The 57,671-nt window shown below is 71.9% G+C and carries 42 protein-coding genes and 29 pseudogenes; 34 read left to right on the top strand and 37 right to left on the bottom strand.

Annotated features, from left to right (window positions below; all coding sequences use genetic code 11):
- The 6 genes and pseudogenes from FF86_RS12180 to FF86_RS12200 form a co-directional block, all read left to right on the top strand.
- On the top strand, positions 1 to 207 hold a 207-nt coding region (locus FF86_RS12180; protein ID WP_157866945.1), incomplete at its 5' end, for an IS3 family transposase.
- 297 nt (positions 208 to 504) lie between these two features.
- Positions 505 to 829 (top strand): annotated as a pseudogene (locus tag FF86_RS65900) (hypothetical protein); the annotation flags it as partial.
- Positions 830 to 918: 89 nt separating this feature from the next.
- On the top strand, positions 919 to 1,229 hold a 311-nt coding region (locus FF86_RS46835), incomplete at its 3' end, for a DUF305 domain-containing protein (protein WP_242418631.1).
- 1 nt (position 1,230) lies between these two features.
- Positions 1,231 to 1,554, top strand: a pseudogene (locus FF86_RS46840) (DUF305 domain-containing protein); the annotation flags it as partial.
- A gap of 216 nt (positions 1,555 to 1,770) precedes the next feature.
- A pseudogene (locus FF86_RS65905) lies at positions 1,771 to 1,923 on the top strand (cation transporter); the annotation flags it as partial.
- A 206-nt stretch (positions 1,924 to 2,129) separates the two neighbouring features.
- Positions 2,130 to 2,435: PadR family transcriptional regulator (locus FF86_RS12200; protein WP_044884879.1), on the top strand; the 306-nt coding region annotated here is incomplete at its 3' end.
- 148 nt (positions 2,436 to 2,583) lie between these two features.
- Here FF86_RS12200 and FF86_RS46845 read toward each other — a convergent pair.
- The 3 genes and pseudogenes from FF86_RS46845 to FF86_RS46855 form a co-directional block, all read right to left on the bottom strand.
- Positions 2,584 to 3,317: APC family permease (locus tag FF86_RS46845; RefSeq protein ID WP_242418632.1), on the bottom strand; the 734-nt coding region annotated here is incomplete at its 5' end.
- Position 3,318: 1 nt separating this feature from the next.
- Positions 3,319 to 3,640, bottom strand: a pseudogene (locus tag FF86_RS46850) (amino acid permease); the annotation flags it as partial.
- 1 nt (position 3,641) lies between these two features.
- Positions 3,642 to 3,855 (bottom strand): annotated as a pseudogene (locus FF86_RS46855) (amino acid permease); the annotation flags it as partial.
- Positions 3,856 to 4,582: 727 nt separating this feature from the next.
- On the opposite strand from FF86_RS46855, the pseudogene FF86_RS35680 reads away from it, so the two are divergent.
- Both FF86_RS35680 and FF86_RS46860 read left to right on the top strand, forming a co-directional pair.
- Positions 4,583 to 4,777: pseudogene (locus FF86_RS35680) on the top strand (YdeI/OmpD-associated family protein); the annotation flags it as partial.
- Positions 4,778 to 5,397: 620 nt separating this feature from the next.
- Positions 5,398 to 5,724: pseudogene (locus FF86_RS46860) on the top strand (hypothetical protein); the annotation flags it as partial.
- A gap of 1,011 nt (positions 5,725 to 6,735) precedes the next feature.
- Here the strand turns inward: FF86_RS46860 and FF86_RS46865 are convergent.
- Complete coding sequence (locus tag FF86_RS46865; RefSeq protein WP_242418669.1) at positions 6,736 to 6,969, bottom strand: hypothetical protein; 234 nt, start codon at positions 6,967 to 6,969, stop codon at positions 6,736 to 6,738.
- On the opposite strand from FF86_RS46865, the gene FF86_RS46870 reads away from it, so the two are divergent.
- From FF86_RS46870 to FF86_RS46880, 3 genes and pseudogenes are all read left to right on the top strand, one after another.
- The coding region (locus tag FF86_RS46870) for an N-6 DNA methylase (protein ID WP_242418658.1) at positions 6,868 to 7,701 on the top strand (834 nt) is incomplete at its 3' end. The two genes, FF86_RS46865 and FF86_RS46870, sit on opposite strands and share 102 nt — an antisense overlap.
- 111 nt (positions 7,702 to 7,812) lie before the next feature.
- Positions 7,813 to 8,075: pseudogene (locus tag FF86_RS46875) on the top strand (restriction endonuclease subunit M/S); the annotation flags it as partial.
- A 42-nt stretch (positions 8,076 to 8,117) separates the two neighbouring features.
- Positions 8,118 to 8,442, top strand: a pseudogene (locus tag FF86_RS46880) (restriction endonuclease subunit S); the annotation flags it as partial.
- Between the two features lie 724 nt (positions 8,443 to 9,166).
- On the opposite strand, the pseudogene FF86_RS12225 reads toward FF86_RS46880, so the two are convergent.
- Both FF86_RS12225 and FF86_RS12230 read right to left on the bottom strand, forming a co-directional pair.
- Positions 9,167 to 10,149, bottom strand: a pseudogene (locus tag FF86_RS12225) (oxidoreductase); the annotation flags it as partial.
- A 58-nt stretch (positions 10,150 to 10,207) separates the two neighbouring features.
- Positions 10,208 to 10,636, bottom strand: a complete 429-nt coding sequence (locus FF86_RS12230; protein ID WP_044884874.1) for a nitroreductase/quinone reductase family protein — start codon at positions 10,634 to 10,636, stop codon at positions 10,208 to 10,210.
- 477 nt (positions 10,637 to 11,113) lie between these two features.
- Between FF86_RS12230 and FF86_RS46885 the strand changes: the two genes are divergently transcribed.
- A partial coding sequence (locus FF86_RS46885) for an acyl-CoA thioesterase domain-containing protein (protein WP_242418633.1) occupies positions 11,114 to 11,546 on the top strand: 433 nt, incomplete at its 3' end.
- Between the two features lie 319 nt (positions 11,547 to 11,865).
- On the opposite strand, the gene FF86_RS12240 is transcribed toward FF86_RS46885, so the two are convergent.
- Positions 11,866 to 12,726: a mycofactocin-coupled SDR family oxidoreductase gene (locus tag FF86_RS12240; protein WP_044884872.1), complete on the bottom strand. Its 861-nt coding sequence runs from the start codon at positions 12,724 to 12,726 to the stop codon at positions 11,866 to 11,868.
- A 148-nt stretch (positions 12,727 to 12,874) separates the two neighbouring features.
- On the opposite strand from FF86_RS12240, the gene FF86_RS12245 reads away from it, so the two are divergent.
- Positions 12,875 to 13,678: an enoyl-CoA hydratase-related protein gene (locus FF86_RS12245; RefSeq protein ID WP_044884871.1), complete on the top strand. Its 804-nt coding sequence runs from the start codon at positions 12,875 to 12,877 to the stop codon at positions 13,676 to 13,678.
- Positions 13,679 to 13,732: 54 nt separating this feature from the next.
- Here the strand turns inward: FF86_RS12245 and FF86_RS12250 are convergent.
- The 3 genes and pseudogenes from FF86_RS12250 to FF86_RS12255 all read right to left on the bottom strand — a co-directional run.
- Positions 13,733 to 14,264 (bottom strand): SDR family NAD(P)-dependent oxidoreductase (locus FF86_RS12250; protein WP_242418634.1); only part of this gene is annotated, 532 nt, incomplete at its 5' end.
- 1 nt (position 14,265) lies between these two features.
- Positions 14,266 to 14,509 (bottom strand): annotated as a pseudogene (locus tag FF86_RS46895) (SDR family NAD(P)-dependent oxidoreductase); the annotation flags it as partial.
- Positions 14,510 to 14,528: 19 nt separating this feature from the next.
- Positions 14,529 to 15,518 carry an enoyl-CoA hydratase-related protein gene (locus FF86_RS12255; protein ID WP_063870379.1) on the bottom strand — a complete coding sequence of 330 codons (990 nt, stop codon included), beginning with the start codon at positions 15,516 to 15,518 and terminating at the stop codon, positions 14,529 to 14,531.
- Between the two features lie 218 nt (positions 15,519 to 15,736).
- Between FF86_RS12255 and FF86_RS12260 the strand changes: the two genes are divergently transcribed.
- Positions 15,737 to 16,294 carry a DinB family protein gene (locus FF86_RS12260; RefSeq protein WP_044884916.1) on the top strand — a complete coding sequence of 186 codons (558 nt, stop codon included), beginning with the start codon at positions 15,737 to 15,739 and terminating at the stop codon, positions 16,292 to 16,294.
- On the opposite strand, the gene FF86_RS12265 is transcribed toward FF86_RS12260, so the two are convergent.
- Complete coding sequence (locus FF86_RS12265; RefSeq protein ID WP_044884869.1) at positions 16,280 to 16,873, bottom strand: TetR/AcrR family transcriptional regulator; 594 nt, start codon at positions 16,871 to 16,873, stop codon at positions 16,280 to 16,282. The genes FF86_RS12260 and FF86_RS12265 overlap by 15 nt on opposite strands.
- Before the next feature lie 127 nt (positions 16,874 to 17,000).
- Between FF86_RS12265 and FF86_RS12270 the strand changes: the two genes are divergently transcribed.
- Positions 17,001 to 17,759, top strand: a complete 759-nt coding sequence (locus tag FF86_RS12270; protein ID WP_044884868.1) for an SDR family NAD(P)-dependent oxidoreductase — start codon at positions 17,001 to 17,003, stop codon at positions 17,757 to 17,759.
- A gap of 1,275 nt (positions 17,760 to 19,034) precedes the next feature.
- Here FF86_RS12270 and FF86_RS34740 read toward each other — a convergent pair.
- Positions 19,035 to 19,268, bottom strand: a complete 234-nt coding sequence (locus FF86_RS34740; protein ID WP_044884867.1) for a nucleotidyltransferase domain-containing protein — start codon at positions 19,266 to 19,268, stop codon at positions 19,035 to 19,037.
- A 364-nt stretch (positions 19,269 to 19,632) separates the two neighbouring features.
- On the opposite strand from FF86_RS34740, the gene FF86_RS12280 reads away from it, so the two are divergent.
- Both FF86_RS12280 and FF86_RS12285 read left to right on the top strand, forming a co-directional pair.
- Positions 19,633 to 20,214: an ABATE domain-containing protein gene (locus FF86_RS12280; RefSeq protein ID WP_044884866.1), complete on the top strand. Its 582-nt coding sequence runs from the start codon at positions 19,633 to 19,635 to the stop codon at positions 20,212 to 20,214.
- A 37-nt stretch (positions 20,215 to 20,251) separates the two neighbouring features.
- Entirely contained in the window at positions 20,252 to 20,731 is a 480-nt protein-coding gene (locus FF86_RS12285; RefSeq protein ID WP_044884865.1) for a cupin domain-containing protein, read from the top strand.
- A 7-nt stretch (positions 20,732 to 20,738) separates the two neighbouring features.
- Here FF86_RS12285 and FF86_RS12290 read toward each other — a convergent pair.
- A partial coding sequence (locus tag FF86_RS12290; protein WP_242418635.1) for a toll/interleukin-1 receptor domain-containing protein occupies positions 20,739 to 21,203 on the bottom strand: 465 nt, incomplete at its 5' end.
- A 318-nt stretch (positions 21,204 to 21,521) separates the two neighbouring features.
- On the opposite strand from FF86_RS12290, the gene FF86_RS12295 reads away from it, so the two are divergent.
- Entirely contained in the window at positions 21,522 to 22,472 is a 951-nt protein-coding gene (locus tag FF86_RS12295) for a hypothetical protein (RefSeq protein ID WP_044884863.1), read from the top strand.
- A gap of 82 nt (positions 22,473 to 22,554) precedes the next feature.
- Here the strand turns inward: FF86_RS12295 and FF86_RS64075 are convergent.
- Positions 22,555 to 23,771: pseudogene (locus FF86_RS64075) on the bottom strand (cytochrome P450); the annotation flags it as partial.
- Positions 23,772 to 24,154: 383 nt separating this feature from the next.
- Here FF86_RS64075 and FF86_RS46905 point away from each other — a divergent pair.
- The 5 genes and pseudogenes from FF86_RS46905 to FF86_RS12315 all read left to right on the top strand — a co-directional run.
- Positions 24,155 to 24,346: pseudogene (locus tag FF86_RS46905) on the top strand (ATP-binding protein); the annotation flags it as partial.
- A 12-nt stretch (positions 24,347 to 24,358) separates the two neighbouring features.
- Entirely contained in the window at positions 24,359 to 25,429 is a 1,071-nt protein-coding gene (locus FF86_RS65910) for an ATP/GTP-binding protein (protein ID WP_396229850.1), read from the top strand.
- The coding region (locus FF86_RS65915; RefSeq protein ID WP_396229851.1) for a hypothetical protein at positions 25,426 to 25,689 on the top strand (264 nt) is incomplete at its 3' end. The genes FF86_RS65910 and FF86_RS65915, both read left to right, overlap by 4 nt.
- A 1-nt stretch (position 25,690) precedes the next feature.
- Positions 25,691 to 26,084, top strand: a pseudogene (locus FF86_RS65920) (RloB family protein); the annotation flags it as partial.
- 280 nt (positions 26,085 to 26,364) lie between these two features.
- The gene (locus FF86_RS12315) at positions 26,365 to 26,730 is read left to right on the top strand and encodes a type I restriction-modification system subunit M N-terminal domain-containing protein (protein WP_055866318.1); all 366 of its coding nucleotides are present in this window, start codon (positions 26,365 to 26,367) and stop codon (positions 26,728 to 26,730) included.
- Here the strand turns inward: FF86_RS12315 and FF86_RS46915 are convergent.
- Positions 26,664 to 27,578: ABC transporter ATP-binding protein (locus FF86_RS46915; RefSeq protein WP_242418637.1), on the bottom strand; the 915-nt coding region annotated here is incomplete at its 5' end. The two genes, FF86_RS12315 and FF86_RS46915, sit on opposite strands and share 67 nt — an antisense overlap.
- Before the next feature lies 1 nt (position 27,579).
- Positions 27,580 to 28,640, bottom strand: a pseudogene (locus FF86_RS65925) (ABC transporter ATP-binding protein); the annotation flags it as partial.
- A gap of 404 nt (positions 28,641 to 29,044) precedes the next feature.
- Here FF86_RS65925 and FF86_RS12325 point away from each other — a divergent pair.
- Positions 29,045 to 31,498 (top strand): PhoH family protein (locus FF86_RS12325; RefSeq protein WP_242418638.1); only part of this gene is annotated, 2,454 nt, incomplete at its 3' end.
- Between the two features lie 238 nt (positions 31,499 to 31,736).
- Here FF86_RS12325 and FF86_RS46920 read toward each other — a convergent pair.
- The 4 genes and pseudogenes from FF86_RS46920 to FF86_RS46940 form a co-directional block, all read right to left on the bottom strand.
- A partial coding sequence (locus tag FF86_RS46920) for a carbonic anhydrase (RefSeq protein ID WP_304438137.1) occupies positions 31,737 to 32,771 on the bottom strand: 1,035 nt, incomplete at its 5' end.
- Positions 32,772 to 33,221: 450 nt separating this feature from the next.
- A pseudogene (locus FF86_RS46930) lies at positions 33,222 to 33,307 on the bottom strand (hypothetical protein); the annotation flags it as partial.
- Between the two features lies 1 nt (position 33,308).
- A pseudogene (locus FF86_RS46935) lies at positions 33,309 to 34,045 on the bottom strand (SulP family inorganic anion transporter); the annotation flags it as partial.
- Between the two features lies 1 nt (position 34,046).
- Positions 34,047 to 34,415, bottom strand: a pseudogene (locus FF86_RS46940) (SulP family inorganic anion transporter); the annotation flags it as partial.
- 504 nt (positions 34,416 to 34,919) lie between these two features.
- Here FF86_RS46940 and FF86_RS12335 point away from each other — a divergent pair.
- The 3 genes and pseudogenes from FF86_RS12335 to FF86_RS12340 all read left to right on the top strand — a co-directional run.
- Complete coding sequence (locus FF86_RS12335; protein ID WP_055866325.1) at positions 34,920 to 36,824, top strand: DUF2142 domain-containing protein; 1,905 nt, start codon at positions 34,920 to 34,922, stop codon at positions 36,822 to 36,824.
- Positions 36,825 to 36,897: 73 nt separating this feature from the next.
- A partial coding sequence (locus FF86_RS46945) for an aldo/keto reductase (protein WP_242418660.1) occupies positions 36,898 to 37,097 on the top strand: 200 nt, incomplete at its 3' end.
- A 1-nt stretch (position 37,098) separates the two neighbouring features.
- Positions 37,099 to 37,848: pseudogene (locus FF86_RS12340) on the top strand (aldo/keto reductase); the annotation flags it as partial.
- Positions 37,849 to 37,941: 93 nt separating this feature from the next.
- On the opposite strand, the gene FF86_RS12345 reads toward FF86_RS12340, so the two are convergent.
- The gene (locus FF86_RS12345) at positions 37,942 to 38,622 is read right to left on the bottom strand and encodes a DUF1003 domain-containing protein (RefSeq protein ID WP_242418639.1); all 681 of its coding nucleotides are present in this window, start codon (positions 38,620 to 38,622) and stop codon (positions 37,942 to 37,944) included.
- A gap of 146 nt (positions 38,623 to 38,768) precedes the next feature.
- Here FF86_RS12345 and FF86_RS12350 point away from each other — a divergent pair, with 146 nt between their 5' ends.
- Together FF86_RS12350 and FF86_RS12355 are read left to right on the top strand one after the other, a co-directional pair.
- The gene (locus FF86_RS12350; protein WP_044884912.1) at positions 38,769 to 39,017 is read left to right on the top strand and encodes a hypothetical protein; all 249 of its coding nucleotides are present in this window, start codon (positions 38,769 to 38,771) and stop codon (positions 39,015 to 39,017) included.
- Positions 39,018 to 39,174: 157 nt separating this feature from the next.
- Positions 39,175 to 39,444: a hypothetical protein gene (locus FF86_RS12355; RefSeq protein ID WP_044884855.1), complete on the top strand. Its 270-nt coding sequence runs from the start codon at positions 39,175 to 39,177 to the stop codon at positions 39,442 to 39,444.
- A gap of 1,586 nt (positions 39,445 to 41,030) precedes the next feature.
- Here FF86_RS12355 and FF86_RS65930 read toward each other — a convergent pair.
- From FF86_RS65930 to FF86_RS12385, 10 genes and pseudogenes are all read right to left on the bottom strand, one after another.
- Positions 41,031 to 41,147: pseudogene (locus tag FF86_RS65930) on the bottom strand (hypothetical protein); the annotation flags it as partial.
- Position 41,148: 1 nt separating this feature from the next.
- Positions 41,149 to 41,327: pseudogene (locus tag FF86_RS65935) on the bottom strand (hypothetical protein); the annotation flags it as partial.
- A gap of 1 nt (position 41,328) precedes the next feature.
- Positions 41,329 to 41,482 (bottom strand): annotated as a pseudogene (locus FF86_RS65940) (hypothetical protein); the annotation flags it as partial.
- Positions 41,483 to 41,691: 209 nt separating this feature from the next.
- Positions 41,692 to 42,666, bottom strand: coding sequence for an ABC transporter ATP-binding protein (locus FF86_RS12365; protein WP_044884910.1), 975 nt, complete (start codon positions 42,664 to 42,666; stop codon positions 41,692 to 41,694).
- Complete coding sequence (locus tag FF86_RS12370; RefSeq protein ID WP_128423528.1) at positions 42,663 to 43,073, bottom strand: hypothetical protein; 411 nt, start codon at positions 43,071 to 43,073, stop codon at positions 42,663 to 42,665. Before FF86_RS12370 ends, FF86_RS12365 begins: the two co-directional genes overlap by 4 nt.
- Positions 43,074 to 43,439: 366 nt before the next feature.
- Positions 43,440 to 44,237 (bottom strand): response regulator transcription factor, encoded by a 798-nt coding sequence (locus tag FF86_RS12375; protein ID WP_044884852.1) that lies wholly within the window; start codon positions 44,235 to 44,237, stop codon positions 43,440 to 43,442.
- A pseudogene (locus FF86_RS46950) lies at positions 44,234 to 44,566 on the bottom strand (hypothetical protein); the annotation flags it as partial. The pseudogene FF86_RS46950 and the gene FF86_RS12375, both read right to left, overlap by 4 nt.
- A gap of 1 nt (position 44,567) precedes the next feature.
- Positions 44,568 to 44,740: pseudogene (locus FF86_RS65945) on the bottom strand (ATP-binding protein); the annotation flags it as partial.
- A 24-nt stretch (positions 44,741 to 44,764) separates the two neighbouring features.
- Positions 44,765 to 45,562 (bottom strand): annotated as a pseudogene (locus FF86_RS64080) (sensor histidine kinase); the annotation flags it as partial.
- Positions 45,563 to 45,662: 100 nt separating this feature from the next.
- Positions 45,663 to 46,073 (bottom strand): hypothetical protein, encoded by a 411-nt coding sequence (locus tag FF86_RS12385; protein ID WP_044884850.1) that lies wholly within the window; start codon positions 46,071 to 46,073, stop codon positions 45,663 to 45,665.
- A 253-nt stretch (positions 46,074 to 46,326) separates the two neighbouring features.
- Here FF86_RS12385 and FF86_RS35685 point away from each other — a divergent pair.
- A partial coding sequence (locus FF86_RS35685) for an AAA family ATPase (RefSeq protein ID WP_206778930.1) occupies positions 46,327 to 48,657 on the top strand: 2,331 nt, incomplete at its 3' end.
- A gap of 2,405 nt (positions 48,658 to 51,062) precedes the next feature.
- On the opposite strand, the pseudogene FF86_RS65950 reads toward FF86_RS35685, so the two are convergent.
- The 5 genes and pseudogenes from FF86_RS65950 to FF86_RS12410 form a co-directional block, all read right to left on the bottom strand.
- A pseudogene (locus tag FF86_RS65950) lies at positions 51,063 to 52,213 on the bottom strand (TerD family protein); the annotation flags it as partial.
- Positions 52,214 to 52,387: 174 nt separating this feature from the next.
- Positions 52,388 to 53,152, bottom strand: a complete 765-nt coding sequence (locus tag FF86_RS12400) for an SDR family oxidoreductase (RefSeq protein WP_044884908.1) — start codon at positions 53,150 to 53,152, stop codon at positions 52,388 to 52,390.
- A 158-nt stretch (positions 53,153 to 53,310) separates the two neighbouring features.
- Positions 53,311 to 53,865 (bottom strand): annotated as a pseudogene (locus FF86_RS12405) (class I SAM-dependent methyltransferase); the annotation flags it as partial.
- A 1-nt stretch (position 53,866) separates the two neighbouring features.
- Positions 53,867 to 54,040 (bottom strand): annotated as a pseudogene (locus FF86_RS65955) (SAM-dependent methyltransferase); the annotation flags it as partial.
- A gap of 191 nt (positions 54,041 to 54,231) precedes the next feature.
- Positions 54,232 to 55,110 carry a TIGR03621 family F420-dependent LLM class oxidoreductase gene (locus tag FF86_RS12410; RefSeq protein ID WP_082121818.1) on the bottom strand — a complete coding sequence of 293 codons (879 nt, stop codon included), beginning with the start codon at positions 55,108 to 55,110 and terminating at the stop codon, positions 54,232 to 54,234.
- A gap of 314 nt (positions 55,111 to 55,424) precedes the next feature.
- Between FF86_RS12410 and FF86_RS46965 the strand changes: the two genes are divergently transcribed.
- The 3 genes and pseudogenes from FF86_RS46965 to FF86_RS12420 form a co-directional block, all read left to right on the top strand.
- Positions 55,425 to 55,792: YdcF family protein (locus tag FF86_RS46965; protein WP_242418661.1), on the top strand; the 368-nt coding region annotated here is incomplete at its 3' end.
- A 13-nt stretch (positions 55,793 to 55,805) separates the two neighbouring features.
- Positions 55,806 to 56,000: pseudogene (locus FF86_RS62230) on the top strand (hypothetical protein); the annotation flags it as partial.
- Positions 56,001 to 56,010: 10 nt separating this feature from the next.
- Entirely contained in the window at positions 56,011 to 56,403 is a 393-nt protein-coding gene (locus FF86_RS12420; protein WP_044884846.1) for an RNA-binding S4 domain-containing protein, read from the top strand.
- 128 nt (positions 56,404 to 56,531) lie between these two features.
- Here the strand turns inward: FF86_RS12420 and FF86_RS12425 are convergent, their stop codons facing one another.
- Positions 56,532 to 56,828, bottom strand: coding sequence for a MarR family transcriptional regulator (locus FF86_RS12425; protein ID WP_082121817.1), 297 nt, complete (start codon positions 56,826 to 56,828; stop codon positions 56,532 to 56,534).
- A 217-nt stretch (positions 56,829 to 57,045) separates the two neighbouring features.
- Between FF86_RS12425 and FF86_RS65960 the strand changes: the two genes are divergently transcribed.
- The coding region (locus FF86_RS65960; protein WP_396229852.1) for a hemerythrin domain-containing protein at positions 57,046 to 57,524 on the top strand (479 nt) is incomplete at its 3' end.
- Between the last annotated feature and the right edge of the window lie 147 nt (positions 57,525 to 57,671).

Consider the following 57,671-nt stretch of genomic DNA (forward strand, 5'->3'; position numbering starts at 1 on the left):
GCCGAATCCTTCTTCGGCACACTCAAAAATGAACTCGTCTACCGAGAAATCTACCCCACCCGCCGCGCCGCCCGCAGTGCGATCGCCGAGTACATCGAAGTCTTCTACAACCGGCAGCGACTCCACTCCACCCTCGGCTACCACACTCCGGAACACGTCGAACATCTCTACCTGACGAGTCAGACATCAATACCGGAGGCGGCGTAAAGCTGATATAGTCCAACTATCGCGTGTCCGTGAAACGGGCAGCACCTCACNTCCACCTACTGGGTCGGCCGGGTCCGCTGACCCTGTCCCGGCGCAGAAGGATCGGACCCATGGCCTGCCAGCCGACCAGCTCCCCGTCAGGCAGACTGGACCCGTGAGCGCCCGGCCCCATGGAAAGACCACCGCTGCCGGGCTGCCGCTGTTCCTGCTCGCCGTACCCGTCCTGCTGGGCATTCTGNTCATGCATGGCGGCCTGTCCGCGCACCTGGCGCACNGCCTGCACGCCGACACCACCGNCCAGATCGGGTCGTCGGTGATGTACGGGGCGGACATGTACCCCCCACCGTCGGCCCTGCCGGTGAGCCACCCCGATCCACGGCACGTCATGACACCGCCCGCAACAGAGATGGATCACGACGGGCACGGTGGTGCGATGTGCCTGGCGTTTCTCCGCCTGACGCTCCTGCTGGTCATCGCGTTGCTGCTCACCCGGCTGCTCTCCTCGACGTCGGTGAGACGTGCAGTCCTACGCGCAGCGTCCCCCCACCGCGGGCGGGCGCCCCCAGATCGCTCGTTGCTCCACCGACCCTCACTCGCCTCGCTCTGCGTGCTCCGTCTGTAGACCGACACGTCCTGCCCGGGCCACCCGGGCTCCTGCGACGTGCGCCGAACTTCTTNGGACTACAGACCTCCGGCAGACGAGGAACCAGCATGAGACGACTGACACTGCTCATCGCGGCGGCCCTGGCCGCGATCGTTCTCACCGCCTGCGGCAACGACGGAAGCAACGGCAGCACGAGCACCGGTGCCGCCGATCACAACGCCGCCGACGTCACCTTCGCCCAGAACATGATCCCCCACCACCGACAGGCCATCGACATGGCCGATCTGGCCGAAACCCGCGCCAGTCACCCGGAGGTGAAAACCCTCGCCCGCCAGATCCGCGCGGCGCAGGCCCCGGAAATCGCCACCATGGTCGGGTGGCTCAACGCCTGGAAGCAGCCCACAGTGCCCCCCGGCGGNGACAGCGGTTCCGGGCACGGTATGGGTGACCACGGCTCGACCACCATGATGCCGGGCGGCACCATGACCGGGATGATGCCGGGCGGGCCCATGGCCGGCATGATGAGCGACGATGACATGGCGAGATTGAAGATGGGGACCGGACCCGCCTTCGACAAAATGTTCCTCACCATGATGATCGCGCATCATCGAGGTGCCATCACCATGGCGAAGACGGAAACCCGCGACGGACTTTACACACCGGCGAAACGACTCGCCGAGAATATCCAGAACACCCAGAACACCCAGATCACGACCATGCAGACCCTGCTCACCAAGGTCTGACGCCCACGGAGGTGGTGGCGCGCACCATGAATCCGCGCCACCACCTCATCTCCGTGGACTGCACTCGCGGGGTTACTCGGCAAGGTGCTACTGATAGCCAGGTGCGACACGGTGGCAGCCGCCGTCACACCGCATTGATCGTTTCCGGCTACCGCCGAGACATGCACACCGGTCAAGGTCATGATCTCGGCACNCATGCCCACNCCCACGGCCGCTCTGATCACACCCGGCCTGGTGGGTTTCGTCGGGAACGAGATCGTGGCCTGCAGCCGTCTCAAGGTAGGCCGCCAGATCGGTTCGGACGCACTCGTCGCCGCTGGGCTGCACGCCCGAACGGATGGATTCACCAGCCTCGCGGTCCTGCTCGGCGTGTCCCGCCCAGCACCATTCCGCCGCCCCTCGGCCCCGTAAAGCAGTGCGATCCGGTCAACGCCGCCAGCACACAGCGCAAAGATGATCGTGATCGCTTCAGTCTGCGTTTCTGATCATCACATCGCCAGCAAACCGGCCACCGTACACTCGGATTCCGATATCGGTTTCATCACTGCCGGGCCGGCGGCGTGGAGGCGGGTGGGGTGCGGGAGTTCCAGCGAGGCGCGGTGCGGCTGCACATCCTTCATCACGCGGCCGAACAGGAGATCCACGGTGCGTGGATGACCGAGGAGCTGGCCCGGCACGGCCATCACATCAGCCCCGGCACGCTGTATCCGACGCTGCACCGGCTGGAAGCCGACGGTCTGTTGGCTTCCGAGCAGCGGGTGATTGACGGACGCACCCGGCGAATGTACCGGGCGACCGAGGCCGGGAAGCGTGCTTTGGCTGAAGATCGTAGAGCGTTGGCGGAGCTGGCCCGTGAGGTCCTCGGCCGCGACACTTCTCCCNGACGGCGCCAGAGATTGGCGTCGCGCCGAGTCCACTGGACGGGGTGACGCAGCGTTCCTGTGCAAGGAGGCCCCGTCGGGTGCCCGCACGTCGGGTGCCTGCGCGTCGGGTGCCTGCGCGTCGGGTGCCTGCGCGTCGGGTGGGGCTCTATGTCCGCGTCTGGGCGATGGTGATCCGGCGAATGCCGTAGGCGGCGGCGCCGACGACGAGCACCGTGGCCCCGGAGACCACCGAGGACAGTGGCAGGGCGAAGGCCAGGGTCAGGCAGCCGGCGAGCCCGACCGCGGGCACGACGCGCGGTGGACGCCCTTCGTCCGGGGTGAGGGTCCAGGCACTCGCGTTGGCGATGGCGTAGTAGCCCAGCACGCCGAAGGAGGAGAAACCGATCGCCCCACGCACGTCCGTGGTCGCGGTGAGGACCGCCACCACAGCGCCGATCAGAAGCTCAGCACGGTGCGGCACCGCGAACCGGGGATGGACCGCAGCCAGGGCATGAGGCAGGTGCCGGTCACGGGCCATCGCCAGGGTGGTGCGCGAAACCCCGAGAATCAGCGCGAGCAGGGAACCCAGCGCGGCGACCGCCGCACCGCCCCGGACGATCGGCGCCAGCCAGCCGACGCCTGCGGCGCGCACCGTGTCCGACAGCGGCGCGGTGGCCTCCGCCAGCCGCTGGGGACCCAACACCATCAGGGCCCCGACCGCCACAGCGGCATAGACGGCCAAGGTGATGCCGAGGGCGGTCGGGATGGCGCGGGGGATGGTTCGGGCCGGGTCACGGACCTCCTCGCCGAGGGTGGCGACGCGGGCGTATCCCGCGAACGCGAAGAACAGCAGGCCAGCCGCCTGAAGCACCCCGCCGAACGTGGCGTCCGCGCCGATGTNCAACCGGGCAGCGTCCGACGTGGCCGAGGTGACGGCGGCGACCACCACCGCGGCGAGCACGGTCAGGACGACCGCGACGATCACACGGGTGAGCCAGGCGGACTTCTGTACCCCGACGTAGTTCACCGCGGTCAGCGCCACCACCGCCACCACCGCCACCGCATGGGCCTGGCCTGGCCAGACGTAGAAGCCGACGGTGAGAGCCATCGCCGCACAGGAAGCGGTCTTTCCGACGACGAAAGCCCACCCGGCCAGATAGCCCCAGAAGACACCGAGCCGTTCACGGCCGTAAACGTAAGTGCCGCCCGAGGCCGGATAGCAGNCTGCCAACCGTGCGGACGACGTCGCGTTGCAGTAGGCGACCACTGCGGCGAAGGCCAGCCCGAGCAGCAGCCCGGATCCGGCCGCCTGCGCCGCCGGTCCCACCGCGGCGAAGACCCCCGCGCCGATCATCGCCCCCAGGCCGATCATCACCGCGTCGAACATCCCCAACCGCCGCTGCAACTCCTGCGGCATCGCTGTCGACGGCACGCTCATGGCCACCCCTCCNCGGCACGCGGCAAACTTACGTCTGCCGATATCGGCAGACGATATGCCATTCGGGGGTGGGAGCCGCCATGCGACGGCCCCTCGAACTCGGCCGGGAAAGCCGTCACCGGATGGTCGAGCGGCGGCCCTCGATTCACCGACCATGCAGATGCCGATCCAGATGCTGTCCGTCGACCGGTAGCGCCCGCCGGGGCGTGCACGGCACCCGGCCCGTCCCAGCGCCCACTCGCAAGAGAGATGCTCACCCGGGCGCGCGGCACACGGGAAATCCTCCGGGCCCGACGGTAGCGGTGTACGCAGCGCTGTAGCTTCGCGAGGAAGTCGTCCGTCCAGAGCGGCCTGCTGGACGGTCATCGTCCAGCAGGCCGATTCCACAGACCGGGGGCACACCGGTCNCCGTCTCGCCTCAGCACGTCCCTTCGGTGTTCGTGGCGCACGCTCAGTCGCACACACGGCGTTGGCGGGGCTCCGGCCGCACGTCGGCGGAAGCGTCATCAAACCGACGCCTGCCGGCGTATGGCAACGGAAAGTACCACCGAGGTCCCCTTCTGATCCAGCCACGGACTGATAAACGGCGGGGTGGCCGAGTTGAGCCACGTGGCCTGGTACTGGACCTGGAAACTGCCTCCGGCGCTCGGCGACCAGACTCCCGACAGATACACCTGCCTCCACCGAGCGCGCGTAATGTCGCCTTGTGAGCCACCTCGTGCGGACAGTGGCCGGACCTCGTCGCGAGCCCGCTGTCCCGCCCCCGGAACTGCGCGATGCCCTGTCCGCGGTGGACGGCGCCTGGACGCAGTGGGAGGCGCAGTCCACCTCCTTGCGGGGGCTTTACATCGCCTGGATGGACGGCTCGCGGCTCGGCCCCGTGCGCCGCCGCCGAGCCCGGCGGACCGCCGAGTACGCCGCCNGTGGCACGCTCGAACGCTCCTTGCAACCCGCAACCGGTGGCGCCCGCGAGCACCTGATCGGCGGAGTTGTCGCCGCGCTCTTCGCTGGCGCCGCCGAGCTGACAGCCGGTGTTGTCGGCGACGAAGTCGAGGATCCCGGCCTCGCCCCCGCCGTCATTCTCGTCACCGCGGTGATCCTCTTCTGGATCCGCCGGTGCCGGCAACGAGCATGTGGCCCCAGCGCCGAGGGCACCTGACCGAGCACCGTCTGCGGACACCCCCGGTGGATCTCGCCACGTGGCCGCGTCGCTCTGCCGCGTCGCCGCAGCGGCCCTCGGTCGCCGGCGCCCAGCCTCGTAGGTGTTAACAGTCCTTCCGAGCGCAGTGCACTGCGCTTGACGAACGAGTGTGGCGTCCGTAATCTGCATACGTCGGACGGAGTGCGCAGGTTCGGCCCGAAGCGAACACCGACACCAGCCACGCGCAGCGAAGGCGCCGCAGTGGGCCGTCGAGGCTGCCCAACGCGCCCAAAAAAGCCGTGCCCCGGGCGGCATGCATAGCAGAGGCGTGCCCGGGGCCTACGAGGTCCACTCTACCAAGCACCGCCCGGCCGCGAGCCGTCGATCCGCGGGAGTGTTCCATGATCACCGAACAACCTGACTGGATCCACCGCCTGCTTTCGCCCCCACGACTGCGTTCCTACTTGCATGCGACCGACGGTTCGTCGGACGCGGCGATACGCCTCTACTGGTGGAACGCGGCGGTCTCCGCTGCTTTCTACGGGCCCTTGCACTGCCTGGAGATAGGGCTGCGGAACGCGCTGCACGGCCGGCTCTGCACGCACTATGGGCGACCCGACTGGTGGTCCGTCGCGAAACTTGCCGACGAGGACGCTCGTAAGGTCAGGCAGGCCGGTGACAAGCTCCGCCGGGCAAACACCCGACCGCCGACTTCCGACGATGTCGTCNCCGCCCTGACATTCGGCTTCTGGGTCGCGCTGCTGAGCCGCGGCAGGTCGTACGACCGGACGCTGTGGGTCCCGGCTCTCCACCAGGCGTTCCCGTACTACACGGGAAGGCGCGATNAGTTGCACCGAAATCTGGTGACGATGCTCTATCTCCGAAACCGGGTCATGCACTACGAACCGATCCATCACCGGGATCTCGGCGCCGACCGCGCGAAGATCTACCGCCTGCTGGGCTACCTGTCGCCCGAGGCAGTGCGAGAGGTCGAGCTGCTTGATCGCATACCCGAGATCCTGGCCCGCCGGGACGGAATCTGGAGTGGGGACGATCATGTACGGTTCTGACCACCGGGATGGGTCTTACGGACCGCGTAGTAGAGGCGGGCCACCTGAAGCTCCGATCAAACAGTGCACGCCCGGATGGGACTTCGGTGCGCAGTGACCGGATCCGTGCGCCTCGTCACGGCCGCCGAGATCGCCCGGCTCGCCGAGGTGAAACCGGCGGCGGTCAGCAACTGGAGACGTCGGCATCCGGATTTTCCCGCGGCCGAACGGCGTATGGGACGGGAGGTCTACCCCGCCCCAGAGGTAGCCGCCTGGCTCGATCATCGGATCGTTGCGGAAAAAGATCGACAGCCTACTGAGGATGCGGGGATCACCTATGGGATCCGGTTCCGTCGAAACCTGGGATCGCCCGAGCGGGTCGCCCNTCCCCCGGATACCGGTCGACGGCTCTGGCGGGCGTTCGCAGCCTACCGCAACTTCGGCGGGATCAATGGGACCGAGGCGTCGATGTTGGCTTTCGGGCTGCTCTACCTCCGCTTTCACGACGCGTCACGATGGTCGGAGCTCAGGGAACTCAGGTACGCCCCCGACCGTGACCTGCCCCGACGAGCGGATGATCTGGTCAACAGCGCGCTGTTGGCAGGCGGGCATGAACCGCTGCCGCGGCATGCGTGGACCACTGGCGGGCCCTCTGCCGACCACGCAGATCTGGCGACGGCCATCCAGATCCTAGATCGTCTGGATCCGTCGTCGGGGCCGGATGGCATCCGAGACGCGCCGATCGCCGGCTGGCTCGCCGATGATCTGCTGTCCCGGTTCGCGGCTGCCGACGGCCGGCGGGGGCATCTCACGCCGGACTCGGTGGTTCGGTTGGCAGTTCGCCTGACGAACCCGATCGGCGGCGAGCGAATTCATGATCCATTCTGTCATCTGGGCGAGTTCCTCGTAGGCGCCGTCGACCATGTCCGGACCCGGTGCGGAGCGCCCGCGAAGCTGAAGGTCAGCGGTGGCACGGTTGGCCACCTGGGATGGCTCGCGGGGATGAACCTGACGCTGCACGACATCGCTACCCGCGAGGTGCGGGTCGAGCCGCCCCTGTACCGCTGGGACACACAGCGGCGCTTCGATCTGGTGCTGACCAATCCACCGTTCAACATGTCGGACTGGACTGACGGTTACCACGTCGGTGACCTGCGCTGGCGATATGGCATTCCGCCGCGACACAACGCGAACTTCGCCTGGCTGCAGCACGCCTTGGCCCTGCTCACCGAGGGCGGCCGTGCCGCCGTCCTCATGCCCCACGGCGCCGGATCATCCGAGAACTCCCGGGAGCGGGCCATCCGGGCCGCCATGGTCGAGGACGGTGTGGTCGATGCCGTCATCGCGCTGCCACCTCAACTGTTCCACTCCACCGCGATCGCCGTGACGCTCTGGCTGCTGCGGGGTCGGGGGTCGGACGGTGACGACGATGTCTTCTTCGTTGACGCTCACGCGGCCGGCACCATGGACGGCCGCAACCATCGGGTCCTGCGCGAGGAGGATCTGGAGCGCATCACGGCGGCGTACCGCGATCGATCGACGTTCACCTCGGGTGACGTGCTGTCGCGGGCCGTGGCCCGAGATCGGCTACGAGACGACGGATACGTGCTGAATCCCGGCCGCTATCTGATCGCCGCCTCGGCTCCCGTCGATCTCNATCGGAACCGGGCCGACGCCGATGACCTGCGCCACAGCCTACGCAACCTGCTACAGCGGTCGATCGACTCGCACGAGCGGGCGGAACGTCAGATAGATACCGCCGCCGATCTGCTCTACGGGACTCCCGCCGGTTGGAGCCGGTGCCAGTTGGGTGAGGTGTGCGACGTGCTCGCCGGCCCTTCCGGCGCGGTGAGCTCCGGGGGAGGGAACTCCTCCGATGTTCCCGTCATCAAGCCGAGGAACATCAGCGAGAACCGGATCGTGCGGGATCACCTCGACTTCGTCGATCCGTCAGTGGCCGAGACGCTGGATCGTTACCTGCTGGCACCGGGCGACGTCGTATGTACCAGAACCGGCGAGATCGGCCGGTGNGGGCTGGTGACCGAGGAGCACGACGGCTGGTTGCTCGGCANGTCCTGCCTGCGTCTGCGACCGGACGCGTCCCTCGACCCGAGCTATCTGGTCTTTTATCTGGGACATCCCCGCGTACAGCGGTGGCTGGTCGGCAATGCCGGCGGCTCGACCGTTCGATCGCTGACCGCCGCGACCATGCGCGCCCTGCCGCTCCTCCTTCCGGACACCGACCGGCAGCGGCGCATCGGCGCGGCGATGGGCGCACTGGACGAACAGTTGGCGATCCACGATCGGATCCGGCGCACCACATCGGCGCTGCGGGAGTCGCTGGTACCGCTGTACCTCCAGGACACGCTCCTTGACGAGGCGCCCGAGGAGATCTGAGTCCGCTGCTTTCGGCCACCGGCATCGCGGCAGATCGTCCCACGGCTGCCACTGCGCGCAGAGTGGCGCACCGGCCACAGACCGGCGCGGACGCGAATACAATCACCAACCTAGGTGCATTATTTTCACCTTTGGCTGCCGGCAGCCGCGGACGAGTATCGGAGACCCATGACGCAAGGCGACGCCCACCCACATCCGTTGGCACAGGCGAGCAGCCAGCCGCCCGTCGACTGGGCCTCGGAATGAGATGAGACGATCGCGGCCACATCTGTTCATATCACTGGGCGTACCGATGGCAGTTTACGGCTGCATCGTGCTCGTGATTCGACATGAGCTCCTTCTGGGCTCCATGCACTGCGCGTTCGGACTCTCCCTCCTCTTTCAGGGAACAAGAGCGAGGAACAGTTCGCACCCACGAGGCCCGGCTTCGTAAGGATGGCCAAACGGTTGGACACCAGGAAACGCGCCAGAATCTGCGGCACACTTCTCCTGCTACTCACCGCGGTCATAGTCTCCTTCGAAATCTTTGCGTTCGACGACACGAGGTCCGCCATCACCGCCGGCAGCTCCGGGATTCTTGCGTGCACCCTGATCTTCAAAGCAGCAAAATCACCAACCAGATAGNTCGAAGCTCCAGCGGACTGTGCGGTGGTAGGACGCCTGGTCGGGCGGGGGAGGACGTCACGGTGAGACGAGCGACGGGCGTGCGGGCGAGGTGGTGGGNGGCCGGGCCGGTTCGCGCAGGTCGTAGGTGACTCCGGTGAGCCGCTCGGACTCCTCCCACAGCCGGCGCTGCCGGCGGACGTCCGCAGCGCGCGCGCTGGCCTCGGTGACGACGGGCAGACCGGTGCTGCCCAGCAGTCCGCCGGGGCCGTAGTACTCGCCGCCGCGGGCACCCGGATCGACCGCGGCCCGGACCGTCGCCAACGCGCCGACCCGCGGACCCTGGATGAGCCAGGACATCACCGGTGCCATGCGCGCGCCCAGGAACACCCGGGCCGCGGGCGTGAGACCGCGGCCCAGTTCGGTCCGGGCGATGCCCGGATGCGCGGCCACCGCGATGGTCGACCCGCCGGCCTGCGCAAGGCGGCGTTGCAGCTCGAAGGTGAACATCACGTTGGCGAGCTTCGAATCCGGGTAGGGCCGACGGGAGCGCCTGCGACCGCCCGGCCGCTCGCCCGACGGCAGCCGGCGCAGGTGATCGACGTCGATCCGCCCGTACCGGTGAACGAGGCTGCTCACGGTGACAATCCGCGATCCCGCCGTCGCCACCAGCCGGTCGAGCAGCAGGCCGGTCAGGGCGAAGTGACCGAGATGATTGATGCCGAACGTCGGCTCGAAGCCGTCCTCGGTGCGCCCCGGGGGCGGACACATGACCCCGGCGTTGTTGATGAGCAGATCCAGGCGCGGGTGTGCCGCCCGGATCCGCTCGGCCGCCGAGCGCACGGAGGCAAGGGAGGCCAGATCCAGCTGTTCCACCCGGACATCCGACGCGGGAATGCCGACCCGGATGCGCGCCGCGGCCAGTCGGGCCCGCGCCGCGTCGCGGCAGACCAGGATGACGGTGGCGCCATGCTCGGCGAGCACCCTCGCCGTCTCGAAGCCGAGGCCGGAGTTGGCGCCGGTGACGATGGCCGTGCGTCCACGCTGATCGGGCACGTCGGCCACGGTCCAGCGCGGGTTGTCGGTGTGGAGAACCTTCCTCACTCCCTCGGTCTCACGCTGTCCACCGGAACCCCGGGCAGCGTACGGTTCGGCCGGTCGATCAGCTCGGTTCCAGCAGGACCAGCGGGATCACCCGGTCCGTCCTCGACTGGTAGCCCCTGTACCAGCGGTTGTCGGCGATGACGCGCGGCCACAGTCGTTCGCGCTCCGCCGGGGTGGCCGCCCGGGCCCGCATCGGCCGCCACGGGCCGCCCCCGGCTCGCACCGTCACCTCCGGGTTCGCACAGACATTCAGGAACCAGTCCGGATGACGGTCATCGCCTGCCCGCGACGCAACCAGGACGATGGTCGATCCCTCGCGCAGCGGCGAGGTCACCAGGAGGGTGTGGGGGTGGCCGCTGCGGCGGCCCGTGGTGGTCAGTTCCAGGACGGGCATCCCGCCCGCCCGCCAGCCGAGCCGGCCACGGGTGACCTTCACGAGAGCCCGGTGCACGGTGTTCAGCGTCTTCAGCGTCCGAGTGGTCGGCATGCCTCGCCCCTCGTTCCGTCCTCGTCCTGTCCCGGCCTTCCGGACCCGGCGATCCTGCGCACGTCCGCCCGGATGTCCACCTGGCGCCCGGATGTCCGCCTAGCGCCCGGATGTCCATCTGCGCGAGAGCATGCCGTCTCCGGGGGACATCGTGCACGAACCGTCGTGAACCGGACGGCAACCGCTGATCATTTTCCGTGTGCACTCAGCCACTCGACGACTCCGCCGACGGTGTCCCCCGGTATTCATGGGAGTAAGGCGCCGGGTCGGGCGGCAGAGGGCGAGGACATCGACGTGGCAGAGCTCACGAACGAGATCATCGTCGCTGCGCAGGCCGGCGGCGGGCACGATCTCGCCGCCGCTGACGTGGCCGCTGCGCGCTACGAGCCGGACTGGGTGCAGACGTTGTTCACCCTCCCGGAGCTGCTGCGGGTGCTCGACCTGACGCCGGCGCTGCCCACGANGGCGGCGCGGTGCGTGCCGAGCGGGCACGGGGGTGTCCTCGGCGCGCAGCAGCTCGGCCAGCAGGTCGTCCTCGCCGAGCGGCTGGCGTCCGGCAAGCGGCTGCACACCCTGCAGACGGTCTTCATCCATGGCGGCCGCGCCGACCTGCCGCTGGAGATCGACGTGGAGCGGCTCGCCGGAGGCCGGTCGGTGGAGTCGTTCGCCCTGTCCCTGCGCCAGGGCGGCGACCAGCTCAGCCGGGCGCAGGTGATGCTCACCGGGGACGCCCCCGACTTGCACCGGTTCGACTCCCCCGCCGCGGACCTCGGACGCCCGGCCGACGCCGAACCCGTCCGCCGCGCGCTGCTGCCCTGGGAGGCGGCGATCATGCCGCGCCGGGCGCCACGCCAGCTCGACCTGTGGACCCGCATCGCCGACGCCCCGGAGGACCCGACCTTCTGGCGGGNCCTGATCGCGCACACCGTGGAAACGCTCGCCATCGCCGACGGGATGCTCCACGGCGGGATACCGCTGCCACCCCGCGCCGAGCTGCAGGCGGTGGTCCTCACGCAGACCGTCACCTACCTCGACGACCTCGACGTCCGCGACTGGCACCTCTACCGGGTCCACACTCCGCAGGCGGCCCGGGGACGGATCCTCGGCCGCGGCGAGCTCTACGGCGCCGACGGCGGGCTGCGGGCGGTCTTCGAGACCGTCAACCTCGTGCGGCCCGCCCGAACCCGGCCGGGTCAGGCAGGGCAGGCGGGTCAGGCAGAGCAGCCGGGTCAGTAGCGACGGTTGGTGTTGCCCTGGTCGACGGGCAGGACGACGCCACTGATCCAGCGGGCCTCGTCGCTGGACAGGAACACCACGGCCTGCGAGATGTCCTCGGGTTCGAGCCACGGCCGGCCCATCGGCATCGACGCGGCGAAGCCCTCCCGGCAGTCGTCCACCGTCGGGTTCGGCAGGTCCGGGCGGAACAGGTGGAACTGCTGGGTGTTCTCGGTGACCATCGGGGTGTTCACCGTGCCCGGTGCGATGACGTTCACCCGGATCTGGCGGTGGGCCACCTCGTTGGCCAGTGACATCGCCATCCCGATCACGCCGTTCTTCGTGGTGACGTAGTCGGACAGGTTCGGGACGCGGTTGAGCGCCGCGCCCGAGCTGATGACGATGATCGACCCGCCCCTGCGCCCGGCGAGCAGGTGCGGGACGGACGCGGCGAGGGTGTGGAAGACGCCGGTGAGGTTGATGCCGATCACGTCGTCCCACTGCTCCGGCGGGATCTCCCACAGCCGGCGCGCGGGCGGGGAGATTCCGGCGCTCGCCACGACGATGTCCAGACCGCCGAGTTCGCGCACGCCGGTGGCGAGCAGATCCACGATCGCCGCCCGGTCGCGCACGTCGCCCACCCGGGCGATGATCCGCCGGCCGGCCTTCTCGACCAGGGCGACGGTCTCGGCGAGCTCGTCGGCGGTGCCCAGCGGGTAGCCCATCGTCGCGACGTCGGCGGCCCGGTCGATGCCGATGATGTCCGCGCCCTCGCGGGCGAGCGCGACCGCGTGGGAGCGGCCCTGCCCGCGGGCGATTCCGGTGATGAAGGCGACCTTGCCGGCGAGGCGTCCCGCGGCGGCGGGCGCCGTCACCGCCGCGCTCCCGGCCAGGTCGTCNCCGCGCGTCCCATCGTCATGGTGTCCTCCCGCTTGCGTCGTCACCGGGCCGTTCGCGTCGCACGCACCCCTCCGATAGTCATATCGTTTAAACATTCGCCCGTCACCCGAAGGAGCCCCGGCGGTGGAAGAACCCAAGTTCGTCCGGGTCGAGATCGCTGACCGCATCGCCACGGTCACGCTCGCCCGCCCCCCGCGCAACGCGCTGAGCGCGCCGATGATGCGCGAGATCGGGCAGGTGTTCACCGAGCTCGGTCGGGGGGATGAGGCCGCCGTCGCGATCCTCGCCTCGGACTTCGAGCGTGTCTTCTGCGCCGGCGCCGACATCACCGAGTCCGAACGCCGCTACACCCGCCGGGAGCTGCTGCCCGAGGAGAGCCTGACCGACCTGATCGATCCCGGCTCCGTCGTGCGCGGCTGCCTCGCCGGCATCCGCGACGGCGGGCTGCCGGTCGTCGCGGCGGTCGGCGGCGCGTGCGTCGGCGCCGGGGCCGCCCTGGTCGGCTGCTGCGACCTGGTGGTCCTCGCCGAGGAGGCGTTCTTCTCCCTGCCGGAGATCGACGTGGGCGTCCTCGGTGGCACCCGGCACGTGCAGCGCCTCGTCGGGCCGATGAAGACCCGCGAGATGGCGCTGACGGGCCGGCGCGTGCCCGCGGCCGAGTTCTACCGGCTCGGCGCCGCCGCCGCGTTGGTGCCCCGCGCGGAGCTCGCCGCCACCGCGCGCGCCCTGGCCGCGGAGGTCGCGGCGAAGAGCCCGCTGGCGCTGCGGCTGTCCAAGGAGTCGATGAACCGGGTCGAGGACCTCCCCCTCGACGAGGGCTACCGGCTGGAGCAGGACTACACCGCGCGGGTCAGCCGCCTCGACGACGCCGGGGAGGCTCGCCGCGCCTACCTGGAGAAGCGCGAGCCGCACTGGACCTGGCGCTGACGCTGTTCGCCGGGCGGCGCCGCGGCAACGTCGGCGGCGCCGCCCGGCGTTCGGTCAGGCGACGTGCCAGCCGGTGTCCGCGGCGATCCTGGCGGCGTTGACGAGCACGGCGGCGTCCGAGCACAGCCAGACGACGACCTCGGCGATCTCCTCGGGGCGGCTGAGCCGGCGGATCGGCTGGGCCTGCTCCATCGCCCGCAACTGCTCCGGCGTCAGGTACTGGCGGGCCCGCTCGACGATGCCGGTGTCCACGTTGCCGGGCGCCACGGCGTTGACCCGGATGTTGCGCCGGGCGTACTGCAGGGCGGCGGCCGTGGTCAGGCCCACCACGCCGTGCTTGCTGGCCGTGTAGCCGATGTCGGCGACGTTGCCCTTGTAGGTGGACTCCGACGCCACGTTGACGATGGCCCCGCCGCCGCGCTCCAGCATCCGCGGGATCTCGTACTTCAGGCACAGGAAGACGCTGGTCAGGTTGGTGCGCAGGATCCGCTCCCAGAGCTGTTCCGGGTAGCTGACGACCGGGTCCTGGGACTCGACGATGCCGGCGTTGTTGTGGGCGTAGTCCAGGCCCCCGTAGGTGGCGACGNTGCGGTCGACCATGTCCCGCACGGCGTCCGGCTCACCGACGTCGGCGTGGACGAACGTCGCCTGCCCACCCGCGGCCCGGATCAGCTCGACCGTCTCCGCCCCCGTGTCCGGGTTGATGTCGGCGACGACCACCGCCGCGCCGCACTCGGCGAACCGCCGGGCCGAGGCCCGTCCCATCCCGTAGCCGCCGCCGGTGACCAGCGCGACCTTGCCAGACATGTCGATGTGCACCGTGGCCGTCATCGGGGTCTCCTTCTGCTGGTCAGGACCGGCTCACGGCGCCGGACGGGTCGAAGTCCAGCTCGGGCAGGGGGGCGCCGGTGATCGCGGCCGGGTCGAGGTCGTCGGCGAGCGGGGGGAACGACGCGGGACGCTTCGCCAGGAAGCTGTCGATGCCCTCGCGGAAGTCCGGGCCGACGGCGGCGGCGGCCATCGCCCGGTAGGTGCGGCCGAGCGCCGCGTCGAGCTCGCCGGTGCTGTCCGTGCGCAGCTGGTGGCGGATCAGCGCCAGCGACACCGGCGAGCAGTTCGCCGCGATGTCCGCGGCATAGGCGCGCGCGGCGGGCAGGAGCTGCGCGGGCTCCACGACCCGGGTGACGACGCCGAGCTCGCGGGCCTCGTCGGCGTCGAACACCCGCGACGACAGCAGCAGGTCCGCCGCCCGTTCCTGCCCGATGAGGCGGGGCAGCAGCCAGGTGATGCCGAACTCGCCGGCCAGCCCGCGGCGGGCGAAGGCGGTGGTGAACCGCGCACCGCGGGCGGCGAACCGCACGTCGCACAGCAGGGCCTGGACCAGGCCCATGCCGGCGCAGGCCCCGTTGACAGCGGCGATCATGGGCTTGCGCACCGACCAGGCCCGCACCGGTGAGCGGCGGCCGGTGGTGTCCATCGGCTTGCCGGCGATCTGGCCGAGCCGGCCGGTGTCGACCCCCGGGCAGAACGTGGTGCCCGCGCCGGTGACGATCAGCACGCGGATCGCCGGGTCGCGATCGGCCTGCGCGAGGACGTCGAAGTACCGGTTCTCCATCTCGGGGTTCCAGCCGTTGCGCCGCTCCGGCCGGTTCAGCGTCACCACCCCGACGCCGTCGCCGCCCACGTCGAGCAGCACCGGCCCCTCGGCCACCACCGACCGGTCCGCCGCCGCCTCGCCCGCCGCCGCCTTGTCCGCCGCCGCCTCGCCCGCCGCCGTCTCGCCCGCCGCCGTCTCGCCCGCGGTCGTCTCGCCCGCGGTCGTCGTCGATTCCGTCGTCACCGCCGCCTCCCACCTGTAGCTGTAGCGCGAGGGCCAGCATTTCCCGTCGACGGGCGCAGTGTCGAGCGATGCGCATAATTCACTACATTCTTTAGCGATCGAGTCCCATCGGGCCTCCCCCGGCCCCCTCCCGGGCCGCCGCCATGGGCACCGCCTCGGCCGGTCGGCGGCGATCTCTCGCCGGCCGGTGGGCCCCGTGCGCCGCCTACGATGGCGTGATGATCAGTTATCCGTCAGCGGGGCACCCGACCGGCCCGCCCGCACTGGTGGGCGAGACGCACGCGTGCGCCGACTGCGGCTTCTCCTACCCGACGCGCACCGTGGACGATGTCCTGGCGGAACTCGCGACGCTGCCGGCGCGGGTGGCGCAGGCCGTCACCGCCGCCGGCCCCGATCTGCTGCGGCAACGGCTCTCGCCCGGCACGTGGTCCGTCCTCGAGTACGCCTGCCACCTGCGGGACGTCCTCGCGACCTCCACCATCCGGCTGCACCGGGCCCGCACCGAGGTCCGGCCCGTCGTCGAGCCGATGCTCAACGACCTGCGCGCCCGCCGGTTCCGCTACAACGAGCTCGACCCGGCGGCGGTGCTGGCCGAGCTCGCCGCCAACGCTCAGGGCCTGCGCGACGAAGCCGGCCGGGTCGAGCCGCAGGACTGGGAACGGACGGTGGCGCGCCTACCCGGCGAGGAACGCACCGCCCGCTGGCTGCTCCGCAACGCGCTGCACGAGGGGATCCATCACCTGGCCGACATCCAGCGGGGGTCAGGGGCGGCGTAGCGCGTCGATGGCGACGTCGAGGGCCGCCTCGAGATGGGTGGTGCTGCCGGTGGACAGCAGCATGAGCACGCCGCCCTGAATGCCGGCGATCAGCGCCGCGGCGTGGCGCTCGGCGTCCAGCAGCGGGGAGATCTCGCCTGCCCGCGCCATCGCGCGGATGCCGGTGGCGATCTGCGCCTGCCACTGGTTCATCAGCTCCGTGACGACCGCCTGAGCGCCGGGGGTGCTCCGCCCGAGCTGCGACACCAGGACGCTCAGCGGGCAGTGCCGCCCCTGCTCGCGGTAGCGGGCGACGACCTTGTCCCGCCACACGAGCCACGCCGGCCACGAGGTGAGCTCGCCGAGCTGGGGCTGCTGGTCGGCGAGGACCCGGTCGGCCTCGAAGCGGGCCACGGCCAGCAGTAGCTCCTCCTTGCCGGTCGGGAAGTAGTGGAAGAGCTGGCTCTTGCTGGTGCCGGTGCGGGCGCGGACGTCGTCCAGCGTGGTCGCCATGACCCCGCGCTCGCGGATCTCGGCCGCCGCCCCCTCGATGATCCGTTGCCGGGTCGCGCTGCCCTTCGACGTCAGCCTGGTCGGCACGTCCGCTCCTCCCGCCAGCCATTTCTGGACTTGCGGGTCCAGTTTATCCCGGGCAGATTGGGCCGCGCACCAGCCGACGCCCACGACCTGCAGCGGTGGAGCAGACCACCGCCGGAAGGAACCCCGAATGTCGATCACACCCCTGGCCGGACGCAGCGCTCTCGTCACCGGCTCGACCGACGGCATCGGCGCGGCGATCGCCGCCGAGCTCGCCGCAGCCGGTGCCCACGTGGTGGTCAGCGGTCGTGACGCCGGGCGCGGCGCCGAGGTCACCCGGGCGATCTGCGCGGCCGGTGGGCGGGCCACGTTCGTCCCCGCCGACCTCGCCGCCGGTGCGCCCGCCGTGCAGGCGCTCGCCGACGCCGCCCGCGACGCCGTCGGTGGCGTGCCGGACATCCTCGTCAACAACGCGGCTATGATCATCTCGCCGAAGCCCACCGCGGAGGTGGGCGAGGCATTCATCACCGCCGCGCTCGCCCTCAACGTCACGGCGACGTTCCTGCTCACCGGCGTCGTCGCACCCGCCATGGCGGCCCGCGGCAGCGGAGCCGTCATCAACATCGGCTCCATCAACGGCCTGGTCGGGATGGGCGGGTCGGCCCTGTACAGCGCGACGAAGGCGGCCGTGCACTCGCTGACGAAGTCGTGGGCCGCCGAGTACGGTCCGGCGGGCGTGCGGGTGAACACCGTCGCACCCGGCCCCACGCTGACCCGCCGCATCGAGCAGTACGCCGACCGCATCGCGCCCCTGGTCGCGCGGGCGCCCTCGCGGCGACCCAGCAGGCCGGCGGAGATCGGCCGCGCGGTGGTGTTCCTCGCCGGCGACGACGCCGCCAACATTCACGGGGCGACGCTGAGCGTCGACGGCGGCTGGTCGGCCGTCTGACGATGTGCACCGCAGGAAATCTGACGATGTGCACCGCAGGAAAGAGGAAGCCTCCGCGGCGGAGGGGATCCACGGAGGCTTCGTGATGCCGCGACTCCCGGACGGAAGCAGGCCGCGGTCCGCGGCGGGCTACCGGGAGGAACGGAGAACCGGAAAAGCGAGGTCGGGCCTGACGGTGGGCCTTCTCCGGCGCAGCGCTCAGGCGGAGTGCTCAGGCGGAGCGGAACGACCCCGCGTCGGCGTGCTCGNGCGACGCCCCCCCGCGCCGCTGCGACGGAACGGCGACGGAAGTCCGAACGTCCTCGTCGCGGGTGAGGATCGCCACCATCTCCTGACGGGTGGACGGCGAGAGCTCGGGGTCGGACAGCAGCATCGCCACTTCGCGACGCTGGGCCCGCGCAGCACGGTGCGAGGTGAGCGACGTACGCAGGGAGGAAACAACGGAATTCTGGGTACGCATGAAGAACTCCTTGAAGTTATTGCCACGGGAGGGTGGGCCACTGTCACCCTCCGGCTTCCATTGTGCGCCCGCTGGGCGACTTTCGACAGCGCCGTGGACGTGATCTGGACTGCAGTCCGACACTTCCGGACAGCCGCTATGACCCGGCCCACAGTAATGGCGCTCACAATCGCTGCGATTCGTAACACCGGTCACACCCATTAAGGCAGGGACAATGTGTCCGCGTCGCGCGGGTCACAATTCCCCCCTCGGCCGGGCCGGTCGGCATCGCACCGGCCGGCCATTCGGCTCGTAGTCCAGGTCACATTCCCCCACACCGGAGCAACCTTGCGACCGGGAATCGCGTCGGGCCTTCTTGACCGCAAGCAGCCAGCCGGACGCCTGGCGGTCGCCAGCACCAGGGATCGGTGCTGCGGCACCAGGCCGGCGTCACAGCACCAGGCCGGGTGGTGCGAGGGTCCTGGCCGGGCCCCGGCGGCCCCCGCCATGCCCGGAAAGCCCGTCGGCGGCCGAGCCGGACAATCACGAACAAATGAATGAAGACCCGGGTCGTGCACTGCACCCCGAAGACGCCCCACCGGCCCGTCCCCNCACCTAATGCCGTGACGGCGAAAGGCGGTCGCACCATGGATGTCCGGGATGCGCGAAGGCGAGCGCGTCAACGAGCCATCGGCGCCGCGCCGCGGTGAGGACCGGCGGCGCCGCGACCAGGTCGCGCTCGCCCTTCGGCTGCAGTGCCGCCGCCTTGTAGAACAACTGCACCTCGGGGGCGAGATAGGGGGCGAGGTAGAGAATGCCGTCCGGGGTGACGTTCCTCAGCGCTGCGACCGTACGGCGGACCCGCCGGTCACACCGGCCTTCCCAGTAACCGTCCCGCGCCGCAGGACGGCCACGTCGATATCTCCGTGCTCACGGAGACCCCGGCCGACCGCGCTTTGAATCGCGTAGCCACCCGCGATCCACCACGGCTCGGCCAGCACCGCGAACAGCACCGTCACCTCCGGCGGATCCGTCGGCTCCCATCGCCCCCAGGGGCCCTCGGTGCGCATCCGACGATCCCGCGCTCCAGGCCCGCCGTCCGCTCCGGGCCCGCGTCGACGGCACCGGCCGGTCGGACTCCCCCGCACCGCACAGCGCCGCGGGTGAGGCAGGTGCGACGCGCCACCGAGGAGGATCACCAAGAGATCAACCGGTGACGCCCGCCGCGACGATCAGCCCACGCCTCCATAGACTCTCGTGCTAACGTCCCTCTGCAGGGGGCCTCGTCAACCCATGATGGGGTGACGAGGGCGGGTCGGTAGCACTGCAGTGATCTTCGTACGCAGCGTTACCCAAGAAGATCATCTTCACCCGCGGAGATCATCGTTACACGCGGAGCACGCGGAGATCGTCGTTACCCGAGGAGGTCGTCCGATGCTCACGTCCGGCACGATGACCGAGTTCGACCGGGGGGCGGGCAGTCTCTGTCTCGACTTCGTCGCGACCGTGCGCGACTGGCCGGGGCGCCGCGTCGAGCTGCTCGCCACCCCGGCGGAGCTGACCGGCTGGTTCGAGGAACAGGGGCTGCCGGCCGCCGCCGGCGGACTCACCGAGCCGGACCTGCTCGCCGCACGTGACCTGCGGGGGGCGGTGAACGAGACCACCCGCGGTCTGATCGCCAGCCGGCCGCCCACCCCCGAGGACATCCGGCTGATCAACGCGGCGGGCCGGCGTCCGACACCGGTGTTCCTGCTCGGCCCGGGGGGCCGGACACGGACCCCGGTCCCGGAACCCGACGCGGGCGCCGCGCTCTCCGTCATCGCCCGCGACGCGATCAACCTGCTCACCGGGCCGGATCTCGGTCGCGTCCGGGCCTGCGACAGCGACGGCTGCGCGACGCTGTTCCTCGACCGTTCGCCCTCCGGGCGGCGGCGCTGGTGTTCGATGCGCCGCTGCGGGGGCAGGGCCGCCGCAGCGAACTACCGACGCCGGCGCGCCGCACGCTCCCAGCCCTGACCGTCGACCCCGAACCGACTCCCTCTCGGAGGTTCTCATGTCCACGCCGCCCGCGGACAGCTTCCATCAGCGGCTGCATCAGGTCACGCCCGCCGGCCTGTCCAACCGGACCTCGCAGACCGCCGGGATGAGCCGGGTCGAGGCGTTGTCCGGGAAGACCGTCGGGTCCGTCGACCTGTGGATGGGGCAGACCCACGTCGCCGCGGCGACCTCCTCCGCAAACCACCATCACGGCCGCTCGGAAACGGGCATCTACGTCGTCTCCGGCCACCCGAGCTTCGTCTTCCTGGAGCACGAGGAGGAGATCCGGCTCGACACGAACCCGGGCGACTACATCTACGTGCCGCCGTGGGTGCCGCACCGGGAGGAGAACCCGGACCCCGACGAGGAGGCCGTCGTCGTCATCGCCCGGACCACCCAGGAGGCGATCGTCGTGAACCTCCCGGACCTGCGTTGGGTCGGGCCCGTCGCCACCGGCAACGTCGGCCCCGCCCGTCGGAAGTGGCACACCTACTGACCGCGGTTCAGCGGGGGGTGCCCGTCGCTCGCGACGGGTCGGCGGCGGGCGCGCCGCCGGGGAAGGGCGGCTCGGCCGCGGGCTTGTCCCGGCCGCGGCGGATCGCCGCGATCTGCGCGAGCAGGCGCGTGCGCGCCTCGTCGGCGGCCAGGCCGAACAGGTCGAACGACACCACGCCGCCGAGCAGGCCGGGCCGAGGGCAGTCCTCCACCCGAACCGGGACCAGCCGGCGGGCGAAGCCGGCGGGGTCCGCCTGGTACGCCCCCTCCCACTCGGCCTGCCCGTAGACCGAGCGCAGGTAGGCGCGGGACAGCACCGCCAGGGTGCGGGCACAGGCGCGAATGCCCTCGTCCATCCGGCTCGCCCAATGGCTGCCGGGCACGAAGTCCCAGGCCTGCACCAGCACCGTGTACCCCGCGACCTCGAGGTGCCAGGCGATCCACTCCGCCCACTCCCGGTCAGCGGCGGTGTANGAGATGAAGAAGTCCCATCGCGCCGCGGATTCGGTCGACTCCGCATCCATACCGGACGGCCGTTCGCCGCCGCGTCCAGGCGCATTCATCGCACAATCTTGCCACGATTCGTCACCACGCCCCAGACACGCTGGTCGCCGTCGTCAGCACCCCGGTTGCGGCGGGTCGACGGCTCTGCGGCTTCGGTTTCCCGACCGACATGGCGCATCGACAACGATTGGGTGTCAGTTGAGCTAAAAGCCTGCGCCGGGATGGTCAAGGTCGATGTGCTGTGACAAAGGCGGCCCGCCCGGGCCGCCCGGACGGGGGCGGGCGACATGACGGTGAAACGGTCCCGGGACGCGGTGCGCACCGCGATGGCCAGCGGGTGGCGGCGGATCTGTCTGCTCGTGGCGGGGCTGCTCGCGCTCGTGGTCACGCAGCCGGGCACGGCGCGGGCCGCGGACACCATCGGGTTCACCGGCGACGCCGGCCGGGGCAACGGTGTCGCCGTGCCGTTCGAGGGGTTCACCGACCGGCGCGGCGGCCCCGTCCCGATCGGCGGCGCGGTCGGCGTCGACCTGGTGCTCGGCTCGACGGCCCGGCCCTACCTGCCCTGCCAGCACTACGACCCGCGGACCCGGACCGGGGACACGTTCGTCAACGCCTGCCAGGAGCGGGGCAGCTACGCCACCTACACCCGGTTCCCGGCCGGTGGCGGGCTGGTCTTCCCGGCCGGCTACTTCATGGGCAACGTCCAACCCGACCTGGTCCGCGGGGGCGGCCTGTCGACCGGCTGGGGGTCGCGCACGGCGGGGCTGTCGTTCGAGTTCTACCCGGAGCTGCGTCGCGACGGCGACTACGTCCACTCCCGGTTCTACCTCGACCGCTTCACCCACCGGGCCAACGGCTGGGCCTACTCCGCGGCCGTCGGTCGGATCGCGCTCACCACGCTCGCCGACCCGGGCACTGCCCGCCTCGGCGGCCGGATGACCGTCGGCGGCCGGGCGCCCGCCCCCGGCCGGGCGAAGGTCGTCATCTTCGGCGGGGCGGCCCGCTCGTCGACGGGCTACCCGATCTCCTCGTTCGCCGTTCACACCGGCAGCGGGGCGCCCACCTGGATCTCCAGCCCGCTCTACGCGGGCAACCAGCGGATCACCGTCACCGACACCACGACCGGCCGCAGTTGCGTCCTGGATCGCTACGGCGTCCGCGGACCGAACAACGTCGTCGACTTCGACCTGGCCGCCCCGGGCTTCGGCCACCCGGACAGCGTCTGCACGTCCTGACCGCCGCCCCCGCCCGCCGACTCCGCCCCCCGCCCCCAGGCCCCCCGTCGTCCCACCGGGTGCGGGTCACCAGGTGACCGGNAGCGACCGCAGGCCGTAGACCACGGAGTGCGGGCGGAACTCGACCTGCTCGTACGGCACCGCGAGCGCGAGCCCCGGAAACCGGCGCAGCAGCGCCGGCAGGCCGACGCGCAGCTCCAACCGGGCCAGCGGCGCGCCGAGGCAGTGGTGCAGCCCGAAGCCGAAGGCGACATGGCCGACGGCACCGCGGGTGATGTCGAGGCGGTCGGGATCGTCGAGGAACGCCGGATCCCGGTTGGCGGCCGGCAGCGACAGCAGGACGTGATCGCCCTTCGCGATCGTGCGCCCCGCGATCGTCACGTCGGCCCGCGCCGTGCGTGGCGCGCCGGCGTGCACGATCGACAGCCAGCGCAGCAGCTCCTCCACGGCCGGGCCGACGCGGGCCGGGTCGTCGCGCACCACGGCAAGCTGGTCGGGATGGCGCAGCAGGGCCAGGGTGCCGAGCGCGAGCATGTTCGCCGTGGTCTCGTGCCCGGCGATGAGCAGCAGGTTGGCGATGCCGACGAGTTCGGCGGTGCTCAGCTCGTCGCCGTGCTCGCGCACCAGCATGCCGAGCATGTCCTCGCCCGGCGCGTTACGGGCCCGCGCGACGAGGTGGGCCATGTACTCCCGGTTCTCGCCGATCAGCGCGAGCCGCTGCGCGGCGGGCAGCGACGCGTCGAGCTGACGGCGCGTGCGGCCCTGGAACTGCGCCCGGTCGGCGTACGGCACGCCGAGCAGCTCGCAGATCACCAGGGACGGCACCGGCAGGGCGAAGGTGGACACCAGGTCCGCCGGGCGACCGGCGCGTTCGGTGTCGTCGAGGGCACCCTCGACGATGGCGGCGACGCGGGGTTCCAGCCGGCGCATCCGCTGGCCGGTGAACTCCGGCGTCAGCATCCGGCGCAGCCGCGTGTGGTCGGGCGGATCGTAGGCGAGCAGGTGACCGGCGCGCAGATCCGCCAGCCGCTCCCCGTGCGGCCCGCGCCCGGTGTGCTGGCCGGCTTCGGCGACGGCGGCGGCCGCGGCGCCGAAGACGCCCGTCTCGGCGTTGCTGAACCGGGACGCGTTGGCGAGCACCGCGCGGACGTCGTCGTACCGGCTCACCAGCTCGGCGGACAGCCCGAACGGGGTCATCACCGGGCAGCCGCCGCCGGCGTCCCGGGAACGAATGATCTCGGGATCGGGATCGAACCCCACCCGCCGCAGGTAGAGCGGCGCCGTCTGCTGATCGGTCATGGTGATCGCGTCCCCCCCACGGTCCGTCGACTCCAGGCCTACTACCCTCGGTACCGACGCAGACACCTCTCGCGTTCGGGACGGTGGGGGCGTCACCCGTCCAGACGGCAACCGGGTCGACGTCGGGCCGCCTCCAGAGGGCTCCNCGCAGGCGCCCAACGATTCCTGTCCACCACCTCAGTCCAACCCGTCTTGAGATCTGCAGGTCTAACCCATTCGAACCCTTACCAGCACTCCTCGCCCCTTGGACCCGATCGAAGCTCGACGACGCGAGTCGACAGCCTGACAGCGAGATAGTCGACGTCATAGGCTGCTCAGTGCAGAGTTTCTGCGTAGAGTCGCTCACGACGCGACCAGCGACCGTGTCAGCCGGGAGGGTGACCATGCTCCTCCACTTTCGAGTGACCAACCACCGGTCGATCCGCGACGAACACGAGCTCTCCTTGATCAGCACCGAGTTCAACGAGGGCACGGCGCGCGCCACGCCGCTGCGCTCCCAGGGACGGTCGGTGAGCGTGCTCCCCGTTCTCGGCGTCTTCGGGGCCAACGCGTCCGGGAAGTCGAACCTCCTCAACNCCTTCCGCTTCATGCGCGAGGCGGTCCGCAGTTCGGTCGCCGACTGGGCGAAGGCTCCCGGGGCCGTCCCGCGTGAACCGTTCGGACTCGACCCGAGTTGCCGAGAGGAAACGAGCCTCTTCGAAGTGGATCTTCTACTCGGTAGCGAACCCATCCGCTACACCTATGGATTCGAGCTGTCCGACGAGCGCGTAGAAGCCGAATGGCTCCACGCGTACCCGCGAGGGAAGCGCAATGTCTGGTTCGACCGAGAAGCCGGGCGGGCCGACGACGGCGGGGAGGAATTCGTTTTCAAAGGAAGCGGATTCAAGGGCACGCGTGATGCCCTCGTCCAGTTCACCCGCCCCAACGCGCTTTTCCTCACGGTCGGGGCGACTCTCAACGATCCGCAGCTCTCGGCGCTGTACCGCTGGTTCACGGACAACCTGTGGCTGGTGACACCGGGCGCCGACATCGCCGCACGTACCCAGTGGACGCAGCGCCTACTGACCGACGCGAAGAAGTCCGCCAGCTACCGAGATCGGATCATTCGCCTGCTGGCCGTGGCGGACCTCGGCCTCACCGGCATCGACGTCGACCGGGATAGCGGGAAGGTGAGTCTTCGTCATCGCGCGCCGCACGGCGGTGAGGTCTCGCTGGACTTCCTCACCGAGGAGTCGCTGGGGACCCACGCCTGGTTCGCCTTCCTCGGCCCTCTGCTGACCGTCCTGGACGAAGGAACGGTGCTTTTGGTCGACGAACTGGACTCCAGCCTTCATCCGACGTTGGCCGCCGAGGTCGTAAGGATCTTCCAGGATCCCGAATCCAACCCCCGCGATGCCCAGCTGATCTTCACGACGCATGACGCGACGCTGCTGGGTAACGCGGTGCTGGACCGCCCCCTCGACCGCGACCAGGTGTGGATTACGACGAAGCGACGCTCCGGAGAGACCGAGCTCTACGCCCTGACCGAGGCCAAGCCGCGCAAGGAGGAGAACCTGGAACGCGGCTATCTGCGCGGCCGGTACGGTGGGACTCCGCGGCTCACAGCGGGAGAGTTGATGCGTGAACTGGCCCGGCAGGAGGCGAGGGCGTCGGCGTGAGTGCGCGAGGTGGGCGGGGTGCCCGTCACGCCGGCGGAGCGTCGCAGCGGCGGCGCCGACGCGGGTCAGTCGACGACGAACGCTCTCTGGATCGCGGACCGGGTCTCAGGTCCCGGCGAGTCCGGGTCATCTACGTCGCTGTCGAGGGAGAGTCCACCGAACCCGGCTATCTGGACTATCTGAACAAGGAGTTCGGAGACGGCGACAAGGACCGCCCGCCCTTCCGCATCCAACCGATCTGGCAGCGCAACGGCATGCTGNCCACCGCGACGGTGGCAGCGGCCCGTCAGCATGCGGAGCCGGAGGACGAGGCGTGGGTGCTCTTCGACCGGGACGGCACCGACCGTGACGCCGACATCCAGCGAGCCTTCCAGGACGCCGCCGAGGCCAAGGCCGAGATCGGTTTCTCCCATCCGTCCTTCGATCTCTGGCTGCTCCTGCACTTCCAGCCGTTCTCCGGCGCACAGAGCGGCAGCAGTAAGATCGTGGTCGAGAAGCTACGCAGCGCTCTGGGCGCCGAAGCGTTCCAAGATTACGACAAGCGAAACGATAAGAGCATCACGTCTCGACGGCGCGATGCCCTTCGCGGCAGAGAGCGGGCAGCGGTCGCCAACGCGCGAGCACTCGTCAACGCCTGTGCGCACAGCGGTTGCAGNGCCAGCCAGGCAAGCGTCGACCGGGTGGATCATGGTTCTGCCGGTGCCCCGCCGCTGGCCTGGCCGGCGTGGTCTGCGCGTTCCGGCCACGCTCTGGACTGTCCGCCGCTGCGACAGGACCCGTCGACCGGTGTCTGGCGGCTGCTGGTCTCGCTCGGCATCGTCCCCGCTGCCCGCTGACGAAGGCCACGGGTGGATGGCATACCTTCGCGGACGGTCGCCATCCGGACTCGTCAGAGCCCCCTCTGTTCAGAAGTGATCAGCCAAAGGACATCGCGCGTGGTTCTGCTCACTCTCCCCCAGCTGGAGCGCCATCTCTTCGGTGCCGCCGACGTCCTTCGCGGGCGCATGACCGGCCCGGAGTACCGGGACTACATCTTCGGGATGCTCTTCCTCAAGCGCAGCTCGGACGAGTTCCAGGAGGAGTACGAACGCCGCTACCAGAAGCGCCTCGAAGACACCGGCTCCGCCGAGACAGCCAGGAAGCACGCCGAGCGCCACTCGACCTACCCGGATCACTTGTTTGTGCCGGCGAGGGCACGGTGGTGGGCAGGGCCGAAGTCTAAGCATCCGGCCCTCTACGAGACCCGGGGCGGTTCAGTGTCGACGTACTGGCTGGCCTGGAGGGTGAACAGTTCGCGGTAGATGCCGGGTCGGGACATCAGCTCGGCGTGATTGCCCTGGTCCGTGACGAGGCCGCCGTCGAGGACGTAGATGCGGTCGGCGGTGCGGACGCTGGCGAGGCGGTGGGTGATGAGCAGGACGGTGCGGTCCCGGCCCAGCTCGCGGATGAGGGTGAACAGGGTCTGTTCGGCGCGGGCGTCGAGGGCGGCGGACGGCTCGTCGGCGATGAGGACCGGGGCGTCCCGGTAGACCGCCCGCGCGCAGGCGATCCGCTGCCACTGGCCCCCGGACAGGTCGTGGCCGGAGTTGTACTGGCGGGCCAGCGACGTGTCGTAGCCGTGCGGAAGCTTCTCGATCACCTCGTCGGCCTCGGTCGCGCGGGCCGCGGGGATGACGCTGTCCGGGCCGTCCGCGAGGAGCCGGCCGATCCGGCCGACGGCGATGTTGAGCCGGGCCGACATCGGCCACTGCGTGTAGTCCTGCGGGATCACGGAGATGCTCTCCCGGACGCTGTCCGGGTCGACGCCGGCGAGGTCGACGCCGTCCCAGCTCACCGTCCCGGTGTCCGGTTCGTACAGGCCGGCGAGGATCTTCGCCAGGGTCGACTTGCCGCTGCCGTTCACCCCGACGAAGGCGACGACCTCGCCGCGGCGCAGCTCGACGGTGACGCCGCGCAGGGCCGGGGTGTCGGTGCGCGGGTAGGTGTAGGCGACGTTCTCGGCCCGGACGACCGCCGGCCGCGGCGGCGCCGCATGGTCGCGCGGCTCGGGCACCAGCCCGCTGGCCTGCGCGATCCAGGCGCGATACTCATCGAAGTAGAGGAAGTTCTCGTACGCGGTGTTGAGGGTGGTCAGCGCCGAGGCGAGTGCNCTGCGGCCGGTGCGGATCGCGAGCACCGCGGTGCCGCCGGCGGCCAGTGGCATCACCCCGGCGTTGAGCAACAGGATCAGCGTCCCGTAGACGACGCCGAGGGCGAGCCCGGACACCGCCTCCCCGGTCAGCCGGTACCGCGCCTGTCCGCGGCCCACGCGGACCTGCTCGGCCTCCTGCTCGCGGGCAAGGATCGTGTACTCGTCGAGCAGGAAACGACCGAGCCCGAACGAGCGGATCTCCGCGGCACACTCCCGCGCGGTCATGTGGTACCGGAGCATGTACTGGCGCCGGACCTGGCGCAGCCGGCCCAGCCAGGAGGCGTGGGCGAGCCGAGCCGAGCGCATCGACGCCCAGCCGTCCGGCAGGATCGACAGCACCAGCAGGGGCAGCAGCACCGGGTGCAGCACGCCCAGCACACCTCCCGCGGCGGCGATATGGACGGCGGACGTCAGCATCTCGATCGCGTTGTCGACGAGCTGGCGCCCGCTGGCGGCGCCCCGCTCCGCGGCGTCAAGGTCGTCGACGAAGCGCGGATCGTCGAAGGCCATGATCGACGTGCGGGTGGACAGGTCGAGCAGCCGAACGTGGCAGACCCGGTCCACCCGGGGGCCCAGACGGACCCGCACCAGGTTGGTCGCCGCCGCCAGGCCGCTGCGCAGCGTTCCGGCGGCGACGACGAGGATGAGGGCGGGCAGGGCGTCGTGCAGCCGCTGCGGCGTCGGGCCGTCGCGCAGCACGGCGGTCAGCACGCCGGCGACCGCGAGCAGGCCGGCCGCCTCGATCACCCCGGCGAGCACCCGCAGGACGACCATGACGACGAGGCCGCGCCGATCGGCCTCCCAGGCCAGCGACCAGGCGAGCCGCAGCAGTCCGGGCAGCCGCCGGGCCATCGTGCGCACCCCGGTCTGCGCCATCGTCCGGTCGTGGCGCGCCCACGGCCGGACCCCGTCGTCGTCCTCCTTGCCGTAGGTGAGCACCGGATCGTGTTCGGCGGCGAGCGGCGCCGACGGTGCCTTCCGCTGGGTGGGAACCGGGCCGTTCTCGGAAGTGCGTTCCACATCCGCGAGGGTCGCCCTTCCCGCGCCCGCTCACCCCCGCTTTGGAGGGGATCGGCGTGTCTTCGCGTGGATCGGCGGCTGTTACGCCGAGCCGGCCCGCCTCCCGGTGCCGATACCCCGAACGGGCGGCACCGCCGAGCATTTCGCCGGTGCCGGATAATGAAGCGATGGACGGGCCGGACGAGCGGGCGCTGGACGCCTACGAGCGGCTGGCGGCCCGCTGCGCGCGAACCTGAACACCGGCGCATGGCCACGAGAATCGACAGGCCATGGCTTTCGATCGCCCNCCGGGGCTGCCAGACCGGCACGATTGTGGAAGCCTGATACCGGCTGACTAGACTTCACCAGAGGCAGCCTATGAAATAGATTTATGCGCGCCCGACAATAGCAGGGATGGGGCCGGTTTGTCAACAGATGACATTGCATCCGAGCAGGCATACGTCTCTGCTCTCTACGATCGGCTCGACGGGATTCGCCGGCGCACCACGTCCCGGCTGCGGACGGTTCTCCGGCACTCCGAGAGCCTGCCCCGGGCCCGGTTCGAGCGGGACGCGGCCAGCGCCGAGTGCGCGGCGACGCTGGCCCGGATCACCGCCGCGGAGAACGGCCTGTGCTTCGGCCGGCTGGACCTCGACGGCGGCGAGCGGCGCTACGTCGGCCGGATGGGCATCTTCGACGAGGACGCGGACTACGAGCCCCTGCTGATCGACTGGCGCACCCCGGCCGCCCGGCCGTTCTACGTGGCGACCGGGGCCGCGCGGCTCGGCGTCCGGCGCCGGCGGCACATCACGACCCGCCGCCGGGAGGTGACCGGCCTCGACGACGACGTCTTCGAGCTGGCCGTCCGGGAGCCGAGTGCCACCGAGCTGGTCGGCGAGCCGGCGCTGTTCGCCACCCTCAACGCCGCGCGCACCGGCCGGATGAGCGACATCGTCGAGACCATCCAGGCCGAGCAGGACCGGATCATCCGCTCGGACCACCGCGGGATCCTCGTCGTGCAGGGCGGGCCGGGGACCGGCAAGACCGCGGTCGCCCTGCACCGCGCCGCCTACCTGCTCTACACCCACCGCGACCGGCTCGCCCGCAGCGGCGTGCTGGTCGTCGGGCCGCACCCGACGTTCCTGCGCTACATCGAGAACGTGCTGCCGTCGCTGGGCGAGACCAGCGTGGTCAGTGCGACGGTCGAGGCGCTCTACCCGGGAGCGCGGGCCGACCGGCCGGAGGAGCCGGCGCTGGCCGAGCTCAAGGGCCGGGCGGTGCTGGCCGACGTCCTCGCCGCGGCCGTCCGCGACCGACAGCGGCTGCCCCGCGGGCAGACGCTGGAGATCCACACCGAGGAACGCCTGCTGCTGCTCGAGCGCAGCACCTGTGCCCGGGCCCGCGCGCTCGCCCGGGAATCCGGTGAGCTGCACAACCAGGCCCGGACCATCTTCGTGCGGGCCGTGATCGAGGCGCTGGCCCGCCAGGTCGCCGACGGCTACGCCGCCGAGACGATCACCGTGCAGGTGCTGGAGGCGGACCCGGAGGCGCTCGACCTGCTGGCCCCGGCCGGCTTCGGCGGCACCAGCCTGCTCGACGACGAGGACCTGGCCCAGTTGCGCCGGGAGCTGCGCGCCGATCCGGCCGTGCGGGCGGCGCTGGACGAGCTGTGGCCGGTGCTGAGCCCCGAGCAGCTCGTCGCCGAGCTGTACGCGGACCCCGGCACGCTGGCGTCCGCGGCGCCGGAGCTGACCGCCGCCGAACGCCGCCTGCTGCACCGGCCGCTCGCCGAGGACGGCACCGACCCGGACGACGCCTGGCTGCGCGACCTGCGCGACGCCACCGCCGGCGCCGCGGCGTCGACGGGCCCCGGCGCGGACGGCACGACCGGCGCTGACCCCGGCGCGGACGGCGGACCCGCGGCCGGCACCGGCACCGGCACCGGCACCGAGAGTGTCAGCGGCGATGTCAGCGGCGACGGCGGTGAGCCCGGCCCCGGCGAGGGGCCGCGACCGGCCGGCGGTTGGACGGCGGCGGACATCCCGCTGCTCGACGAGGCGGCGGAGCTGCTCGGTGAGGACGACCGCGCGGCCCGCGCCGCGGCGCTGCGCGACCGGCTGGCCCGGGTGGCCTACGCCCAGGGCGTGCTCGACATCATCTCCCGCGACGTCGAGGACGACCCCGAGATCATGATGGCGACCGACCTGATCGACGCGTCCCGGCTCGCCGACCGGCACGAGGACGCCGACCTGCGGACGATCGCCGAGCGGGCGCTGGCGGACCGGACGTGGACGTTCGGTCACGTCGTCGTCGACGAGGCGCAGGAGCTGTCGCAGATGGCGTGGCGGATGGTGATGCGCCGCTGCCCGACCCGGTCGATGACGATCGTCGGGGACATTGCCCAGACCGGCGACCCGGCCGGCACGACGTCGTGGGAACGGGTCCTCGCCCCCTACACGGCGTCGGGCCCACGTCCGCGGCAGGAGTCGCTGACGGTGAACTACCGGACTCCCGCGGAGATCATGGCGGTGGCCGCCGACGTGCTCGCGACGCTGCGACCGCCGCAGCAGCCGCCGCGGTCGGTGCGCGCGCTCGGCCTCGAGCCCTGGCGGCTGCGGGTCAGCGAGGGTGAACTCGGCCCGGTACTCGCCCGGACGGTCCTGGCCGAGTTGGACCGGCTGACCGCCGGCCAGCTTGCCGTGCTGGTGCCGGCGGGGCGGCTCGCCGAGCTGACCGCCGCGGTGCGGGCGGCCGTGCCGGACGCCGAGACCGGCGGCGGCGCCCGGTTGTCCGCGCCGGTCGTCGTGCTCGGGATCCGGGAGGCCAAGGGGCTGGAGTTCGACACGGTGCTCGTCGTGGATCCGGACCGGATCCTCGCCNAGTCCCCGCGCGGCGCGCACGACCTCTACGTCGCGCTGACCCGGGCGACGCGGTCCCTCGGCGTCCTGCACACCAGCGAGGTGCCGGCGATGCTTGACCGCCTGTCCGCGGCTGGGCCGCCGCCGGACCTGCCGTCACCGGGGCTCGCGACACCGGAGCTGGCGACACCGGAGCGGCGTGCGTCCACGTCCCCGACGGCGGTCCCGGGCCGCGGGGACGTGGACGCCTGAGCGCCGGCTATCCCGTCGGAGCCGACCTGCGCCCGCGGCGAGCGCCCGACGCGGCCGGTGACGCCTGCTCGACGGCGGCGGTGTCCTGGCCGTCGAGTGCTGTCATTCCGCGTGCCGGCGTGTCCCAGCGCCGACCCGGGCCCTGGTCGGCGGGTGCCTTGGCCCGGGCATCCGCCGGGTCGACGAAGCGTCCGGTCTCCTCGTCGAGGACCGAGATCTGTGCGGCGCCGATGTCGAAGTACATGCCGACGAGCTCGAGCGTGCCGTCCTCGAGGGCCCGGCGCACGGCCGGATGCTCGCGCAGGTTGTCGAGCTGCTGCGCGACGTTGGCCCGGCCGAGGCGCTCGACCGGCGCGAGGTCCTCCGTCCCCGCCGGGGGCGTGCGGGTCAGCGACGCGGCGGCGTGGGACAGCCAGCCGGCGAGCGCCGACTCCGGCTGACCGTGCAGCGCGCCGGTCAGCAGCGCGTTCATGGCGCCACAGCCGGAGTGGCCGCAGACGACGATCGCGGGTACCCGCAGCACGTCGACGGCGTAGTCGAGCGCGGCCGTGACGGACAGGTCGCCGGACACCGGCAGGCCGAAGCGGAGCCCCGAGGCGGCACCGGGTGGCAGTTCCACCCCGGGCGCGATGCTCACGCCGGCGGCCATGCCGACGCCCGAGGCCATGCCGACGCCGGTGCCGGTCGGGCTGGCTGAGGCGAGTCGGCCCAGGTCGCGGGCGAGGGGCCGGCCAAGCGGCGGACGGTGACTCGCGTGCCGCGGAACGATGTTGCCGACGTTGCGGACGGTGAACAGGTCGCCGGGCCCGCTGCTGGTGATGATGTTGGGGACGATGCGCGAGTCGGCGCAGGTGAGGAACAGCGCGGAGGGCTGCTGTCCTTCGGCGAGGCCGTCGAAGGTGCCGCGCAGCAGCGGCGCGGCGCGGCGGTGGAACTCGTTGACGCCGACGAGCATCGTGCCGACGTGGTCGACCTGGACCGCCGCGGACGGCGCGTGGTCGGCCGTCCCGGCCTCCTGGTGGTCGATCTCGTCCAGCTCCTGNCACTGCGACCAGGGGGCGAACCAGCGCGGCAGGTTCGGCGTCACCGAACGGCGCCGTTCGGTGTGGTCGGACCGACGGAACCAGACCTGGCCGATCTCGTCGATGCTGACCACTCCGCCGGACGCCTCGTGGTTGGCGCACCAGCCGCGCAGGTGCTCGAAGGCGGCGTGGTCGAGGTAGTCGACGATGAGCTCGATCGAGACGGGTGCGCCGAGCGGGATCCGGCCGAGGACGCGGGCCAGGCGCGGCAGCGACAGGAAGCTCAGCGTCCCCTCGACCTCCACCTGCCACAGCTCACCGGAGCGCACCAGGCGGACGCTCGACCACAGGACCCGACGCAGGACCAGCCCCAGCGCGGTGACCAGCCCGAGCGCGACACCCTGCAGCAGGTCCAGCGAGACGACGCCGACCAGCGTCACCAGGTAGACGGGCAGCTCGCCGTGCCGGCNGACATGACGCAGGTGGGCCACGTCGACCAGGCGCAGCCCGACGACGACGAGCAGGCCGGCCAGGGCCGCCAGCGGAATCCACTCCANGGCGAACCCGAGGAACAGCGCGAACGCCAGCACCCAGAGGCCGTGCAGGATCGCCGAGGCGCGGGTGCGCCCGCCGGAGATGACATTGGTCGAGCTGCGCACGATGACGCCGGTGATCGGCAGACCGCCGATGAGGCCGGAGACGAGGTTGGCCGTGCCCTGGCCCAGCAGCTCGCGGTCCAGGTCGGCCCGCGGCCCCCGCCAGCCCTTCGAGGTCGCGAGCTGGTCGACGGCGACGGCGGACAGCAGCGACTCCACGCTGGCGACGATCGCCACGGTGAAGATCCCCAGCGCGATGCCGGACCAGTCGCCGTGGGGGAACTCGGGCAGGGCTATCGAGTCGAACAGGGAGGCGGGCAGCTCGACGCGTGGGACGTCGAAGCCGACGGCGGCGGCGAACGCGGTGCCCACGACGACGGCGACGAGGTAGGCCGGGATGCGGCGGAGGGCACCCGGGACGGCCTGCGGCAGCCGCGGCCAGAGCAGGATCGTCGCGATCGTGACCAGGCCGACGACGGTCGCCGGGCCGTGCGGGCTCATGATCGCCTCGGGTATCGCCCGGATGTTCTCCAGGGCGTGACTGTCGGCCTTCCCGCCGAGCACGACGTGGATCTGGCCGAGGACGATGGTGAGGCCGATGCCGCCGAGCATGCCGTGGACGATGGCGGGTGAGACGGCGAGGGAGGCCCGGGCGACGCGGCACAGGCCAAGCAGGATCTGCAGCAGGCCGGCGGCCGNGGTGATCATGCAGGTGACCCGCCACCCGTAGGTGTTGACGAGATCGGCGACGATCACGGTCAGACCCGCGGCGGGCCCACTGACCTGCAACGGGGCGCCACCGAGGGCCCCCGCGACGATGCCGCCGACCACCGCGGCGAGCAGGCCGGCCGCGACCGGGGCACCGGAGGCGACGGCGATGCCCAGCGACAGCGGCAGGGCGACGACGAAGACGACGAGGGAGGCCTGCAGGTCGGGACGCCACCCCTCCCGGCGGGCCGCCTCCCGCCGCGACCGGCGCGAGCCGCGCGGCGGGGTCTTCCGGCTCGCCTCGACCGGCGGCGAGTGGCTGTGCCGCGACGGCGACGGCGGGGTGACCGGTGGGGTCATGTCCAAACTCCTCGAGGATCGGCGCAATGAAGGGGGTCACCCAAACGGGNGGCCCGAGGGTGGCGTCGTAGCCGATGGTTCTCGTTCTGGTCACTACCAGCAGTCAGCGGTGCACGACGCCCACCTGGTCTACCGCGGATGGTGACGGGGTTTGCACTGAACCCAACGATCCGGACGGCGGACGAGTTTCTTTCTGTGATGGTCCACCCAGTCGCGCGTAACCATTGGACAGCAACGCCCGGCGCTGTCCCAGGGATCGGGCGGACCGCCGTCATAGGACATCAGGTATATATTTCCCAAGTAGGAACGTATGGGACATATATGACAGAAGGCTATAGAAGTCGCCGCCCTCGGCGGGTTCGCGCCGCCCGAAATGGGCGGGTCCGGGTCCCCACCTGGCGACCGATCCGTCGCTGTCGCCCATACTTGTCGTGACATGGGTGAGAATTTCGCCCCGGACGGCAGTCTGCGCGCCCGCCGGGGCGCGGGCGGGGGACGTCGCGCATGCATCGTCGTGGCCGGCTCGCCCGGCTCCTGCTCGTGGCGGGGTTCGGCCTGCTGCTCGCGGCGTGGGTCGGCAGCAACGCGCCGGGCTTCGGGCCGGACGAGCCGGCGAACTTCGTCAAGGAGGTCGGCGCCGGCACCGGCCAGTGGTCGGGCACGCCCGGGCGGCTCGCGCATCCGGCGTTCGGGGCGCAGCCCGGGGCCCCGGAGCGCATCGACTGGATCAACCGCAACAGCCGGGTCTTCCGACTGCCGGCCGGGCTCGACCCGGGCCGGGCCGGTTTCCCCTGCAACCTGTTCCGCAACTGGCTGTCGGTGAGCTGCCTGGACCGGCCGCACCCCCGCCCACCGGCGACGCGAGCCCTGAGCTATGTCGGGACCTACGAGCCGTATGTCTACGCCGTCCCGGGCGCGGCGATGGCGCACACCGACACGGCGCTCGGCGCGCTCTACACCGGGCGGGCGGTCACCGCCGCCCTCGTGGCCGGGCTGCTCGCCGTCGCGGTCGCCGCGGCGTGGAGCGGGCCGGCCGGCCCGCTCTCGGTCGCCGGGGTGCTGCTGGCCGCGTCGCCCATGGTGCTGTTCATGGGCTCCGTGCTCGGCACCAACGGCATCGAGATCGCGGCCTGCACCGCGCTGTTCGCGCTGGTGCTGCGGATGGGCCGCGCGACGGGTCCGCCCCGCTGGGCCTGGCCGGCGGTGGGCGTCGTCGGCGCACTGCTGGCGCTGTCGCGACCCACCGGACCCGCCTGGGTGCTGCTCGCCCCGCTCGTCGGCCTGGTGCTCGCCCAGCGGCGCGCGGGCCGGTGGCGGAGCGCGGACCGGTGGCGGAGCGCGGACCGGTGGCGGAGCGCGACCCGGTGGCGGCGGGCGTGGCCGGTGCTCTGGCTGGGGCTGGCTGCCGGCGGCGTCGTGGCGACGGCGCTGTGGGAACGGGCCGTGCAGCCGCATCCGGGGATCCGCCGGGCGCTGGTCGTCGAGGGGCTGCATCGCCTGCCCCACGACGCCGACGCCTGGGTGCGGCAGTGGGTCGGCGTGTTCGGCTGGGCGAGCCTGCCGATGCCCACGTACGCGTACCGGATCTGGTGGCTCGCCGTCGTCGTCCTCGCCCTGGTGGCGCTGGCCACCGGTCCGTGGCGGGCCCGGCTGGGGTTCGTGGCCGTGCTCGTCGGCGCCGCGGTGGTGGCCGTCGGCCTCGACGTCGTGGTGCTGCGCCAGACCCGCTTCCCGGTGTATGGGCGTTACCTGCTGCCCCTCGCGGTGTTGCTGCCGCTCGCCGCCGGGGAGATCGTCACCCGGCAGGCGGCCCGGCTGCCGGGGGCGGTCCGCCGGCTGATCCAGGTCGCGGTGCCGCTGGCGGTCGCCGCGGTCCACCTCGTCGGGCTGTGGGCGAACGCCCGCCGTTACGCCGTCGGCACGGGCGGACCCGTCTGGTTCCTCGGCCGGTCGCAGTGGAACCCCCCGGGCGGCTGGTCGCCGTGGTTCGCGCTCGCCGCGGCCGGAACCCTCTGTCTGGTCGCATTCGCCCTGACCGGCCTGCGCGCGACCCCGGCCACGCCCGGGGCGCAGACCGCCGGCGGGCCCGACACCGGCGACCTCACCGCCTACCCGACCGAGACCGGCGACGGCCACACAAGCGACGACGGCTACGCAAGCGACGACGGCTACGCAAGCGACGACGGCTACGCAAGCGACGACGGCTACGCAAGCGACGACGGCTACGCAAGTGACGACGACTATTCGACCAACGACGGCTACGCAGGCGACGACCACCGAGCCTCCCGTCACGAGGACGCGGCCCGAAGGGCATCCGGTGCGGAGGTGGCGGGCACCACCGGCCGAACTGCCCCGGGGAAACCGACCGACCCCGGCAGGCACCGAGCCTTCCCGACGGGCGACGACTGAAAGCAGGATCGACGTGGANTACCGGACGATGGGCCGGTCCGGCCTCAAGGTCTCCCAGGCNTGCCTCGGCGCGATGAACTTCGGCGCGGTCGGCCTCGCGTCCTGCGACGAGACCGAGGCCACCCGGATCATCAATGCCTTCCTGGACGCCGGGCACAATTTCATCGACACCGCCGACATCTACAGCGGCGGGCAGTCGGAGCAGATCGTCGGACGCGCCATCGCCGCCCGCCGTGACGAGGTCGTCCTCGCCACCAAGGGACACATGCCCGCNGGCCCCGGCCCGAACGGCCGCGGCTCGTCCCGGGTGCACCTGACCCGCGCCCTGGACGCGAGCCTGAGCCGGCTCGGCACCGACTACGTCGACCTGTACCAGGTGCACCAGCCGGACGACGAGACGCCCATCGAGGAGACGATGGCGACCCTGGACGGATTCGTCCGCGCCGGCAAGGTGCGCTACCTCGGCTGCTCGAACTACAGCGCCAGCCGGATCGTCGAGGCGCAGTGGGCGGCCGAACGCATTCACGGAACGGCGTTCGTGAGCCTTCAGCCGCAGTACTCCCTCGTCGCGCGCGGCATCGAGGCCGAGGTCCTGCCCGTCTGCGCCCGCCACGGCGTGGGCACCCTGATCTACAGTCCCCTGGCCGGCGGGATCCTCGCCGGGCGCTATCGCCGCGGCGCAGATCCGGACGCCGACACCCGCGTCGCCCGCCTGCGCGCGTGGGGCGCCCCGGCCGCCCGGCGTTTCGCCGATGGGATCGTCACCGAGCGCGGGCTGGGCATCGCCGAGGCGGTGGCCGTGGTCGCCGCCGAGCTCGACACGACGCCCGCGGCGGTGGCGCTCGCCTGGGCCGCCGCCCGTCCCGGCGTCACATCGGTCATCATCGGACCGCGCACCTTCGCACAGTACGAACAGAATCTCGCCGGATTCGACCTTGCCCTGCCCGAGGAGCACGCCGCCCGCCTCGAGGAGATCTCCGGTCCCGCGCCGGGCCCGCTGGACGGCCGCGACGCCGACCGCTGAAACGCCCGGCCAACCGGCCGCACCGCCGGCCGCATCGCCGGCGTGGTCGCCGCCTGGCAGATCGGCGACGGTGGGCGGCGGCCGGACGTCGGCTCAGAGATGGCCGGCGTCCGTCGGCTCGGGGTGACCGGTGCTGAGCTCGGTGCGAGCGTGCGCGAGGGTCTCCTGGACGTGCCGTTCGATCTCGGCGGGGTCCAGGCCGAGGGCGCGGCCGATGTGCACGGACCAGATCTCGGCGCGCAGGTTGGTCTCGAAGTCCAGATCGGCGCGCAGGTTCTGCCGGGTGGCCTCCCGGTTCTGGCTGACCATGACGAACGTCGACAGGAAGATCGCCTCCAAGCTGACGATCATCGTGAGGAGGCCGAACGGGTAGCGGTCGAACACCGCGCCGTCACCGAACACGCCCTCGTTGAGCAGGATCCAGCCGGTGAACCAGACGGCGTGCAGGTACACGAAGGGCAGCGATCCGGCGAACGCCGTGATCAGGTCCGCCGCGCGGTCCTGGGGGGAGCTCATCCGGGTGAAGACGACCCGCTCGTTGCGGATGCGGGCGCGGGAACGGGAACGGCCGGCAGCGCCAGGGTGTCGGTGCTGGTCGTGAGCGTCGGCGGGGGAACTCATGGCCTCCATGCTGATGTCCGACCGGCCGGACACCGCCCCCGGCCCCGCGGCGGCGGCCGGGGGGCGCCCGGCCTCCCGCCGCGGGGCCCGCCCGGGCACCGATGCCGACCCGTGACCGGGCGACATCGCCAGGTTGCGGAAGGTAATGATCACTCCTACAGTTCAGAGGTGCCGATCGGCCGAGGCGGATATCGACCTCTGTATTCGGCCGACCTTTTCGCCCGGCGCGGTCCGGAGCCGGCCGGTGCATCGATCCGCGCGCGCGTCGCGCACCCGAGCGATCCGAACGGAGCCAGATGATGAGCACCGGCAGCGGACTGAACGCCGCCGACCTGGCCCGGGAACAGGCGGAGCTGCTACCCGACCGCCTCACCCTCGCCGCCGTCGAGATCAACCGCAACGAGTTCGATCCGAGCAACTACCCGGTCAATTCGCCGGGCAGCAACAACTCCTACATCGAGAACCACAGCGAACCCCAAATCGCCTACAGCAGCGGATCGGTCGTCGAGTCCATCGTCAACAGTTGGAGCCAGGTCAACCAGTGGTGACACTGTCCACCGACGCGCGTGCNGGCCACAGTGCAATTAAACCGTACGCAGATGACCGCGTGACACGCCCGGCTGAAATCCCCGCCGCCANGTTCTCGTGCGGCTAGCGTGCCACCCGTCCGAGCAGTCATAAAGACTGGATCACGACGGGGGAAGAATGCGCTATAATTCACCTGATGGGCTCGGCGTGGAACACCCGGAGTTCATCCTGGAGAAGGCGGAGCTGCTACCCGAAAGACTGACTCTGGCGGCCGTGGAGATCGGCCGCCGGGAATTCGATCCCACCTTTTTCCCGGTCAACTCGCCCTGGTCGAACATGGCCCACATCGACGCGCACGGCGAACCACAGATCCTCGGCGGGATCCTGCCGATCCTCATCTCGCTGGTACCCAGCATCAACATCATCTTCCAGTTCGACAAATCCTGACCAACCTGCGACGACGGACGGCCGAGAATGACCGAGATCCGCCCGCTGTCCACGCCCGGCACGGTGCCCGCCCGACCGTGCCGGGCGGACGGCCTGGCCCTGCTCGGCGAGTTCGCCGGCTCCGGCCTGGACCGACCGGTCCAGCTCGCCCGCCGCGGCGACGGCCAGGTCGTCGCGCTCACCGAGCTGCTCGCACACATCCTGGCGGCGGCCGACGGCACCCGCGACATCGAGGCGATCGCCGGCCGGGTGGCCGCGCGCGACGGGCGAACGGTCAGCGGGGCCGACGTCCGCTACCTGATCGCCGACCGGCTGATGCCGCTGGGCCTCATCGCCGCCGCGGCCGGTGCCACCCCGACGCCCCGGGCGGCGGCGATGTTCACCCTCGCCGGACGGCGGACCCTGCTGCCCGCGCCGGTGGTGACCCGGTTGGGCGGGGTCCTCGCCGTGCTGTTCCGGCCGCCGGTCGTCGCCGGACTGCTCACCCTGCTGGTGGCGGCGGACGGCTGGATNCTGCGCCGGCACAGCGTCGCCGACAGCGCGGCCACGGTGCTGGCCACCCCGACGCTGATGCTGGCCGTCGTCGGGCTGACCCTGGCCGGCGCCCTGGTCCACGAGTGTGGGCACGCCGCCGCCTGCCGCTACGGCGGCGCCCGGCCCGGGGTGATCGGCTTCGGCATGTACCTGGTGTGGCCGGCGTTCTTCACCGACGTCACGGACTCCTACCGGCTCTCCCGGCGTGGCCGCCTGCGCACCGACCTCGGCGGCATCTACTTCAACGGGCTGTACGCGCTGATGCTGTGCGGCGCGCTCGCGGTCAGCCACGCCGAGGTCCTGGTGACCGCGATCGTGCTCGCCCACCTCGACGCCGCCCGCCAGCTCGCGCCGTTCGTCCGACTGGACGGCTACTACATCATGGGCGACCTCGCCGGCGTCCCCGACCTGTTCAGCCGGATGATCCCGGCGCTGCGCTCCGCCCGGCCCGCCCGGCGCCGGCCGCCGTCCCCCGGAGAGCCGGCCGGCGGCAGCGCCACCCCGGCGGGCGGTGCCAGCGGTGCCGGGCAGGCCGGCGGCGCGGGGTCTGCCGGACCGGGCGGCGGTGCGCGGTTGACCGGCCTGACCCGGCGCGCTCGGCTGGTGGTGACCGCCTGGGCGCTGCTGGCCGCGCCCGCGATTCTGGTCAACCTGGTGCTGCTCCTCGTGTCGGTGCCGTTCGTCGTGCCCCGCACCGCGCGTGCCGTCTGGGCGCAGCTCGCGCCGGCGGGTTCGGCACTCGGTGACGGGCAGGTGCTGACCGCCGTCGCCGACGCCGCAGCCGCCGTCATCCTGGCGCTGCCGGCCGCCGGCATGCTGTTCGTGCTGTTCCTGCTCGGCCGGGCGGTGGCCCGCGGCCTCGCCGCGCACCACCACCGTGGCCGCGATCGCCGGCCCCGCAGGGTCAGGCGTCGCGGCGTTGCAGGCAGCGACAGGCGGCACCGAGAAACAAGGCCAGCCACGCCGCGACCACGGGCACGGCGACACCGGGCGACAGAAAGCCGGCGTCGTCCGACCCGGTCAGGGAGAGGCTGTCGCTCGCCGGGCCCGGNAGATAGCTGAGCACGTGTGCCGCCCACCAGGCCGGAAGCAGCCCGCCTGCGATCGCGGGGGCGAACAGCAAGGCGAGCACCGAGGTGAGGGCCCCGGCCGCGCTGCGGGTGAGGACTNCCAGGGCCAGCCCGATCAACGGAAAGACCGGGGCCAGCCCGATGGCCGCGGCGAGCGTGCGCACCTCGCTGCCGGCGGCGAGGTCGGCGTTGGTCACGTACGGCAGGCCGTAGGCGTGAAACACCGGCTGCGCCGCGAGCGCCGCCAGCGCGGTGACGGCCGTGAAGCCCACCCAGCTCNCCACCGCGATCACGACGATCTTGGCCAGCAACACCCGACCACGGCGCGGCGTCACCGTGAGGGTCAGTCGCACCAGCCCCGCCCGGTACTCGCAGGCGCCGGCCCGCACCCCGAGAACGACGAGCAGGACGCCACTGACAATCCCCGAGACCAACGGGAACAGGACGGGGTCGAACTCGGCGCGGTCCTGCTCGGACCAGCCGTCCGACTCGANGCCGACCGCGACGGCGAGCAGCACGCACAGCGCCGTCCCGAGGATCGGGCCGAGACAGGCGATCACCAGGGTCCCGCGCATCGCGCGCAGCTTAAGCCATTCCCCGGCGACCGTGGCCGTCCACCGCGGCGGGGCGGCGGGGGCCCGGCTCATGGTTTCTCCCCCCGGCGGCCGACCTCCCGGTGACCGGTCCCCTGGTGGTTGACAACTCGCCGGTCGACGGCTTGGTACTCGACGGTGTCGTCGGTGAGCTCGATGAAGGCGTCCTCCAGCGTTGCCCGCCGCTCGGTCAGCTCGTGCAGGGCGAACCCGCGGCCGGCGGCGAGATCGCCGATGGCCGGCGCCGTCATGCCGGTGACCAGTAGCGCGCCGTCGGCGTCCGGTGCCGGGGTCACCGAGGCACCGGCTGCCCGCAGCGCCGCCGCGAGCTCGGGGGCACGCGGCGATGCCACCCGGATGTGGGTGCCGGCACCCGCCCGGGTGATCTCGGTGACGCTGCCATGGGCGAGCAGGCGGCCGCGGCCGAGGACCAGGACCTCGTCGGCGGTCTGGTCCATCTCGCTGAGCAGATGGCTGGAGACGACCACGGTGCGCCCCTCGGCGGCGCAGCGCCGCAGCAGCCCGCGGACCCAGCGGACGCCGTCGAGGTCGAGGCCGTTCACCGGCTCGTCCAGGATCAGCACCGCCGGGTCGCCGAGAAGCGCGGCGGCGATGCCGAGCCGTTGGAGCATGCCGAGCGAGAACCCGCCGACACGGCGCCTGCCGAGGTCGGCAAGGCCGACCTCGGCGAGCACCTCGTCGACCCTCCGGGCGGGCACGCCGCCAGCCCGGGCGAGCCAGGCCAGGTGCTGGCGGGCCCGCAGGCCGGCCGGCGCGGCCCTCGCGTCGAGGAGCACCCCGACCTCGTGCATCGGCGCGGCGAGATCGCGCAACGCGCGGCCTCCGATCGTCGCCCGGCCGCTGGTGGGCCGGTCAAGGCCGACTATCAGGCGCAAGGTGGTTGACTTGCCGGAGCCGTTCGGGCCGAGGAACCCGGTCACGACGCCAGGCGTCACGTCGAAGGTCAACCGGTCCACCGCGACCGTGTCGCCGTGCACCTTCGTCAGCTCGCGTACCTGGATCACCGCTCGGCGTTCCCGTCCCACGGGTCGTCGCCGTCCGGCGCGGGAGAACCCGACGCCGGCAGCGTGGGAGAACCCGGCAGCGTGGGAGAACCCGACGGCGGGGCGGACGGGGCAGGCAGCGCCGGTCCGGGGGACGCGTTCGGAGCCGACGGGCCGCGGGGCGCAGGCGAGTGCCGGCCGGCGGAACGGTCCGCCGACCTGCGGTGCCGGCTGTACTCACCGAACGCGGCGGCGAGCACGAACAGCCCGAGCAGGGCGATCCGCACCGGCCGGAGCGCGTCGAAGGTTCCGCGGACCCAGTCGGGCGGCTCGATATCTGGCAGGTCGATCGCGGGCAGGCCGACGTGCGGCAGGTCGCCGGCCAGCCTGGGCAGAATGTTGACGGCGGCGACGAGCAGCCCGACCACGACGGCCGAGGCGACCCTGGCAAGCCGCCAACGCGCCCAATCGGCCGGGCGACCGAACCAACCGAGGCCGCCCGGCCGCGGACCGTTGGCAGTCGCAGGCGGGTCGACCGATCCTGAACCGGCAGGCACGGGCGGCACGGAACGCACGGGCGGCACGGCAGGCACGGGCAAGACGGCTGGCACCGGCTCGTGGGCGGCGGGGTCGTCGGGTTCGTCCATGCTCGGGAAGCTAGATCCACGGTGGTCCGGGCACATCCGCCGCAGGTATGGACCTGCCTCCTACTACAGTCGCAGTCCGCCGGTCGGATGCCCCGAGGCGCCGGGCCGCTCGGGCGAGGTCGCCCACGGCCGGTCGCCCACGGCGGGTCAGTTCGGCCGGGGGCGCACCAGCCCGTGGTCGTAGGCGAAGACGACGGCCTGTACGCGGTCGCGCAGGCCGAGCTTGCGCAGCACGGCCGACACATGCGTCTTGACGGTCGCCTCGGTGAGCACGAGCTCGGCGGCGATCTCGGCGTTCGACAGGGCGAGCGCGACGAGCCGGAGCACCACCGCCTCCCGCTCGGTCAGTTCCTCCAGCCCGATCCGGATCCGGGCGCCCCGCCCGGCTTCCCCGCCGACTTCGGGCGGGGAGACCGCACGGACCGGGCGGTCGAGGGAGCCGGCGCCGGCGCGGCGGCGCCCGGCCGGACCGTCGGGAGACGGGGCATCGGCGACGGACGGCAGCGTCTGCGCGAAGCGGTCGAGCAGCCGCCGCGTCACCGTGGGCGCGAGCAGCGCGTCCCCACGGGCGACGACGCGGACGGCGTCGACGAGCTCGGCGGGCCGCACGTCCTTGAGCATGAACCCGCTGGCGCCCGCCCGCAGCGCCGCGAAGACGTACTCGTCGAGGTCATACGTGGTCAGGATGATGACCCGCGCCGCGCTGCCCGAGGCGGCGATGCGCCGGGTCGCCTCGACGCCGTCCATCGTCGGCATCCGCACGTCCATGAGCACGACATCGGGTGTGCTCCCGCCGACGAGCTCGACCGCCTCGGCCCCGTCGCCGGCCTCACCAACCACCTCGATACCGGGCCGCGCATCGAGGATCATGCGGAACCCGCCTCGGACAAGCGCCTGGTCATCGGCCAGCAGCACCCGAATCGCCGGGGTCGCCTCGGTCGTCATACCGGTCTCCCGCCGAGTTCGGTCGGCAGCGGAAGGCTCGCCCGGACCCGGAATCCGCCGCCGTCACGCGGGCCGACCTCCAGGCTTCCGCCGAGCATGGCCGCGCGTTCCCGCATGCCGATGATGCCGTGCCCGCCGCCCCTGCCTGTCGGCGCCGGCGCCGTCGTGATCGTCGCGGCGCGCCGGCCGGCGCGGACGACCGGTTCAGGGCCGCCTTCGGAACCAGCACCGGTGCCGATGGCCGCACCGGTGCTGATGGCCGCACCGGTTGCGGCACCTGTGGTGGGCCACGGGGTCGGCGCGCCTCCGCCGGAGAACCCCGTGCCCGGNGTGCCGACGCCGTCGTCGACGATCTCCAGGTCGAGGGTGGCCGCGGTGTAGGCGAGAGTGACCTCGACGTGGGACGCGCGTGCGTGGCGCAGGGTGTTGGTCAGCGCCTCGCCGACGATGCGGTAGGACGAGACGTCCACCCCGGCGGGCAGCGGGCGTGCCGCGCCGATCACGCGAATCGCGACCTGCAGCCCGGNGGCGCGCAGCGGCTCACCCAGCTCGTCCACCCGGGCCAGGCCGGGCTGCGGGCGCACCGGGCCCACCTCGTCGCCGCCGGGACGGACGACGGCGAGCAGGCGGCGTAGCTCCGCCAGCGCATCCCGCCCGGTGGTCTCGATCGAGCGCAGGGCGCGGCGGGCCTGGTCGGGACGGGTGTCGAAGACGTCGTCGGCGGCCGCTGCCTGCACGATGATCACCGACACGCTGTGCGCGACGACATCGTGGATCTCCCGGGCGATGCGGGCCCGCTCCTCGGCGACCGCCCGCCGGGCCTCCCCCTCGATGGCGGCCCGGCGATTACGGGCGATCTCTCCGATGGCCCAGGCGGCGATGGCCAGGACGATCGTGAAGTACGTGTCCTCGCGGCTGGCGGAAGCGAAGTCGACCGCGCACACGCCGAGCAGCGCTGTCAGCGCGGGCAGGGATCGCAGTGGCGGTCGGGCGGCGGCGAACGAGCTGATGGCGATCAGGGCCGCGATCGGGATCACGACCGAGGGGACGAGGATCTGGATGATGAGGCCGCCGACCAGCGCGGCGGCGAGCGTGGCTCCGGGCCGGGTACGGCGCCAGTACAGCGCGAGCGACTGGCCGACCCCGAGCGGCAGGCCAAGGACGATCAACAGCGGCTCACGGGTGCGGTCGTGCTCGTCCAGCACCACCGCGACCAGGAACAGGCCGATCAGGAGCACGATCCCGACGTCGGTGGCGCGCCGCAGCCGCCCGCGCCATCTCCCGCCCACCGTCCGATCATGCCCGACGCTCCCGCCGGCGGACACGGTGTCGCGCCGTGGCTTGAGACCCGCCGCGGCTTGAGACCCGCCGCCAGCGAAAGCTGGTCACCGTCGATCGCGAACCGACGTGTCGGAACGGCTCCACTCAGTAGGTGTTCTGGGAAAGCATGGCGGCGACCTTCTGCGCGCCACCGAGATGCACTCGGGGCACCTCGAAACGCCATGCCGTCCCGTCGTGAAGGTGAATCTCGAACACGCCGGCCACCTTTGCCTTGTTGAGCTGGGCGAGTCGCACTGCGGGTCGCGGCGCCGCCGCGATCATCGTTTCGGTGGGCTTCGGCCGGAAGGCGCCCCGCTTGGCGGCAAACAGGATGACCTCGCCGGGGAACACTCCGAGGTAGCCGATCTGGCCTCGGGCCAGCATCGCGCCGTCCGCGGAGCCGCTCGCGGCCACGGCCGCGCCCACGGCACCCCCGATCGCGCCGCCCACCGCCGACCGGACCATGCCGATCGGCTCGACAAACGTGCCCACGATCGCCACCCGATGATTCGCCACAACAGCCCTCCTGTTTCTCGTCCTGATGCTCGTCCGGCCGAGGCCGCGCCTGACGGCCGTCGCCGACCGGTTCCGACCTCGGCCGTCGTCCGTCTGGGCGTGCCGCGGATGTGCCACGGGTGTGCCGCCGCCGGCGCGTCGCGCTGACGACAGGGCGATCCACGGGCGCCCGGGCGTTCCTAGGATCGGCGGGAGTGGCCGCGTTCGGCCGCGTCGGCGTGCTGCGCAGGGGCATGGTGGGGAGAGGGCGACGTTGGCACTGGACCGCCTGGGCGCCGCCGTCGTGCTGTCCCACCCCGCGCTGTCCCAGCCGGTGCTGCCCCAGCCGGTGCCGCCCCAACCCGTGTTGCTCCGCCCGGTCGCGCGTCCCGCCGACGAGAACCCGGCCCGGGAGCCGGGCGCCGCGGGGGTGTTCGTCGGACGCCGGGAGGAGTTGGCGCTGCTGGCCCGGCTCGCGGCGCGGGCGGCGGCGGGGCGGCGTCAGGTCGTCGTCGTCTCCGGCGAGGCGGGGATCGGCAAGACGTACCTGTGCGAACGGGCCGCCGAGCAGGCCGAGCAGGCCGGTCTGCGGGTCGAGTGGGGACGCTGCTGGCCCTACGGTGGCGCGCCGCCCCTGTGGCCCTGGCCTGCGGTGCTGGCGGCGGTGAGCGGCACGCCGGGCGGCCATTCGCTGGCCGAGGGACTCGGCGGCGAGGCGGCCGCCCCGGAGCGGTTCACCCGGTTCCAGGCGGTCGCCGATCTGGTGGCGCGGCGACTGGCCGGCCGGCCCACCATGATCGTGCTGGACGATGTGCACGCTGCCGACGCCGACGCCTTGCTGCTGACCCGTTTCCTCGCCCGGGCGCTGGACCGGGTTCCGCTGCTGCTGGTGCTCACGCGCCGCCCCGACGACCAGGGCGACCCGGCGCTGGCCCGGCTCGCCGCCGACGTGGAGCGCGAGGCGACGGTCCTCGCCCTGCGCCGGTTCACCCTCCCCGACGCGGAGGACTACCTCGCCGCGCACGGCCTGCACGACCTACGGGCGGCCGACGCCCCTCCGGTCGGCTCCCTCGACCTGATCAGTGCCGGCGACCCGATCAGTGCCGGCGACCCGATCAGTGCCGGCCACCGGGTGGGTGCCGGCGACCCCGCCCGTACCACCGGTGCAGGCGGCGGGGGGCACCGCGCGGGACAGGACCTGGCCCGGACGGTACTCGCCATCACCGGCGGCAATCCGCTGTACGTCAGCCGGGTCGTCACGCACGGCTCCCCGCAGTCGGGCCTCGCCGGCGTGGAGCAGGCGGTGGCGGACAGTATCGGCCGGCTCGGCGCGGACAGCCGCCGAACGCTGGCCCTGGCCGCCGTGCTCGGCCGGATCGTGGCCATCCACGACGTCGCCGCGCTGGCCGATCGGCCCGTCCCCGCCGTCCTTGACGCCCTCGCCGACGCGCGGCGGATCGGGCTCGTCGAGCCGGCGGGCACCGACCGCTTCCGGTTCGGGCACGACGTCATCCTCGGCGCCGCTGCCGCGACGCTGCGACCACGGGAGCGCCTGGACGCCCATGCCACCGCCGCGGCTCTGATCGGCGCGTCGGACCGGGCGGACCGGCTGGCGCTGCGTGCCCATCACGCGTTGCGGGCGGCCGCCCGCTCCGGCGAGGACGCGCAGCGCGCCGTGGGCGCCTGCCGGGCGGCGGCCCGATCCATGCGCCGCGGCTCCGACTATCAGCAGGCCGCGGCGTTGCTCGACGCCGCCGTCGCCGTGTCCGATCCGTGGCCGGCCGTAGCGGGGCGGGCCGCGCTGCTGGTCGAGCGGGCCGAGGCGATCCTCGCCTGCGGTCGGCTGTCCGCCGCCCGCGACGCCTTCGCCCGCGCGGCCGAGGCCCTCGACGGATCCGACGACCCGATCCTGCTGGCCCGCGCGGCGCTGGGCCTGGGCGGCGTCTGGCTCAACGAGCACCGCGATCCCATTGACCGTCGACGCGTGCTGGCCCTGCAACGCAGCGCCCTCGACGCCCTGGCCGCGGCCGTCCCCGCAGCCGGCGCGTCAGCCCGCTGCGCGACCGTGACGGCGCACGGCGGAGCAGCGGTGACCAGTGGGACAGCGGTGACCAGTGGGACAGCGGTGACCAGTGGGACAGCGGTGGACGGCGCGGCGACGGGTTCGGGGGCGGTGAGTGACTCGTCTCTGCGGCAGGTGGTGTCGCTGCGGGGGCGGCTGGCGGTCCGGCTCGCCGCCGAGTCGGTCTACGACGGCGCGACGCCCGCGCGGGCGCTGGCGGAGCTGGCGGCGATCCGGGCGACGGGCGACGCCCCGGCCCTGGCGGAGGCGCTGTCGCTGACCCATCACGCGATGCTCGGACCCGAGCACAACCCGGTGAAGCTGGCCCTCGCGCAGGAGCTGCTCACGGTCGCCGCGAGCACCGGGGACGGCATGCTGGCGCTGCTGGGACTGCTGTGGCGGACGGTGGACCTGTTCCACCTCGGCGACGCGCGGGCCGAGCGGTCGCTCGCCGAGCTGCGGGCGCGGGCCGACGCCCTGGCCTGCCAGAGCGTCCTCTACATCGTCGCGGCGATGGACGTCATGCGGCTGGTGCGCGCGGGCNGGCTGGCGCAGGCCGAGGCCGCGGCCGGCACCTGCCTGGAGCTCGGCCTCGCCGTCGGGGACGCGGACGCCGAGGCGTTCTACGGCGCGCAGCTCGCCAGCATCCGCTGGATGCAGGGCCGCGACGGGGAGCTGCTCGATCTCGCGGCCGAGGCGGCCGCCTCCCCGACGCTGGCCGCGGGCGACTTCGCCTTCGCCGCCGGCGCCGCGATGATGGCGGCCCGCGCCGGCCGACTCGACGAGGCCCGCGCCGCGCTGCACCGGCTCGTAGCCGGCGACGGTGGGCTGGCCGCCCTGCCCACGTCCAGCAGTTGGCTGACCGGGATGGTCGCCGTCGCCGAGGCCGCCGGCCTGCTCGGCGAGCGGGCGATCGCGGAGCAGGTCCGCGGGCTCGTGGAACCGTTCGCCGACCTGCCGGTCATGCCGTCGCTCGCCGTCACCTGCTTCGGCTCCACCGAGCGGGCCCTCGGTCTGATCGCCCTGGCACTCGGCGACGCCGACGGGGCCGTGCGCCACCACGAACGCGCCGTGGCCGCGAACCGGCGGTTCGGCAACCGTCCGGGCACCGCTCTGTCCCGCGTCGACCTCGCCGCCGCCCTCACCGCCCGGGCCGGCTCCGGGGACCGCCCGCGGGCACGTACGCTCCTGGCCGCTGCCCACGCCGAGGCGGAGGCGATGGACCTGCCGGTCCGCGCCGCCCAGTGGGCCGCCCTGCTACGCGCGGCCGACGCCTCCGCCGACGCCGACGCCAAGCCCGCCGACGCCAAGCCCGCCGACGCCAAGCCCGCCGACGCCGAGGCCGAGGCCGAGGCCGCCGAGACGACCGCCGGGTCGTCGATCCCCACGGCCGAGGCGGGGCGCACCGGTCGCACGGGGACGCTGACACGCCAGGGCGACGGGTGGACGCTGGCCGCCGACGGCCGGCGACTGTTCCTGGCCGACCTGCAGGGGCTGCACCATCTCGCGGTGCTGCTGGAACGCCCCGGCGAGGGGGTGACGGCGCTGGCCCTCTGCGGCGCGGCGCCGTTCGACGCCGGCCACCACGAGGTGGTCGACCGGCAGGCCCTGGACGCCTACCGGCGGCGGCTGCGCGAACTCGACGAGGAACGTCAGGACGCCGAGGCCGACGGCGACACCGACCGAGCCCGCACACTCCAGGCCGACTGGGATGCCCTGACCGACCACCTGCGCACCGTCGCCGGCCTCGGCGGGCGCAGCCGGGCGTTCCGCACCTCGGCCGAACGCGCTCGCACCGCCGTGCGCAAGACGGTCAGGCGCGCCCTGGACGCGATCACCGCCGCCGATCCGGACCTCGGCGCCGAACTGCAGGCCACCATCACCACCGGCCTGACCTGCCGCCACATCCCGACGACGACCAACCCCCGCCGCTGGACCGTCCGCCGCTGACCGGGACCGCATCGCAGCACACATCCGGACGTGTCGCGGGCCCTGCCGGTCAGGCCTCGTCCGCCGGGGAACCTCCGCCCACCTGGCCGTTCCACTCGCGAAGATTCTGCACGACCTCCTCGTAGAACTTCTCCAACGTCTCCGTCACGGACGTGACGAACGTTCCCTTCCCGACCCCGCGTTTTGTCCCGAGCGGAGCGCTCAGGGAAATGCGGAAAGCACGTATCTCGCGCCCGGAGTCGGAAATCATGATCTCCGGCTTCTGGCGGACGAGGGCGAGCAGCTCGGCGCGGGCCGCCTCCCGCGAGCCCTGTTCGAAGGACTCGATGCGCAGGTTTCCATTCGCATCGCCGAGCTGTCGCAGAATCCACCTGATCCGTGTCGTCGGGCGACCCTGCCGTGGTGCGTCGATGTTCACCGCCCAGACGAGCCGACCGGCCCGCAGGTCCGCGCTGACCGCCAGCGGACCGACCGTTCCGGGAATCCGCAGCGCGGCGGAGAGCGTTCCTTGCCGGCACAGCTCGTCAGCCAGCGCCTGCCGCCGCACCGCGGCGTCGGCGCGACGGCCCGCCTGCGGAAGCACCTCGACGCCGAGCAACCCGCCGAGGTGCAGACACAGGAAGTGGACAAGTTGATCGAAGCGTTCCGCGACCGACGGCAGACCCCGATCGGTCGGCAGCAGCGTGNCCGCCGCCACACTGTCCCGCACCGGCACCCACGAAGATCCCATGTCCTCAAACGTCTGCGCGCCGGAGCGGGCGTGGTCCAGATAGCGGAAGAATTCCCCCAGAACATACTCCTGGGTGCGATCCGCCACCAGGTCGTTTTCAAGGAGAAGCTGACAGCGGAATCGGATGTCGGCCCATGAGAGGTGGTGCACCGCCACCTTTCTGGTCCTGCGCCCATCGATGCCGACCGGATGCCTCTCATCCGCGGTCGTAATCAGGTTCGAGATGGTGATCACCGCGTCGAACTGCTGGTCCCGGGCGATGTCGAGNTACGCGCCGACCTGATCCGCGGTGAGTTCGCCGGCTCCGGTCTTGACCTCGACCAGCGCCGTCCAGCTCCGCTGGCCTCTCGTGACTCTGATCAGTCCATCCGGAATGTAGGGCTTGTCATCCCGATTGAAGGGCACCTCGATGAACGTCGTTATCTGACCGGCGGGCGCACCGAACCGCGTCGTCATCGAGCGTCCGAACTCCCGGACCGAGCCGATCACGGCAAGCAACGCGGAGGTCGCGCGCCGTTCCTGCTCCGCAGCCCCCCCGATGCCCGCCACCGGAAAGAGCCGGGCGGGCTGCCACCGGTCCTCCGAACCCGCCTCGAGGGCCCGCCGTCCCTTGGAGGCCGACAGTCGACGAGCGGGCAGTCGCTTACGCGTCGTCACCGTGTGGGCGCGACGTCCTCCAGCCCGCGTCTCCCGCGCCGCGGCGGCACCCGAGTCGACCGGACCCGACACGCCGGCGATCTCTCGCGGCTCGACGACTGGAGGGTCCACCGGGGCCGGATCCGTGCGGCCCGCGCCCGGTTCGCCGCCCTCGGCCACGCCACCGTCGCTCGCCTCGTCCTCGGTGTCGACCTCGACGCCGTATTCCGTGACGAGGGTACCGAGCCCGGTGTCATAGCCCTGTCCCACCGCGCGGAACTTCCACTGCCCGGCGCGGCGGTAGATCTCGCCGAGAACGAAGGCGGTCTCCCGATGGGCAGCCGCGACAGTAAAACTGAGCAGCTCTACCGCGTCCGAGCCACGCAGCATACGAAGTCGGAGATAGTCGAGTTCCTGAATGGACCCCTCGGCGCCGTCGAGGCTCGCCGCAAGCAGTACCCGCTCGACGCTGTCGGGCACGTCGTCCATGTCGACGTCGACAATGTCGGAGTACGCCACCGAAGGACCTTCCGGGGTCCGGGTCTTGCCCCGCAGCCTGACCGCACCACCCGCCCCCGACGGCTGATTGTAAAAAATCAGATCGTCGTTGGAACGAACCTTGCCATCATCCCCCAGCAGGAGAACGCTGACATCGGCATCGAGCGGATACTCCGCCCTGATGGCCCATTCCAGGATGACCGAGATGGAACCGAGTTCGTCGGCCAGGGCACTGAGGACAACGTTTTCCCCCTTGCGCGTGGCCGCAACCGTCGCAGCGCACATGTCGGGATGTTATCCCCGCAGCAAGCGAGACCGGCATTGTCATCGCAAGAACAACGGACCACCTCGGTCATCTACGGTTGGNCACGCACATCGCACCCGATGGGGGTTGTCCGGAATCCGACCGACGTCAACGTCAGAAGGCCGAATGTGAACCGATTAGGACAATTCGGTCATTCACCGCACCTGCTCGGTGGGGCGGATGAGGATCTCGTTGACGGCGACGCGGCGGGGGCGGGTGACGATGTAAGCGATCGCGTCGGCGATGTCCTCCGCCTCGAGTTTCTCGACGTCGGTGAACACGCGCATCGCCGTCTCGCGGATCTCCTCGCGCAGGTGGTCGGCGAGCTCGGTGACGGTCGCGCCGGGCTCGACCACGGACACCCGCACGTGCCGTTCGGTGACCTCCTGGCGCAGCGACTCGGTGAAGGCGTTCACGCCGAACTTGGTGAGGTTGTAGACGCCGGAGTTCGGCGTCGCCCGCCGGCCCGCCACGGAGCTGACGTTGACCAGGTCCGCCACGTTGCGGGGGCCGGAGTCGGCGGCGGTGAGCAGGTGGGGCAGCGCGGCGTGCGCGACGTACAGCAGCCCCTGCAGGTTGAGCGCGACCATCCGGTCCCACTCCGCGGTGGGGGCGTCGACGATCGGGCCGAGCAGCATGACCCCGGCGTTGTTCACGACGGTGTCCAGCCGGCCGAGTTCGGCGACGGTCCGCTCGACCGCGTCGATCGCCTGCCGCTGGTCGGTGATGTCGGTATCGAGGACGAGCGCCTTCCCGCCCTCGCCCTGGATCTCGGCGGCGAGCTGCTCCAGCCGCTCCTTGCGGCGCGCGACGAGCGCGACCGCCGCACCCCGGCGGGCCAGCTCCCGACCGGTCGCGGCTCCGATGCCGCTGCTCGCCCCGGTCACGAGTGCGACGGTGCCAGTCAGATGTTCAGCCATCATGTCCTCCTGCGCCTGCTCGCTGGCACGAATGCGTGCTCGGTGAGGACGCTATTGATTCGAGCGCACGCCAAGTCAACGCAGGCAAAGACGCTGTGCGCCGAAAAGAGCCATGCGTACGTCACGTCATTGCGGGCGGCGGGCCTCGATGAGGAAGNGGGTGGTACGGGCGGTGAACGGGCCGGTCGTGCGGATCCGCTCGTGCAGTGCGGCGAGGCGCTCGCGGTACCGCTCGATGGTGAATCCGGGAACGATCCAGATCACCTTGCGCAGGAAGTAGATGACGGCGCCGATGTCGCGGAACTCGGTGTGCAGCGACTCCATCCGCAGGTCGACGACCTCCAGTCCGGCGGCGCGGGCGGCGTCGCGCGCGCCGTCAGGATGGCGCCGGCCACGTACGGCGGCCGGCTGGGGCCCGAGGAAGTACTCGGACAGCTCGCCGACGCTGGCCGGGCCGACCTGCTGGGACAGATAACCGCCGCCGGGGCGCAGCACCCGGGCGATCTCCGACCAGCAGGTGGCCACCGGGTGCCGGCTGACGACGAGATCGAACGTCGCGTCGGCGAACGGAAGGGTGTGATCACTGTCCGCGGCGACGAGATGGACGCCGCGGGGGCGTAGCAGCGCCGCCGCCCGGGCGATGTTCGGCGGCCAGGACTCGACGGCGACCGTGTGCCGCGCCAGGTGCTCGACCCCGGCGAGCACCTCACCGCNGCCGGTCTGCACGTCGAGGGCGACATCGGCGCGGGCCATCCGCTCGCCCATCAGGCGGGCATACCCCCACGACGGCCGCTGCTCGCTGGCCCGGCCGTCCAGCCAGGAGAAGTCCCACCCATCGACGGGCGCTGCGGCGGCCTCGTCGACCAGCTCCTCGAACCCGCGCGGCATCGCCCGATCATGGCAGACAGGTCGACCGCTGACGACCGAGTTTCCGCCGGTCACCGGTCACGCCATGCAGCGGCCCACGACCACGACCACGCCCCGGCCACGACCATGGCCGGACCGGACCGGACCCACGAACCGGCGGTTCCGCGGAACCGCGGAACCGCGGAACCGGCGGCCAGTGGCCGGTGGCGCGCTCAGTCGCGGCGCAGTGCGGCGATCACCGGGGCGAACGCCTCCAGCGCGGGCTGCAGCACGGTGAAGTAGGTGATGCCGAACCGCTCGCGCAGGCCGCGCACCTGGTCGGCGATCTGCTCGACGGAGCCGACCAGTAGCGCCGGCACCGTGGGGATCTCCTTGGCGCTCAGGTACGGCAGCCGGGACGCCCAGGCCGCCAGTGCCGCCTCCTGGTCGTCGGTGACGGCGACATCCTGGAAGAGCAGGTTGCGCTCCACCTCGCCGGCCCGGTCGCCGGCGACCTTCTCGAAGAACGCGATCCGCTCGGCGAACGCGGCGCCGGACAGCAGCCGCAGGTTCGTCGGGTTCGCCGGGTCGGAGGAGGCGCCGGTGAACGCGGCGATGTTCGCCCGGCGCGCCGCCAGGGTGAGCATCCGGTTTCCGTTGCAGCCAATGACCAGCGGCACCGGCCGCTGCACCGGCTGCGGCGCGCTGGCGGGGTCGCCCAGCACGCCGTACACCGCGTCGATGACCCGCTCGAGGGTATCGACGCGGTCCCGCGCGGTGCCGAACGGGATGCCGGCGGCGGTGAACTCCTCGGCGACGTAACCCGTGCCGACGCCGAGCTCCAGGCGCCCCGCCGTCAGCACGTCGGTGGTCGCGACCTCGCGGGCCAGCAGCACCGGATTGTGGAAGGCCGCGTTGAGGACGAAGGTGCCAAGCCGCAGGCCGGTGGCGGCCCCGGCCGCGACCAGCGCGGGGAAAGGCGCGGGCAGCCCGAGGTGGTCGGGGATGAGCAGAACGTCGTAGCCCAGCTCCTCGGCCCGGCGGGCAGCCGTCGACCACTCCCCCGGCGCCGAGACCGCGAACATGTTCACTCCGAACCGGAACGGCCGCACGGTCGACTTCCCNTCTGGCCCGCCTGCCGTCGTCGCGCCGGTTCCCGGGGCTCCCCGCCCGCGCATCCACACCGATCGGCAGCGTCACGATTACCCTACTGCGCCAACGACCGCAGCATGATCATCGTCTGCCACGGGCCGACAGGGACATCCGTCGCATCACCCGCCGAACCGACGCACAGCGGTCGGGCTCGGTGTTGTATACCGGCGTGACCGCGACCCGCGCCGCCCGGCTCCGACCATGGGCACGACGGCTGAGCGTCGCCGTCGCCGTCGCCTCCACCCCGGTCGTCCTCGCCGAGGCGCTGAGCTGGGTGGCGTCGCGCCAGCTGCGCGGCGATGGACGGGCCCACCCGGCGGGGCGGGGCGCTCAGGCGGTCATCGTCCTCGGTTTCCCGTCGACCCGCGCGGGCACGCTGCATCCGCTCCAACGCTGGCGCACGGAGATCGGCGTGCGCTCCCTCGCCCCGGACGCGGACAGCCTGCTGATCTTCACCGGCGGCGGGCCGCCCGGCGCGGTGACCGAGGCACAGGCCATGGCCGGGTACGCACGGGACACGCTCGGCGTGCCCGCGGCGAAGATCCGGCTGGAGACCGCGGCCCGCACCACCTGGGAGAACATCACGTTCGCGGTGCCGATCGCCGAGTCGGCACGGACGCTCACGATCGCCTCGGATCCGCTNCACGCGGCGCGNGGGCGGCGGTACCTGCACCGGCTACGGCCCGACCTCGCTGACCGGCTCGTGCCCGCCGACGACTACCAGGTGCTCGACCACTGGTGGCTCAAACTGCCCATCGCCGGCTACGAGCTCGCCCGGGCGGCGCTGCGCGCGGCCCAGCGGCACGCACCGGCCACGCTGCCCAAGGCCCATCGCCCTCGGGGTTCGTAGAGTCGCGCCTATGGCGCCACCGGAGGACTCCGTCCGGGCCGACACGTGGATCTGGTGCGTGCGGCTGGTCAAGACCCGCGCGCAGGCAACGGAGGCCTGCCGCGCCGGCCACGTCCGACTCAACGGCGAGCGGATCAAGCCCGCGCACCTGGTGCGCGCGGGAGACGAGATCCGGATCCGGCTCGCCGGGCGGGAACGGATCGTCGTCATCACGAAGGTGCTGCGCAAGCGGGTCGGGGCGCCGGTCGCGGCCGAGTGCTTCGTCGACCACAGCCCCCCGGTGCTGCGCGATCCGACCCCGACGGTGGCCGTGCGCGACCGGGGCGCGGGCCGGCCGACCAAGCGCGACCGCCGGGTGCTGGAACGGCTGCGCGACCAGCCCCGCCCGCCGGGACCGCTCTGACCGTCCAGCGCCCCCGGACGGTCGGGGGCGAGGTGCAGGATTACGGCCTGCGGGAATGTCCCAGGGCGATGTTCCGTGCCGCGTTCACGTCGGCATTCGCCTGACACCCGCAGGCCCGGCGAGCGCGGTCACCTGGCTGAGTCGAGTCGAGTTGCATCGAGTTGCGTCGGATCAGGTGTCGGCCAGCCGCTGCGTTCGAGCCGGTCGAGGATGCCGGTCATTGTGGCCGGGTGTAGCCCGACGCGGCGCGCGAGGGCGTTCGGGCTGAGCGGACCAAACCGATCGGCGAGGTCGAGGCAGTCGAGATCGATGTCCTTGCGCTCAGGGTGCGTTCCGACGTGATCGTTGAGCACCGACGACTGGATGCCCAGCTCCCGCAGTAATTCCTTGATCGAAACGTCCAGCCGTCGTCGGTGACACTTCACGTCCGCGTCTGGCCTCCTATGGTGATACCGTGCCCATATCGCCCATATCGTATCGTATGGGGTGTTAAGGACAAGGTACCCGGATCACCGATACCGGCGCGGGTCCAGCGGCAGGAAGAACATTTCATGATCTTGCTTGCCGGAGTTCTTCACCTCGACGCACGGAAAGGCACCGACCATGTCTGTTTCGCAGCAAGAAGAGCTCGATTTCAGCATGATGTACGCGACGCACGACGCCTTCCGGCGGGACCTCAAGCGTTTCGAGGCCGCGGCTGCCGCAGGGAAGGGCGGCAACCCCAAGATCCTGGCCGGCTGGGAGAACTTCAAGACCCAGCTCCTCATCCACCACGGCGTCGAGGATTCCTACCTGTGGCCGCGCGTGGAAAACGCCGTGGCGGGACGGGCCCACGACCTGGCCCTGCTGAAGGACATGAAGGACGAGCATGCCCAGCTCGACCCGTTGCTCGCCAGAGTCGACGAGGCGCTGGCCGGCCGGGCGGCCGACCTCGCCGACCGGATCCGCGATGTCGCGGCGGTACTCGGCGATCATCTGACGCACGAGGAGGATAGTGCCCTTCCGCTCATCCAGGCCGTCCTGCCGCGTGCGGAATGGGACGGGATGAGTGGCGCCATGGCTCGCCGCGAGGGCGTCAAGGGGGCTGCCTATTTCGTTCCGTGGGTCCTCGAGGAGAAATCNCCGGCCGAGCGGCAGCGGATCCTCGCGAGGCTGCCCGCCCCCNCCCGGCTCCTCAACCGACTGCTGTGGCAGCCGCGTTACCTGCGGCGCAATCTTTGGAACGGCTGACCCGCGGAACCCGTCGGAACGGCTGGCCCGCAGTTCCC

It is taken from the genome of Frankia sp. CpI1-P (assembly GCF_001421075.1).
GTDB lineage: Bacteria > Actinomycetota > Actinomycetes > Frankiales > Frankiaceae > Frankia > Frankia torreyi.

Excerpts from the sequence above, each read along its gene's own strand:
- FF86_RS12260 (WP_044884916.1), top strand. The coding sequence starts at position 15,737 with ATGATCAGTTATCCGTCAGCGGGGCACCCGACCGGCCCGCCCGCACTG.
- FF86_RS12375 (WP_044884852.1), bottom strand. The coding sequence starts at position 44,237 with ATGACGACCGAGGCGACCCCGGCGATTCGGGTGCTGCTGGCCGATGAC.
- FF86_RS12400 (WP_044884908.1), bottom strand. The coding sequence starts at position 53,152 with ATGGCTGAACATCTGACTGGCACCGTCGCACTCGTGACCGGGGCGAGC.
- FF86_RS34740 (WP_044884867.1), bottom strand. The coding sequence starts at position 19,268 with ATGCGCACCGAGGGCCCCTGGGGGCGATGGGAGCCGACGGATCCGCCG.
- FF86_RS12335 (WP_055866325.1), top strand. The coding sequence starts at position 34,920 with ATGCATCGTCGTGGCCGGCTCGCCCGGCTCCTGCTCGTGGCGGGGTTC.
- FF86_RS12420 (WP_044884846.1), top strand. The coding sequence starts at position 56,011 with ATGGCGCCACCGGAGGACTCCGTCCGGGCCGACACGTGGATCTGGTGC.
- FF86_RS65910 (WP_396229850.1), top strand. The coding sequence starts at position 24,359 with ATGCGCGAGGCGGTCCGCAGTTCGGTCGCCGACTGGGCGAAGGCTCCC.
- FF86_RS12280 (WP_044884866.1), top strand. The coding sequence starts at position 19,633 with ATGCTCACGTCCGGCACGATGACCGAGTTCGACCGGGGGGCGGGCAGT.
- FF86_RS12230 (WP_044884874.1), bottom strand. The coding sequence starts at position 10,636 with ATGCCGACCACTCGGACGCTGAAGACGCTGAACACCGTGCACCGGGCT.
- FF86_RS12355 (WP_044884855.1), top strand. The coding sequence starts at position 39,175 with ATGCGCTATAATTCACCTGATGGGCTCGGCGTGGAACACCCGGAGTTC.
- FF86_RS12350 (WP_044884912.1), top strand. The coding sequence starts at position 38,769 with ATGAGCACCGGCAGCGGACTGAACGCCGCCGACCTGGCCCGGGAACAG.
- FF86_RS12285 (WP_044884865.1), top strand. The coding sequence starts at position 20,252 with ATGTCCACGCCGCCCGCGGACAGCTTCCATCAGCGGCTGCATCAGGTC.
- FF86_RS12295 (WP_044884863.1), top strand. The coding sequence starts at position 21,522 with ATGACGGTGAAACGGTCCCGGGACGCGGTGCGCACCGCGATGGCCAGC.
- FF86_RS46865 (WP_242418669.1), bottom strand. The coding sequence starts at position 6,969 with ATGGTCGACGGCGCCTACGAGGAACTCGCCCAGATGACAGAATGGATC.
- FF86_RS12270 (WP_044884868.1), top strand. The coding sequence starts at position 17,001 with ATGTCGATCACACCCCTGGCCGGACGCAGCGCTCTCGTCACCGGCTCG.